The following is a 56,154-nucleotide window of genomic DNA, read 5'->3' as shown; positions in this document are numbered from 1 at the left end:
TCGCCGTAGTAGTAAGCGCCGATGGCGGCAGAGCCGCCCTGCATCTTCTCAAAGATCTCGTCCATGACGTAGGACTGGACCAGGGGCTTCTGCTGGATGAGCAGGTCCACGGCCTCCTTGATCTGAGCCTCGTCGGTGGTGTTGTAGGAGTAGCCCAGGTACTTCAGAGCCACGCCGATGGCGTCGCGGGAGTTGTTGAACATGAGGATCTGACCGGCATACTGCTCGTCAAACATGGCGGACCAGCTGGTGGGGGCCTCCTCCACCATGGTGGTGTTGTAGATGATGCCCAGCAGACCCCACATATAGGGCACGCTGTACAGATTCTCCGGGTCATAGTCAGGGTTCTTGAGGGCAGGATCAATGTCCTCAAAATTGGGAATGTTGTCGAAGTTCAAAGGCTCCAGCATATCCTCTTCGATCATACGGGAGAGCATATAGTCGGAAGGGATGACCACGTCGTAGCTGGCACCGTCGTTTTTGAGCATACCGTACATGGACTCGTTGCTCTCGAAGGTGTCGTACACGACCTCAATACCGGTCTCGGCGGTGAAGTCCTCCAGCACGGACTCGTCAATATAGACGCCCCAGTTGTAGACGTTGACGACGCCCTTGTCGGCGGCGCCAGGTTCGTTGGCATCACCGGAGTTGGTGCCGCCGCAGCCGGCCAGAACCAGACTGAGGGAGAGTGCGGAGGCGGTCAGAAGTGCGAGAGACTTTTTCAATTTCTTTCTTTATCCCCTTTCGGAAATGATGATTATAACAGCCCGGAGGGCGTGTTACCAGACAGCGGGCTTACCGGCCCGGGTTGAGCTTGGCCTTCCGGCGGGCGGCAGCGTTCTCCTGGCGCACCTGTCGGATGTTGACGGTCAACAGCAATGCAAACACACAGATAAACATGAGGGTGGACAGGGCGTTGATCTCGGGAGTCACCGGCTTTTTCACCGCGGTGTAGATCTCCACCGCCAGAGTGGTGACGCCGGAGCCCTTGGTGAAGTAGCTGATCACAAAGTCGTCAATGGACATGGTAAAGGCGATGATCAGGCCGTTGAGGATTCCGGGCATGATCTCAGGCAGGATGACTTTGCGGAAGGCGTAGAAGCCGGAGGCGCCCAAGTCCTGGGCCGCCTCATATACGTTGGGGTCCAGCTGCCGCAGCCGGGGCATCACCGACAAGATCACATAGGGTGCGTTGAAGGTGATGTGGGCCAGAAGCAGGGTGCCGAAGCCGGTGCGCCAGCGGACACCCAGCCACTGGCTGAGGAAGCTGTCGTTAAACACACCGATGGCGAACACGAAGAGCAGCATCATGGACACGCCGGTGATGATGTCCGCGTTGGTCAGGGGAATGTTGTTGATGGACATACACACGCTGCGGGAGCGGCGGCGCATACTGTAGAAACCGATGGCGGCTGCGGTGCCCAGAATGGTGGCGATAAAGGCAGCCAGCACCGACAGGATGATGGTGGTCCGCAGGGCCCCCAGCAGGCGGGTGTTATGGAACAGCTCTACATACCAGTCCAGGGAGAAGCCGCCCCAGACCCGGTTGCTCTTGGTGGCGTTGAAGGAAAAGATGATGAGCAGGATGATGGGGGCGTACAGGAAAACATACACCAGCAGGGTAAATACCCGGGAGGGAATCCGATGCTTTCTCACAGCACAGCCACCCCCTCTTCACCTTCGCCGAAGCGGTTCATAATGGCCATCAGGATCAGCACGATCACCATCATCACCAGGGCGATGGCGGAGCCCAGGTGGGGGTTGTAGGCGTTGCCCAAAAACTGCATTTCGATCAGGTCGCCCAGCAGCAGGGTCTTGCCGCCGCCCAGCAGGCGGGACAGGGCAAAGGTGGACACCGAGGGGATGAACACCATGGTTACTCCGGACAGCACGCCGGGGAGAGACAGGGGGAAGATGACCTTCCGGAACACCATGGAGCTGCTGGCGCCCAGGTCCTGGGCGGCCTCGATGACCTTGGGGTCGATCTTGTCGATGACCGAGAAGATGGGCAGCACCATAAAGGGCAGGAAGTTGTACACCATGCCCAGCACAATGGCGCCCTGGGTATTGATCATGTGGAAACAGGTCAGATTGGTGCCGAAGATGGCGTTCCACAGATCGAAAAAGCCGATGGCGGACAGGAACTGATTGATGAGGCCGTTGTCGTCCAGGATGGACATCCAGGCGTAGGTCCGCAGCAGGAAATTCATCCACATGGGCAGCATGATAAGCATCATGGCTACCTTGCGTACCATCAGCTTTTCCCGGGACAGGAAGTAGGCCAGGGGGTAGCCGATGAGGATGCAGATGGCGGTAGCCACAAAGGCCAGGACAAAGGAGTTGCGGAAGGCGGGGACGTAGGTCCCCATGTTGCTGAAGTTGTCCAGGGTAATGCTGCCGTCCTGACCGGTAAAGGCAAACACCACCACCAGAATGAGGGGAGCCACCACGAAGATGGCCATCCATACCACATAGGGCGCGGCCAGCCACTTATTCTTCATCGTCGCTGTCCTCCTCCAGCCGGTCCTCGTTGAGCTCGTCATACTCGGAGGAGTAGGAGCTGTAGTCGCCGAAGGTGCCGGAGTATTGGCTCTTCTTCATGATATGGAAGCCGTCGGGGTCGATCTTCACCCCAATCTTTGCCCCCACGGGGGAGTAGTCGGTGGTCTGGATGAGCCACTTGAAGCCCCGGAAATCCACGATGATGTCGTAGTGGATGCCTTTGAAGGTGACCTCGGTGACGGTACCGGTGAGCTGGCCCTCGGCCTCGGGCACGATGTCGATGTCCTCGGGGCGGATGACCACGTCCACCGCCTCGCCGGGGGCAAAGCCCTTGTCCAGGCATTTGAACTTCCGGCCGTACATTCCAACCACATAGTCCTCGTGCATGATGCCGTCAATGATGTTGGACTCGCCGATGAAGTCAGCCACAAAGGCGTTCTTGGGCTCGTTATAGATGTCCTCGGGGGTGCCGATCTGTTGGATCTTGCCCTCGTTCATCACCACGATGGTGTCCGACATGGTGAGGGCCTCTTCCTGATCGTGGGTGACGTAGATAAAGGTAATGCCCACCTGCTGCTGGATGCGCTTGAGCTCGATCTGCATATCCTTACGCAGCTTCAGGTCCAGGGCGCCCAGAGGTTCGTCCAGCAGTAGAACCTGGGGGCGGTTGACGATGGCCCGGGCGATGGCGACACGCTGCTGCTGGCCGCCGGAGAGAGAGTTCACCGACCGCTTGCCGTAGCCGGCCAGGTTGACCAGGGCCAGAGCCTCCTCCACCCGCTCCTTGATCTCGGACTCCGGGACCTTGATCATCTTTTTGGGGTCCTTGGGATCGGGCACTTTGTTGACCCGCAGACCAAAGGCCACGTTTTCAAAGATGTTCATGTGGGTGAACAGGGCGTATTTCTGAAAGACGGTGTTGACCTTCCGCTTGTGAGGGGGAACGTCATTAATCCTCACGCCGTCAAAATACACGTCGCCGGAGGTAGGCTTCTGAAAGCCGCCAATGATACGAAGCGTCGTGGTTTTGCCGCACCCGGAGGGACCGAGCAGCGTGAGGAACTCCTTGTCATTGATATAAAGGTTGATGTGGTCCAAAATGACGTCGTCGTCAAATTTCATGAAGCAATCCGACAGGCGGATCAGTTCCTTGGACATTTATCCTCCCCCATTTCTAAACGGTAGTAAAGGGCGTACCCAAACCGGCGGTTGGGTACGCCCTTATGACGAAACAAATATATATGGAATTGCGAAAAATGTCAATAATAAAACCGCTTTTTTTTCAGGGATTTTACGGCCGCTAACTTTGATGCCGAGTATGGTGGCAACAAAGTTATCAGAGGATTATCATATGAGGTGAATAAAAGGGACATAGGCAGCTCTTTTGCTGTTAAAACAGATTGAACGGCCTGGGACAAACAGGTATAATAGAAGCTGAAAAAAGCTTTCTTATGTGGCTGGAGCGGCAAAGATCCGGGGGATGGTAACCGTGAAAGAATGCTATCATGATAAAAAACGGATTATTGCCTGTTTTGCCAGTGTGATGTGCGGAATACTCATCCTGACCGGCGTATGGTGGGGGAGCCACGCCCGGGCATTCCGGGTCTTGCTGGAGCAGCTGCCGACGGCCGACGGCTGCGGAATGCAGTTTTATGTGAGCGATGAGGACGGAAAACGGGAGCGGAGGACCATTGACGATCCGCAGGACCGCGCGGCGGTACTGGCCGAGGTGGAACGGTTGGATTTTTCCAGGCCCAGGCTGTCAGACGATCTGTGGGACGCGGCGGAATATTATAGCTGCTTCTGGATAGAGATCTATGGGACGTCGTACCTTCTGGAGCTTCAGATCCCATTGGACGATCCGCAGCAGGCCCTTATCCGGGCCGACGGAAAGGCGTTCCATGTGGAGGGCGGCGAGGCGTTTTTGACGGCCCTGGAAGGCTGGTTGTACGAGTAGAGAGATGGAAACAAACAGTCTGCGGCGCCCTGACCGGGCGCCGCAGACGATTTTCTATTCTTATTCCCCAAAATATTCCTCCACAAAGTCCACGTGTTCCACCGTGAACACCTTACCTCTTAAATACTCCAGAAGCCCCGCATCGGTGGGGAAGGTAAACTCCAGCTTGTAGGAGTACAGGGCCTGGAAGGAGCGGCCGTACTGCTTGTTGTCCCGCTCCCGGCCGTACTTGCCGTCCCCCAGCAGAGGGTGACCGGCGGCGGCGAACTGGGCGCGAATCTGGTGGGTGCGTCCGGTCAAAAGCTCGCACTCCACCAGAGACAGCCCCCGGTTGACCTTTAAGGTCTTATATAAGGTAGCGGCGCTCTTGCCGCCGGGCACCGGCTTGTGGAACACCTTCACCTGGGCGCGGCTCTCATCCTTCAGCAGAAAGCCCTCCAGCTTGCCCTGAGGCGGGGCCATGCGCCCGTGGATGATGGCCAGGTAGAACTTGGCGATCTCCCGATCCTTGATCTTCTGGTTGAGGATCCGCAGGGTCTCGGCGTTCTTGGCCGCCATAACGATGCCGCCGGTGTTCCGGTCGATGCGGTTGCACAGGGCGGGGGTGAAGGAGTGCTCGTCCCGGGGATTCCACTCCTTCTTTTGATAAAGGTAGGCCTGGATGTGGGTAATGAGGGTGTTGACCTTCTCGTGCTCGTCGGCGTGGCACAGCAGGCCGGGCCGCTTGTTGAGGAGCATCAGGTTCTCATCCTCATATACGATGTCCAGCTTGGGCTTGAACACCGCCAGGAAAGCATTATCTTCCCGGGGCTGGTCAAAGAACTCATCGTTGATATATAATTGTAATAGGTCTCCCACCTGGAGCCGCACATCACGGGCGGAGCCCTTGCCGTTGACCTTCACTCGCTTGAGGCGAATGTATTTCTGAGCCAGGGGAGCGGGGAGGAGAGGCAAGGTCTTGCCCAGCCACCGGTCCAGCCGCTGCCCGGCGTCATTTTTTCCAATGGTAAATTCCCTCATAGTGACCTCCAGTACGTCAGAGACGTATCTTTTAAGCAGTCCCTATTATACTGAACAGGCTGCCCCAGCGCAAGTGGGGCGGGGATTTGGACTGAAAAAAGTGGTAGAAAAAAGTTGAAAAAAAGATTTGACAACCGGAAGTATTTTCGCTATAATATTCCGCGTACCGTTATGAGGAGGGTATTATGCGCTTTCATCTGAAGGAGATACTTCACGTACCGGGCGCGTCTCTGCCCTTTGAGTCCCAGTTGGACCTGTCGGACTTGGATTTCTATGGGGAGCGGCCCTTTGCCCATCCCATTGTGATCCATGGGACGGTACGCAATATGGCGGGTGCGCTTATGCTGGAAGGAAGCGCGGACACCACCCTGGAACTGGTGTGTGACCGCTGCCTGAAGCCCTTCCGTCAGGAGTTGCGTCTGCCCGTCAGCACTCTGCTGGCAGAGACCCTGGAGGATGAGGAGAACGACGAGATCGTGCTTCTGGAAGACGGCGCCGTGGATCTGGACGAGGTGTTCACCACGGCTTTGGTGCTGTCTATGGACTCCAAGCACGTCTGCGACCAGGACTGCAAAGGCCTGTGTGCCACTTGCGGCGCCAACCTGAACGAGGGCCCCTGCGGATGCAGAAAAGAGATCGATCCACGTTTGGCTGCACTTGCGCAGCTGTTGGATAAAGATGAGTAAGATTTGCCCGGCCAGGGCATGAACCTAAGGAGGTGTCATAGATGGCAGTCCCTAAGAGTAAAGTGTCCAAGCAGCGCCGGAATAAGCGCCGCAGCTCCGTGTGGAAGCTGGAGACTCCCGGCGTCACCACCTGCCCCAAGTGCGGTGCGTTCCGTCTGCCCCACCGGATGTGCAAGAGCTGCATGAGCTACAATGGCCATGAGCTGGGCAAGGTGGAAACCGCTGAGGCGAAGTAAATAGCCGAAAAAGAACGAGGGGAGACAAGCCCCTCTTTCTTTTTGCCCGGAAATCGGGTAAAATGAAATGAAATGCCCTATATACCATAGGATCCCGGGAAGGAGCGTGCCCATGAGCCTGACAAAAATTGCATCGGTGGACCCCCACAGTCCGGCCCGAAAGGCGGGGGTGCGCCCGGGGGAAACCCTGACCCACATCAACGGCCATCCCATTGTGGATGTGCTGGACTATAAGTTCTACGCCTACGACCCCAAGCTGGAGCTGACCCTGACAGAGCCGGAGGGAGGCAGCCGTACGCTCCGCATCCGCAAGGCGGAGGGAGAGGATTTGGGGCTGAATTTTGAGACCTACCTCATGGACCGGGCCCGTTCCTGCGCCAATAAGTGCATCTTCTGCTTTGTGGATCAGATGCCCCCCGGAATGCGGGATACCCTTTATTTTAAGGATGACGACGCCCGACTGTCCTTTTTGATGGGCAACTATATGACCCTCACCAACCTGTCCAAGCGGGAAATTCAGCGGATCATCGATCTGCGGATCAGCCCCATCAATATCTCGGTCCACGCCACCGATCCCGAACTGCGCACCGCCATGCTGAAAAACCCCCGGGCGGGGGAGTGCCTGGACATCATGTCCCGGTTTGCCCAGGCAGGGATCGAGATGAACTGCCAGGTGGTGGCCTGCCCTGGCATCAATGACGGCTCCGCTCTGGCCCGTACCATGGAGGACCTGGGCCGGCTCTATCCTGCGGTGACCAGCGTGGCGGTGGTGCCGGTAGGTGTGACCAAGTTCCGGGAGGGACTGTGCAGCATCGAGCCCTATACCAAGGAACAGGCTGCTGCGCTGATCGACCAGGTGGAGGATTTTGCTGCCCGCTTTATGGAGAAAAAGGGTACCAATCTGGTGTGGTGCTCCGATGAGTTTTACCTCATTGCCGGACGGGCGCTGCCGGGGAAGGCTTATTATGAGGATATGGACCAGCTGGAAAACGGTGTGGGAATGCTGCGGCTGCTCCTCCATCAGGCCTCCATGGCCCTGGAGGAGGAAGAGCCGGAAGAGACGGAGCCCTTTTCCATTGCCACCGGCCTGTCCGCCGCCCCCTTTGTGCAGGAAATTGTTGACAACGCCCGGAATCAGTGTGGTAATATAAAAGGAACGGTCTATCCTATTATCAATCGTTTCTTTGGGGAGACCATCACGGTCTCCGGCCTGATCACCGGAACCGACCTGATCGAGCAGCTCAACGGCAAGGATTTGGGCAAGCGGCTGCTCATCCCGGATAATATGCTCCGGGCAGGAGAGCAGGTATTTCTGGACGACGTGACCGTGGAGCAGGTGGAGCAGGCTCTGGGCGTGACTGTGGTTCCGGTGCCTGCCGACAGCGGCTTTGACTTGGCGGATGCCATCCTGGGCCGGGAAGTAACAGCCCAATGCCCCGTTCTCCCACCGGAGGCGGAGTATTATCGATATAACCCGTAAAGGGAGGGAAAACTACCATGAAACCCTTAATTGCCATCGTGGGACGGCCCAACGTGGGCAAGTCCATGCTCTTTAATAAGCTGGTGGGCCAGCGGCTGTCCATTGTGGAGGACACCCCCGGCGTCACCCGGGACCGGCTGTATGCCGAGGCCGAGTGGCTCAACCGGAAGTTTGACCTGGTGGATACCGGCGGTATCGAGCCGGGCACCGACAGCGAGATTCTGGCCTTCATGCGCCAGCAGGCGGAGATCGCCATCCAGAACGCCACCGTTATTATCTTCCTGTGCGACGTCAAGACCGGCCTCACCGCCTCTGACCAGGAAGTGGCCAATATGCTGCTGCGCTCCGGCAAGCCGGTGGTGCTGGCGGTAAACAAGATGGACCAGGTGGGCCACACCAATCCGGACATCTACGAATTCTACAACCTGGGCCTGGGCGATCCCATCGCCGTGTCCGCCGTTCACGGCCACGGTACCGGCGACCTGCTGGACGAGTGCTTCAAATACTTCCCCCCGGAGGACGAGGAGGAAGAGGACGACGACGTCATCAAGGTAGCCATCATCGGCAAGCCCAACGTGGGCAAGTCCTCCCTGGTCAACCGGATTTTGGGGGAGAAGCGGGTCATCGTCAGCGACATGGCAGGCACCACCCGGGACGCGGTGGACAGCTACTTTGAGAACCAGAAGGGCAAGTACCTGCTCATCGACACCGCCGGAATGCGGAAGAAGTCCAAGGTGGACGACCCCATCGAAAAGTTCTCCGTGCTCCGAGCTACCATGGCCATCGAGCGGGCCGACGTGTGTCTGATCCTGATCGACGCCAACGAGGGTGTGACTGAACAGGATACCAAGGTGGCCGGTCTGGCCCATGAGGCGGGCAAGGCCTGTATCATCGTGGTCAACAAGTGGGACTCCATTGAGAAGGACGACAAGACCATGGACCGGATGCGCCAGGATGTGCGCCGGGACCTGTCCTATATGACCTACGCTCCCATCGTCTTTATCTCCGCCCTGACGGGTCAGCGGGTGGACCGGCTCTTTGACCTCATCAACTATGTCAACGACCAGGCCTCCCTGCGCATCACCACCGGTATGCTCAACTCGGTGCTGGCCGACGCCACCGCCCGGGTGCAGCCCCCCACGGACAAGGGCCGTCGACTGAAGATCTACTATATGACCCAGATCGGCATCAAGCCCCCTCATTTCGTCTGCTTCTGCAACGACGCCAAGCTGTTCCACTTCTCTTACCAGCGCTATCTGGAAAATCAGATCCGCTCTACCTTCGGCCTGGAGGGTACGCCGGTGCGGCTCACCATCCGGCAGAAGAGCGACAAGGAGGGGTAAGTCCATGCCGGCAGCTTCGATGGAAATGATCCTTTTGGTGGTGGCTGCAGTGGCGGTCATTGCCTACTTCTTCGGCTGTTTCAATGGGGCGGTCATTGTCTCCAAGTATATCCTGCGCAACGACGTGCGCAAGCATGGCAGCGGCAATGCGGGCCTGACCAACTTCTACCGTACCTTCGGCGGCCCCCTGACCCTGGTAGTCATCCTGACCGACGTGCTGAAGGCGGTAATCGCCATCCTGCTGGGTCAGTGGCTCTTCAGCATGGTTACTCCGCCCCAGGACTGGCAGGCCATCTGGCCGGTACTGGGTAAATACTGGGCCGGTACCTTCTGCCTGCTGGGCCATATGTTCCCCTGTATGTTTGGTTTCAAGGGCGGCAAGGGGATTCTGTCCGGCGGTACCATCGCCATTATGATGGACTGGCGTATCGCGCTGGTGGTGTGGGGCGGGTTTATTATCCTGGCCGCCATTACCAAGTGGGTCTCTCTGGGTTCCATCTGGGCGGGGGCCTCTTTCCCCTTTGCCAGTTGGTTTGTCTATCAAAATCTGGTGATTCTGGGGATCGCCATTTTGATCGGTGGACTTGTGGTGTGGAAGCACCGGGGTAATCTGGTGCGTATTCTGAAGGGCACCGAGTCCAAATTCAGCCTGCATCATAAATTGAACGGGGGTACTTCGAAGTGAAGATCGCGGTACTGGGAAGCGGCGGCTGGGGCACGGCCCTGGCGCTTGTGTTGCTGGAAAATGGTCATGATGTGACCTTGTGGTCCTATACGGAGGAGGAGTCCGCCGTACTGCGTCAGACGGGAGAGAACCCCATGCTGAAGGGTGTAGCTCTGCCCAAGGAGCTGAAGCTGACCTCTGATCTGGCCTGTGTGAAGGGCTGCGGCGCGGTGGTGCTGGCCACCCCGTCCTTTGCCGTACGTACTACGGCTAAGTCCGCGGCGTCTCTGCTGGAGCCCGGTGCGGTGTTGGTATCGGTGTCCAAGGGCATTGAGAAGGATACCTCTCTCACCCTCACCGACGCCATTGAGCAGGAGGTGGGCGATGCCCATCCCATCGTAGCCCTCTCCGGTCCCTCCCATGCGGAGGAGGTGGGACGGCATATCCCCACCGTGGTGGTGTCCGCCTCCAAGGATCGCTCCGCCGCGGAGCAGGTCCAGGACCTCTTTATGAATGAGCGCTTCCGTGTGTATGCCTCCGACGACGTGGTAGGCGTGGAGCTGGGCGCAGCGCTGAAGAATGTCATCGCTCTGTGTGCCGGTATCAGCGACGGTATGGGCTACGGTGACAACACCAAGGCGGCCCTGATGACCCGGGGCCTTACCGAGATCGCCCGGCTGGGCGTGGCCATGGGCGGCCGCCGGGAGACCTTTGCCGGCCTGTCCGGTGTGGGTGACCTGATTGTTACCTGTACCTCCATGCACTCCCGTAACCGCCGCTGCGGTATTCTGATTGGTAAGGGCACTCCCACGCAGCAGGCGGTCAAGGAGATCGGTGCTGTGGTGGAGGGCTACTATGCCGCCGCCAATGCCCGTACCCTGGCCCGGAAGGTGGGTGTGGAGATGCCCATCACTGAGGCGGCCTATCAGGTGCTCTACGAAGGTAAGGACCCCCGCCAGGTGATCGTGGATCTGATGACCCGGGAGCGGAAGCACGAGCTGGAGGATAGCTGGGTTTAAGGCCTCCTAAAAAAATTTCAAAAAAATCGAAAAAAGTACTTGCATTCCTCTAAGAGGTGTGGTAATATAATCAAGCCGTCTGAAACACGGCGGCGATCTCCGGGTGTGGCGAAGTTTGGTATCGCGCTTGAATGGGGTTCAAGAGGCCGCTGGTTCGAATCCAGTCACTCGGACCATCTAATGGTAATCCGAATTACATTATCCAAGTGGGTAATGTAATTCGGATTTATCATTTTTGTTGAAAATATGTTTTGGAGAAGCGATAGGGAATATTCCCTATCGCTTTCTATTTTATCACATATGTGTTATTCTTAATGAAACTGATATGTTTATAACTTAGAGGGGGGGAGTAACATGAGAAAGCACATGAAAAAGATCCTGATTGCTTTGCTGGCCTTAATCGTCCTTTGTGCTTGTGTGTGGCGTTTGCGGCCGCATTCTTTAGCGGATATCATCTCTGTAGATGAAAGTGCAATTATTAGTCTTACCTGTACTGCAAATATCAGTGGAGTTAGCGAGGATGGAACGCCATTTATTGATAACTATGAATTGCAAGCGCTAACAGGCGATAGCAAGGATTTTATGGCAGTCGTCGATCTATTAAATCAATCTGGATACCAGCAGAGCTTTCAAAATTTACTCCCTTGGGCAATCACATCTGTCAGTTCAAATGGCAGTTCTATGAATGCAAACATTTTCCTTGCATGGGGAAACACAGAAAAGGAAACGTGTTTTTTGACGGTTTACGACGATGGAAAAGTAGTTGTTAGTTTGGGAGAGAATAATGGATTTTTAGTTTATCATGCAACGGATCGTTCTATGTTGGATCAGCTTGTGAACTATGTGCAAGAACATGGGACAAAAACTGATAAATGATATGATTAAGGCGGGAACATCGCTTCAGATGTTCCCGCCTCTTGTTGTTCCTGTTTTATCTGATTCCGTTCCTGGGATACGAAAGAGATCGATCACAGGAAAAGGCTGTTGCAGCCCTGAACCGCCAGGAACAGGACCCCGGCAGAGAGCAGGGGTGCGATCTTGCTTGCCGGACTGGAGGCCAGACGCTGACAGATGGCGGTAAACAGGAAGGTCAGCACCATAAACGCAGCCCAGCTCACCAGGGCAAACCGGAGCAGCTCCTGACCGGACATGAGACCTGCCGCCAGAGGCAGCAGAACGAAGGTCAGCGCGCTGAGCAGTGCTGTCACAGGCCAGCTGCGACGCTCTACCGGTTTCCCGGAATAATGCTCGAGAATCAGGGCCACCAGGGAGATCCCGCTGACCAGCATCAGATCCAGCGGTGGCAGGATGGCGGCAGGAGCAAAGGCGTGCTCTGCCAGATAGCCCAGAAATACCAGACCCGCTACCGCAGCCAGGAAGGTATTCAGATGATAGGTATTTTTCATCACATCAACCTCCCCATTCGGTGGCGCTGGAGCCAATATCCGCGCCGGTTACAAAGGCACTGGCTGAGGTAACAGCCTTGGCCACCGCCTTGGAGGTAACGGTGGCGCCGGTGAGGGCGTCCACATTTTCGCCTACGGTAAAGGTGGTGCCATTCCAGAGGAACTGAGACAGGAAGGATACATCGGAGAGGGCCTCCATGCCAAGCCCGTAGGTCTCCTGCATATCCCGCACCACCAGACTGGCAATGGTGCCGTCCAGATTGACGCCTACCAGCATGGTGATATCGCCGGCATATCCGGCGGTGACCGTTTCAATCACATAGCCGTTATCTGCCTTGTAGACCGCGGAGATAGCCTCGTCCTCGCCGGTGTACTCCTCCTGGACAAAGGATTCTGCGCCGGGCAGAAGGCTGGAGAGGATGGACTGCAGTTCCTGCTCCTTGTTTTCCTGAGCAATGGGGGAGAGCACGGTGGTGCCCAGGAACAAAACCAGGGCGGCGATAAGAAGGGCAGCCACAGGCTGGATCAACTGTTTTACGTTCACTGTACGCCGCCTCCTTTCACAGTACCAAAGCGTTTGGGGGGGGTGAGCCGGTCCAGGCTCCAGGCACAGGCGTTCATCAGCAGGATGGCATAGGTGACCCCTTCCGGGAAAAGTCCGTAGTAGCGGAAACAGACGGTCAGTACACCGCATCCCACGCCGTAGATCAGCTGGCCCATGGGGGTAACAGGGGAGGTGGCATAGTCGGTGGCCATAAAGAAGGCGCCCAGCAGCACGCCTCCGCCCATCAGGCTGTAGAGCATCCACAGGACGGGGTCCTGGCCTTTGGAGAAGATCAGGGTAAGCAGTGCCACAGAGCCCAGGTAGGCCACCGGAATGCGCCAGGAGATCACCTTGCGGAGCAGCAGGTATCCGCCGCCCAGCAGCAGGGCCAGGGCGGATACCTCGCCGATACAGCCGCCCATATTCCCCAGAAATACATCCAGCAGGGACTCCGTAGGCAGCGCAGGCATCTGCATATGGTGCAGAGGGGTGGCGTAGGATACGATGTCCACTGAGACCGACAGCGGGTCCAGGGAGGTACCAGGCGCCGCATAGCGGACCATCCAGCTGGGCCAGAACAGGACCAGGAAAGCCCGGGCAGCCAGGGCAGGGTTAAAGATGTTCTGTCCCAGACCGCCGATCAGCCCCTTGACCACCACAATGGCAAAGACACCGCCCACAGCCGCCAGCCAGTAGGGGGCGGAGGCGGGGAGGGTCATAGCCAGCAGAACGCCGGTCACCGCTGCGGACAGGTCCGGCAGGGTGTTGCTCTGCCGGGTGACCATGCGGTAGAGCCACTCAGAGAGCAGGCAGGCCAGCACGGTGACCGCGGTCAGGACCAGGGCTCTGATACCAAAGAACCACACACCGGCCGCAAGGGCGGGAATCAGCGCGATCAGCACCGATCCCATCAGACGGCTGGTGCGGGACCCGCTGTGAATGTGCGGAGAGGATGTTACAAGCAGTTTCATGCTTTCTTTGCCTCCTTCAGCTGCTGTTTGCCCGCACGGAACCGCTCCACCAGCGGGAGCTGTGCCGGGCAGGTGTAGCTGCAGCTTCCGCACTCGATACAGTCCGTCAAATGCAGCTTCTCAAGTTCCTTCCAGTTCCCGGCCTGTTCAAAACGGTACAGGTACAGAGGCTGCAGGTGCATGGGACAGACGGACACGCACTTGGCGCAGCGGATACAGGTCTGGGTTTTGGACTGGGGAACTGTGGCTTTCAGGCACAGAATGGCGTTGGTGCCCTTCAGCACCGGCACGGCCAGGTCCTTTTGGGCAAGGCCCATCATGGGGCCGCCGGACAGCACTTTTTGGGTGTCCTCCGCCATGCCGCCGGCAGCGTCAATGGCCTGACCGAAGGAGGTACCGATGCGGAAAATCATATTCTTGGGCGCCGCAGCGCCGTCGCCGGTGACCGTCACGATGCGGCGGGTGACCGGTTTTCCCTCGTATACCGCCTGATAGACGGCGGCAGCGGTGGCTGCGTTGAATACGGCGCAGCCCACGGCGGCGGGCAGCTTGCCCGGAGGGACCTGCCGGTTGGTCACGGCCTGGATCAGCTGCTTCTCCGCGCCCTGGGGGTAGCGGGTGGGCAGTACCCGCAATTCGATGGATGAGTCCTTGGGCAGGGCGTCCTTCAGGATGCGGATGGCCTCCTGCTTGTTGTCCTCAATGGCGATCACCGTATGCTTGGGTGCGAGGGTATGGATCAGGGTCTCCGTTCCCCGGATCACCTGCTCCGGATAAGTACAGATGAGGGTATCGTCCGCCGTAATATACGGCTCGCACTCACAGGCGTTGATGATGACATAGTCCACCTGGCCCAGTGCGGAGAAGGCCTTCACGTCTGTGGGGAATGCGGCGCCGCCCATACCCACGATACCTGCATCCCGGATGATGCGGAGGATCTCGTCTCCAGAGAGATCCTGGTGGGTCAGATGGGGCTTTAAGGTGTCGTCCGGTGTGTCTGTATAGTCATTCTCGATCACCACGGACAGTGCTTCGCTGCCGCCGGGGTGGGGACGGGGCTCCACAGCCACCACTTTACCGGAGACAGAGGCATGGATGGGGGCGCAGATTCCTTCGCCATCGCCGATCTTTTGTCCCATTTTGACCTGATCGCCCACCTTGACCACGGGGGTGCAGGCTGCGCCGATATGCTGGATCATGGGCAGGACGACCTGCGCCGGCAGGGGTGCGGGAATGGGGGCCGCGCCCCGGGAGAGAGCTTTATGTCCCTCTGGGTGGATACCACCCCAAAACAATTTTCTCATTCTTTCCACCTCGATGATATGAGCGCTTTGGCTATATGCGGATATACGCCTGAAATCCGGGGCTGTACAGGATGGTTCCGTCCTGACGCACCCACATGGCCTCTGCCTGGAAGGCGTCCAGCAGGGCCTGTCCCTCCTCCTGGGGCAGGGTAAAAAGGGCGGTAGAGAGGGCGTCCGCCACACCGGAATCCCGGCACAGAATGGTGACCGAGCGCCAGTAGCCGGCAGGATAGTTGGTGTCAGGATCTATGATATGGTGGTATGGAACGCCGTCCACGGTAAAATACCGCTGATAATCTCCGCTGGTGACCACAGAGACATCTTCCACATAAATGGTATGGAGATATTGCTCCGGATCTTCCGGGTCCTGAATGCCCACCACCCAGGGCTGACCGCTTTCCGGCTTTGGGCCGGTGGGACAGACATTTCCGCCCACGCTGATCAGCAATCCGGAGGGGGTGTTCCGGCAGACCTGCTCCACCGCATAGCCTTTGGCAATGGCGCCAACATCCAGTTTGACCTCCGGGTCAGACAGGAAAACGGTGCTTTCTTCCACGTCAATCTGGATGCTGTCGATATCCGTGTGGGCTGCGGCCTGTTCCAGGGCGGCCTGGTCCGGCAGTGCCGCCCGGCTGGGGTCGGCTATGCCGGTTTCCCGGGCGTCATGCCACAGGCGGAGTACGCTGCCCATGGCGATGTTGACCCTGCCTTCTGTCTGGGTATACAGCTCCTTGCTGAACAACAGCAGGTCAATGATCCGCTGATCCACCTTGATGGGGTGTTCCCAGCCGTGATCGTTGATGGTCTTGATGTTGTTGATTCCCTCGTACTCGTTGTAAATGTCGTAGAGCTGATGATATTCCAGCAGTTCATCATGGAAGGCCTGGGCCGTGTCGGTAAAGGCCTCCTCGGTTTCGGCATATCCCACGATGGTGGTGACGGTGTCAAACAGAGTCAGAAATGTAGCCTCATAGCGGTTCAGCCCAGTGTCATTAGACTTTGCGGGGGCTGCTGTGCACCCGCAGAGCAGAACCAGCAGGAGGATCAAAGTGGCCGTTCGCTTCATATAACCTCTACTTTCCAAATGACAGGCGTATCAAGCTGCTGCCTGAAGAAAACTCAGGCGGCGGCTTTTGCGATCAGGGCCTGGAACTCCCCGATGGCAATGGTGACCGAGGCGGCCAGGTCTGCGTCGGCGGCAGCGCCCTTTTCGGTCACGGCGATCCCCGCCACCTGGTCCAGGGTCTTGCCGGTCACATACGCGCAGAAGGCAGCCACCTGCTCGTTCCATTCCTTGCCGATGGGGCTGATCTGGCCCATGCCGTAGTTGTCGCCCAGCTCATTTTTAGTGGGCGGTACCGCGGTCAGGTCGGTGGTGATAACGCCGGCAGCGTCAAAGTCCACGTTGGCCTGCACAGCGTCGATGTAGCAGCTGGTGATCACGTCGCCGTTCAGGGTAATGGCAGCCACAGTGGCGGAGGTCTGGACCTGGCCGGGCTCCTCAGCGGTGGCGCTCTTGCTGTTGGCAATGTTGGTGGAGGTGGTCAGAACCAGACGATCCCCCTGCATGGCGCCAAGATGAGTGGCGTTGGAAACCGCCTGCTCGATGGCATCCAGATAGCCGGCGATGGAGACGGTGACGGAAGCAGCCAGATCCGCATCGGCGGCCTTGCCCTCCTCGGTCACGGCGATGCCCTTGATCTCCTCCACCGTCTTGCCCTCTACGTAATCGGCCAGAGCCTGAACCTGTTCATTCCACTCCTTGCCGATGGAACTGACCTGGCTCATACCGTAATTGCTGCCCAGCTCGTTTTTGGAGAGCACCTGGGCGGTCAGGTCGGCAGTCAGGGTTCCGGTTGCGTCAAAGGTGGCTTTTGCCTGGATGGAGTCGATCACGCAGGAGTCGATGACCCCTTCGTCGGTCACAGTGACCGCCACCAGTTCAATATTGGCCTGGCTGTATCCATCCTCGCCGTCCGCGGCATTTTTGCTGCTGGACAAGCTGGTGCCCAGATAGAGACCGGTTTTGACCGCGGCATCCGATGTACCTTGAGTGTGTTCCGGAACCGGTTGGGTGACGGCGGGCGCAGATTCCTCAGGCTGAGGGACAGCCACCACTGCCGTGCTGCCGCAGGCGGACAGTGCGCCCATAGTCAGCGTACCGGACAGGATCAGTGCAAGCAGTTTCTTCATGTGTGATACCTCCTGAATTATGATTCGGTGTGATGTATCTGCTTCATTTCAAAGTGAATGAGAAATGATAACAGCGCACGCAAAAGGATGACCGCCCCCAATACCATCAGCTCATTGAGCTCATGCACCAGGACGGTTTTCAAAATCTCAGCGGCCATTTTGAATTCCAGACTGATGGCCAGCCCGTTGGCCAGAGCAAATTTGACGTCTGATCCGGAGTGGGTGACAAGCCCTTTCAGGTAACGGATAAATGCGCCGGTGGCCGAGACGACCACCACGAAGATGCCCATGATCTCCAGAATTGCGATGATGGTGGGCAGGGCAGTTTCAATCAAATTCTCCAGCATAGGAAACCTCCATGTTTGATGCAAAGGGCAGCTGTGCCGCGATCATGGCCCGGAAACAGGCGGCGGAGACTGCGCCGGTCAAAAAACCTGTGACAATGGAAATCAGCAGCAGCGCCGGAAGATATCCAGCCACATAGACAGAGCGTAGCAAGAGCACCGCCATCAGGACCTGACCGGTCTGGTGGGCGGCCGCACCGCAGATGCTCACCCCATAGATGGACAGAAAGGGGAGGCGGCGGGTCAAAGCCATGGTAGCCATGGCCAGTACCCCGCCGGTGATGGAAAAGAAAAAGGCGGTAAGGCCGCCGCCAAACATGGCACCAAGGGCGCACCGTATGACAAGGATCTGAACGGCGCTTTTGCCGCCCAAAAAGTACAGGGCAAACAGGGTGACAATATTGGCCAGCCCCAGCTTTACCCCCGGCAGCGGGATCAGCAGCTGTAGGGGAAGAAAGCGCTCCATATAGGATAACCCCAATGCAAGTGCAATCAGCATAGCGCTTAGCGCAAGAGATCTTGTTTTTCCCATGTCAGCCTCCTATCTGGTTACACCGTCCACCTGGGGTTCCCCTTCGGTACCTACCAGACGAAGCTCCAGGCGGTTGGGCAGGCAAACGATGCTCTGTCTGGCATCTTCGTGCCAACCGCTTTTGACGCAGTCCTGGCCCGGACAGTTGGAATCAATGATGGCAGCCCGGCCATTTTGGATTTTGACCGTGTTCTGATAGCTGCCGCTGATCTGGATCTCCTGATCCTGCATCAGGTCATACTCGCCTTTCCAAATGCCGTCCTGCCAGATCTGGACAGAAGCGGCCTTTCCGCCTGAGCCCATACTCCAGCCGGCAATCAGAGCGGCCGCGGCCATAAGGACCAGGCATACCGCCAGAAAATCGCCCCGGCACAGAGTCAGCCGAACAGGTTTGCATTTTTCTCTCATTTCACTATCCTCTGCGTTTACGCATAACATTCAGCGCCACAAACTGACCCAGCAATTCCACGGTACCGGCCGCTCCCAAAAGACTGCTGTTTACAGTCAGATCGTACCGGTCCAGATTGGCCCATTTTTCTCCGGTATAGAATCCATACAGCCGGGCCCTCTCCCGGTCCTGGTAGAGGGCCTCGCGCTGGGCCTGTTCTCTGGAAAGGTGATGCTCCGCCATGATCCGCTGGAGACGATGCTCCATATCACAGTGGATGAAGATGCGCATGAGGCCTTCCCGCCCGGCCAGCACATGATCGGCACAGAAGCCCACCATGACGCAAGGCCCGGCATCGGCCAGCCGGAGAATCTCTTCCTGCCAGTCCTCGGCTTGAGGGTGGGGCAGGGCGTCCACATTGTAATAGGGAATATCCAGATGTTTGGCCAGCCTCTGGCCGATCTCCCGGCCGCCGCTGCCATATTTCCGTGCAATCGTTATAATCATCTGTCTGCTCCACTTCGTGACAAGAATGAATTTGTCAAAATTATAACAATCTCTGCTTAATGGGAAATTACTGTGCCCTTAATATTTGTTAAGAAAAGAGGATGGATGCCTCCCGACGGGAAAACATCCATCCTCTTTTTTATGATATACTGTTGTCGTTGGGGCCATCCTCCTGGGCGGGGAGTGGCAGACGGACGATGAATGTGGTCCCCTGTCCCAATTCGCTGTGGACGCAGACCGTACCGTGGTGCTCCTTGACCACCTGCTGCACGATGGCCAGTCCCAGCCCGGTACCTTTGCCCCGCTCCTTGGTGGTAAAGAAGGGTTCAAAGATGGTTTCCAGCAGCGCGGGGTCGATTCCCGGCCCTGTGTCGGATACATGGAGGCAGATCCAGTCATCCTCCGGTTCGGTCGTGACGGTAAGGGTCCCGCCTTCTGTCTCCATGGCCTGGTAGGCGTTCAAAACCAGGTTGAGCAGCATCTGGGACAGCTGGATCTCGTTGCCGTGTACCCAGAGGTGCCGGCACTGAAGCTTGTGGCTGACCTCTACCTTGGGCGGTTTCGCCGGTGCGGCGATCTCCAGAACGCGGACCACCAGATCGTCCGGCGAGACATACTGGAAAGTGAGGGGGGTATTTTTGCGGGAGAGGTCCGAGAGGCGGGAGATAATGGTTTTTGCCTTTCTGGAGGCCTCGTAAATTTCCAGCACATTGTCATAGGTCTCTTCGGCGTCCGGCGGCAGTTTTTCCAGAACCAGAATGGAGTAACCCATAATGGGGGTGAGAAGGTTGTTGAATTCATGGGCAATGCTGGAGGTCAAGGTGCCGATGATCTCCAGCCGCTGATGGTGGGCCAGAGCCTGAGACTTCTTAGTAACCGCCTCCAGGGCAAGATTTTGTTCCCGAAGCATGAGCACTTCCTGCTGGGCCCGCGCGTTGCGCCGGGCCACCAGCAGGATGGAGCCAGCCAACAGCAAAATTCCAATCACGATCATACTGCTGTAGGCGGCAAGCCGTATGGCGGACATATGGATGGGCCGTTTGATGGTTTCATAATTGAGGGAGGCCCCCACTGCAAACACACCATTGTTTCCGATGGCTGGGATGGCTGCCATACGCGCCGTATAGGCTTTTCCATCTTCGCTGGCCTGAGCCTGGTAGAAAAGAGATACATTCTCGCCCTGGCTTTGGCAGTTCAGCAGCGCATTCAATTCGTCCTGATTGATTGTGCCGCCTGTATCACCCTGGACCAGGGTCGCCACAGCGCCTTCATCTGTTTGATACAGCAGGGTTCGCCCACCTGCGTCCAGAAGCAGAATGCGGTCTTGGGTGCCGGCAATCAGATTTCCCGCCACAGCCTCATAAAATTCCGTAAGCTCGATCAGTACGGCGTATTGCAGCTCTCCTTCCATGCCTTTCTGGAACGAAAGATAGATGGTGCCGGAGGCATCCACGCAGGGCCTGATGTCAACGTCTCCCTCCAGGCCGGCATTGGGCGGAAACACATAGTCTGTTTTTCCGCGGGAGGAGTATAAAATACTTCCATTGTCGATACAAAGAATGTCGTATGTCAGAGGATGTTCTGATAGGATGGTCCCCTCCACCTGAAGGGCAAGTGCTTCCGTGTTTCCGGTGCTTCGGTAAGCAGTCTCAGCCTCGTCCAGGTCGTTCCTCTGCAATGTGTGCTTCAGCTCCCGGGAAAATTGCTGAATATAGCTGGTGATACTACGATCCACCGAGCGGGACAGCCCCAGAAGCTGCTTGTCCTCATTTAGGATGATAATAGTTTCGTATTGTTGGAAAACCCGAAATACCATAAAAATTCCGGCAAATATGAGGGCGAAGGCAAGCAATATAATAATCAGAAATTTGCGCTCCAATTTGATGGGCGGCTTCAAGTAAATTCCCCCCTTGTCAAACATATACTCGTCTTTTATACTGGATATCATACTGGAAGAAGCAAGCCGTGTAAAGGGGGATGCACCTTGGCTGATCTTGTACTCATTGTTGATGACGACAAAGCCGTTCTTACCATGCTGTATAAAGTGATCAGCAGCAATGGCATTCAGGCAGATACCGCCGATTCCGGCGAACAGTGCCTTGAGATGCTGACAAAGAAAACATACGATCTGCTTTTGCTGGATATCAATCTGTCCGGCATGGATGGGTTTCAGGTGATTCAGCATATCCGGCGAAACGGCAGCAAGATCCCCATTATGATCGTCAGCGGACGCAAAGAGGATTATGATACCCTCTATGGCCTGGACATCGGTGCAGACGACTATATTACCAAACCCCTCAACCCTGTTACCCTTGCGGCAAAGGTAAAAGCCCTGATCCGCCGCAGCCGGGGGAATTTGCCCGGAGCGGATCAGATCATCACAGCCGGTCCCTTTCAGTACAATACCAGCACTCTGCGGTTCTATAAAAATGGGGAAGAGGTGGTTCTCTCCTCCAAGGAAAACGCCATTATCAAGCTGTTTATGGACAATGTGAATCATATTTTTTCCAAGGATATGATCTACGACCTGATATGGGGATCGGCTATCATTGACGAAAATGCCATTATGGTTTATATCAACCGAATCCGGGCAAAAATCGAAGAAAACCCATCCAAGCCCCAATATATCCAGACGGTCCGTGGATTGGGCTACCGCTTTGTAATTCCATAAGGAGCGGAAGGATATGGGGCGGCCTTCCGTGGCGCGTGGATGAGACTTCCAGCAAAGTATTTTAGAGGAGGCATTTTGTCTGAATCTGGATTTCTTTGTGGAAGAAAAGGCGGAGCGGCGGGAGTGCAGGCTTGCAATTCCGTGGGAAATAGCATATAATAAGGGATAGCCCAACGGCTGGCAGTACCAGTCAGCCAGTTTTTAGGGGAAACAGATTATGTCATAAGGGAGTGATATGCGCCGTGAGCGGTGACCCTCTGAGTCGAGAATGCAACACAACTGGCACGGCGTATTGGATCGGCGTTTGACCGGTATAACCGGGAGCGCCCGCACGCCTGTGCCCTTTTTCGGTCCGCTGGTATAAGCGGAACGAATCAGCGAGACAATAGGTGTGCGGGGATTTTTATGCCTTTTTGGTCCCTGCGCCCAGAAAGGCGTGAGTGAATTGCTTTCCATCCATAAGACCATCAATGGGAAAATGACCAAGCTGGATGCCGTACGGGACGGCTGCTGGGTCAACCTGACTTATCCCAGCGAGGATGAATTGAACACAGTGGCGGTGACCCTGGGCGTGGAGCCCACCTTCCTGCGGGCCGCGCTGGATGAAGAAGAGACCTCCCGTATCGACACGGAAGAGGGACAGACCCTCATCATCATTGACGCTCCTTCGGTGGAGAAGGATGACGCGGTGGTGTATTCCACCCTGCCTCTGGGCATTATCGTCACGGAAAAGCACATTATTACAGTCTGCCTGAAAGAGACTTCCATTCTGAAGGATTTCCAGGATGGGCTGGTGCGTAACGCAGACACCCAGAAGCGGACCCAGTTTATTCTCTATATGCTGCTCCAGGTGGCTAAGCGCTTCCTGCAATACCTGAAGCAAATCGACAAGATCTACAACTACATGGAGCGGCAGCTCTACAAATCCCAGCGGAACAAGGAGCTTATCCAGCTGCTGGACCTGGAGAAATCGCTGGTTTACTTTAATACCTCCCTAAAGGCTAATGAGGTCACGTTGGAGAAGATCCTCCGGGGACGCATCATCACCCTTTATGAGGAGGACCACGATCTGCTGGAGGACGTGCTCATCGAGGTGCGCCAGGCTATTGAGATGGCCAACATCTATTCCTCCATCATTTCCGGCATGATGGACGCCTTTGCCTCCGTAATCTCCAACAACCTGAACGTGATCATGAAGGTGCTGACCTCCATCACCATCCTGCTCACCATCCCCAATATTTTCTTCAGCTTCTACGGCATGAACGTAGCCAATCTGCCCCTGGACCATTTCTGGTGGTTCCCACTGGTGCTGTCCCTGGGCGTGATTCTGGTGACAGGCATCATCCTGAAGAAGAAAGATCTGTTCTAAATTTCGACCCGCTGTCCGGCGCTGCCGCAGCGGGTCTTTCTTTTATAAGCTGACAAATATTTCAAAGAAAAAATAAAGTGCGATTCATACTGTGGTAACATTTTCATGGCATAATAGTTAGCAATGAACTAATTGGCAAAGGGGTTATCCCCTGGGTATGTGAAGAGAATGGAGGTTTTTCATGGCAAGCAATCCGAATTACTGTAATATTACGCCTGAAATCGAGAGCCTGGCGACTATGGCAAAAGAAAATAGCCGCATCGATCCAGGCGATTTTGTAAAGTATGATGTGAAGCGGGGCCTGCGTGATCTGAACGGTAAGGGTGTGCTTGCCGGACTGACCGAGATCTCCGATATTGTGGCCAAGAAGATCGTGGACGGACAGGAGGTTCCCTGTGAGGGCAAGCTGTATTACCGCGGCGTGGACGTGGAGCAGCTGGTGGCAGGCGCTCTGAAGGAGGGGCGCTTTGGCTTTGAGGAGACCGCCTATCTGCTTTTGCTGGGCAAACTGCCCACCAAGGAGGAACTGGACGGCTTTACCAAGCAGCTGTCTTACTATCGTTCCCTCCCCAACAATTTTGTGCGGGACGTAATTTTGAAGGCGCCCAGCCATGACATTATGAACTCCCTGGCCCGCAGTGTCCTCAACCTGGCCTCCTACGATGACCGGGCCGACGACATCTCTCTGCCCAATGTCATGCGCCAGTGCGTCCAGCTTATTGCCCTGTTCCCCATGCTCAGCGTCTACGGCTATCAGGCCTATAACTATAAGAGCGGCAGCAGCCTGTACATCCACGCGCCCCGGCCGGAACTGTCGGCGGCGGAGAACATCCTCTCCCTGCTGCGGGCGGATTCCTCCTATTCCTTCTGGGAGGCCCATGTGCTGGACATCTGTCTGACCCTCCATGCCGAGCACGGCGGCGGTAACAACTCCACCTTCACCACCCATGTGGTTACCTCCTCCGGCACCGATACCTACTCCTGTATGGCGGCGGCCTTGGCCTCTCTGAAGGGTCCCAAGCACGGCGGTGCCAATATCAAGGTGGTGCAGATGTTTGAGGACATGAAGGAGCACGTAAGGGACTGGAAGGATGAGGACGAGGTGCGGCAGTATCTCCAGGATCTGCTGGACAAGAAGGCCTTTGACAAAGCGGGCCTGATCTACGGTATGGGCCATGCCGTTTACTCTCTGTCCGACCCCCGCGCCAACATCTTCAAAACATTTGTGGAAAAGCTGTCCCGGGAGAAAGGCCGCAACGAGGAGTACGAACTCTACTCCATGGTGGCCCGTCTGGGCCCCGAGGTCATTGCCGGGGAGCGGAAGATGTACAAGGGTGTGTCCGCCAATGTGGACTTCTACTCCGGATTTGTGTACCATATGCTGGATCTGCCTCTGGAGTTGTATACGCCCATCTTTGCTATGGCCCGTGTGGCAGGCTGGTCCGCCCACCGCATCGAGGAGCTTATCAATATGGGTAAAATTATCCGTCCTGCCTATAAGTATGTGGGCAGCCATGCGGATTATGTGCCTATGGATCAGCGCTGAACAACAACAAAAGAGCCGCCCTTTAGGGCGGCTCTTTTTTGCTCAATTGGCTCTGCGGACCTCCAGGTAGTAGTGTTCGGTCGACGGATCCAGAGAGACAGTTTTGATCCCCTTTTTCAGGTCGAAGCCGAAATTCTGACGGGCGATCTGAATCAAACCCCGGTCCTCCAAAGTGGCGGTCTGCTGCGTACAGGTCAGGTTGGAACCCAGCTGAGTCAGAAGATCATAGCCGTAGATTCCGCGGTTCTCCGTGTGGGCGCACACGAAGTCGTAGCTGCCTTCCTTGGTAAAGGAGGCCTCTATCGTGACACGCTCCCCGGCGGGGATGGTGAGGGCGGCCTCCCCGTAAAAAATGCGTTCCTGGATGTTGCACCATTCGAATACCATCTCCAGCATCGTCATGTTGGACGGGATGGAGGTTCCGAAGCTCTTGCAGAGGGTGTCAAAGAATACTGCTCGGGAAAGTGCAAGAACACCCATTGGTTTTCCGTACTTTTGATCCAGGGTGTCTGGAGCCTGGCAGAGAGAATCCAGTACGTCACCCAGAGTGGACTGGTACTGGGTGACGTGGGCCGAGACGCCTGCCAGCTCCTCTCCGGGGGTACAGCCGCCGTCCTGGTAACCCTGAATGGTGTATTCCTCCAACGGATCTCCCACTACGATGAGTAGTCGGGGATCCTCGGCATGGGGCGAGTTGGAATCGGGCAGAGAGAACTGGCGTTGGGCCCAGCCTGCCTCCTCGTCAATCCCGCTGCCGTCGAAGCCGTAGGTCAATACGGCGGGGGCGTCCTCCGACCAGGGGTAGGTCACCGCCAGGGTAGGGGCGGTGGCATCGCTTTCCGGAAGGACAAAGTCGGAAAAAGAATAGACCGTCACCGGAGTGTCCAGGGTGGGAGCCTCCTGGTGGGCGGCTGCCAGATCTCCGCCCTTGATGATGGCCGCGTATTCCTCCCAGGACTCCACGCTTTGGTTCCCGCCCACGCCGGGGTAAATGGTGGTCTCCAACTCCGTGCCGTCTGCCGTCAAGGTAACGGGATAGAGTTCATAGAAACTCCCGGCAAAGGGATAGACCAGGGTGACGGTCAGGTCGGTGTCGGTGGGATTGGTGAGTACATAGGAGTCTTTGATCTGGATTTTGGTGCTGTTTCCGTCTTGCCATGGGGCAAAGTCCAGGGTGATGTGCCGCTCAGCAGTCAGATTGACGTCCTCCAGTGTGGTCAGAGGAAAGACCGGCCCGGCGTAGGACATGAAGGTGGAGGCCTCGTCGTGACCAGCACCGGCGCCGCCGCTGCTGCCTCCGATCCGGGGCAGCAGCCAGAAACCGCCCAGTACCACCACGGCCAGACCAGCGCATACCCCCATCCAGGGCTTGAATCGCCGGGACTGCCTGCGGGCGGCGGGAAGGGCGGTGATCCGCTCCCGCAGCTGCTGAGAGGCGTGGAGGTTCTCAACTTGGGCCAGATAATCCGTCTTATTCATCCTCAAAGCCTCCGATCATCCGTTCCCGCAGGGCCTGCCGCCCCCGGGCCAGCCAGGACAGTACCGTGTTCCGCTTGGCCCCTAAGATCACCCCGATCTCAGCAGCGGTGTACCCCTCAAAATAGTGCAGGTAGATGGTGCTGCGGTAGGGCTCCGGTAGGGCCCGCACCTCGTCCAGTACCGAGCCGTCCGCCCCCGGAGGAGCGGGGAAGTGTTCGGACAGCGGCACTTCGCCGCTGCGCTTGGCCCGGCGGAGATTTTTGCACTTGTTGATGGTCACCCGCAGCAGCCAGGCCTTCAGATGTTCCCCGTCGTGAAAGCCCTTGCCGCTGCGCAGCAGGGCCTCAAAGACCTCCTGGGTTACATCCTCCGCGTCCTGTAAGGTGGGGGCGTTGTGGCAGGCCGCCCGGTATACGGTGTCCAGATGGTGTTCCATTGCGTAGGAGAAGGGGGCATCCCCCTGGAGCTGCATGGCCATGGCGCTCTCTCCTTTCTGCCCATAACACACCTGAGCGAGGCAAATGATTGCATCGGAAGTAAAAAAGTTCGCCGCCGCAGCAATGTGCCGGCGAACTTTACTTTAGGGTTGTGCGGCTAACGCTTCGGCCACTCGAATGCCGTCCACGGCGGCGGAGGTGATCCCACCCGCATACCCGGCCCCCTCGCCGCAGGGATAGAGGCCCCGGACGGTGGACTGGTAGGCCTCCCCCCGGAGGATGCGGACAGGGGAGGAGGAGCGGCTCTCCACACCGGTGAGCAGGCTGTCCGGCGCGGCAAAACCGTGGAGCTTCCGGTCAAAGACCGGCAGGGCGCCCCGCAGGGTGTCGGTGACATAGTCGGGCAGGCAGCGGTCAAGGTCGGTGGGGGTGACGCCGGGACGGTAAGTGGGTTCCACAGTGCCCAGAGTTTTGGAGGCTTGCCGGGCCAGGAAATCCTTTACGGTCTGGGCAGGGGCATGATAATTTCTGCCGCCCAGTTGGAAGGCAGCCTCCTCCCAGTGTCGCTGGAAAGCAACTCCGGCCAGAGGGTGGTCGGAGCCGAAGTCGGCGGGACCCACCCCCACCAAAAAGCCGCCGTTGATATTTTTGCCGTCTCTGGCCCGATGGCTCATGCCGTTGGTTACCAGCCGCCCCTCCTCCGAGGCGGCGGCTACCACCTGGCCGCCGGGACAGACGCAGAAGGTAAAGGCGGAGCGGCCGTTAGGCAGGTGGCAGGCCAGCTTGTAGTCGGCGGCGGGCAGTTTCTCCCAGGCGGGGCCAAACTGAGCCAGAGAGACCGCGCTCTGGGGGTGCTCGATGCGCACGCCGATGGCAAAGGGCTTCTGTTCCATGGGAACGCCGGCCTCCAGCAGCATCTGGAAGGTGTCCCGGGCGGAGTGGCCGGGGGAGAGGACCAGTGTGTCACAAGGCAGATCATAGCTTCCCTGAGGGCCTTCTACAGTCAGTCCGGCTACCGCCCCATCCCGGAGGATGAGACCGGTGAGCTGATGGCCGAAGCGCACGTCGCAGCCCAGGCGGATCAGTTCCTGTCGAATATTTTTGACCACGTCCCGCAGCACATCGGTACCGATGTGGGGCTTGTGCTGGTAAAGGATGTCCGCAGGAGCTCCCGCCTCCACCAGGGTGCGGAACACGGTGGAGATCCGGGGATCGTGGGTGCCGGTGGTCAGCTTACCGTCGGAGAAGGTACCTGCCCCTCCCTCACCAAACTGGACGTTGGAGGATGGGTTCAGTACGCCGGTAGTCCAGAAGCGTTCCACATCGGCAGTTCGTTCCTCCACCGGGCGGCCCCGCTCCAGCACGATGGGGGCCAGACCGTTGCGGGCCAGGAACAGGGCGGCAAACAGACCGGCGGGGCCCATACCGACCACCACCGGCGGCAGGGAAGAGGTCCGCCGCACGGTTGGGAAAACATAGGGGGCGCTCTGGTGCAGGGAGACGTTTCTGTCCCGGCACCGGGCCATGACTCTGCCCTCGTCGGCCACGGTTACATCCACAGTGCAGACGTAGTGGACGTCGTTCTTTTTCCGGGCGTCGATGGATTGTCGGGCCAAAGACAGCCCGGTGATGACCTCCGGTTTCACGCCCAGAATGCGGGCGGCCTTTTTTTTCAGCTGCCCTTGGCTGCCGTCAAGGGGCAGGGAGATGTTTTGGATGCGGAGCATAGAGTAATCCTCGTATTTCTCAGAATGCTGGTATTATATCATAAATAAAGAAAAATGGCATCCATCCGTTGTAAAGGATGGATGCCATTTTTGTTTAAAGATTAGTAGGAAACGCCCTGCCAGATCATGGCGTCGGCCAGCCCCAACCTGCGGAGCAGGTTGGGGACCCCCGTGATTGAATCTGCTCGGGCGGAATGAATCCGCCCGGCATCAAGGTTTTGCCTGTGGGCAAAACGCTTGTACGGCGCTTGCGCGCCGCCCCATCTGCAATGGGGCCCGGTGGCCGACACGAAAGGAGGGATACGGCATGATGCCGCATCCCTCCTCAATAGGCTGGTTTATTATTTTGGCGTCAGCTTAGTAAGAAACGCCCTGCCAGATCATGGCGTCGGCCACCTTCATGAAGCCGGCGATGTTGGCGCCCGCCACCAGGTTGCCGGGCATACCGTACTCCTCGGCGGCCTTAGCGGCATTGTGGTAGATGTTGGTCATGATGTCGTGGAGCTTCTGGTCCACTTCCTCGAAGGTCCAGCTCAGACGCATGGAGTTCTGGCTCATCTCCAGACCGGAGGTGGCTACGCCGCCGGCATTGGAAGCCTTAGCGGGAGCAAACAGCACACCGTGCTGCTGGAACCAAGCAACCGCCTCGGGGGTGGAGGGCATATTGGCACCCTCGGCCACGGCGAAGCAGCCGTGCTCCACCAGAGCCTTGGCGCCCTCCAGGGGCAGCTCGTTCTGGGTGGCGCAGGGGAGGGCAATGCCGCAGGGAACGGTCCAGATGCCCTGGCAGCCCTCGTAATACTTGGCGGTGGGGACATAATCCAGGTAGGTCTTAATGCGGTCCCGCTTGACCTCCTTGATCTCCTTGATGACCTTGTAGTCGATGCCGTTCTCGTCCACGATGTAGCCGTTGGAGTCGCTCATGGCGATGACCTTGCCGCCCAGCTGGGTAGCCTTCTGGTTGGCGTAGATGGCCACGTTGCCGGAGCCGGAGATCACCACGCTCTGGCCCTGGAAGGACTTGCCGGCGGCCTTGAGCATCTCGTTGGTGAAGTAGCACAGGCCGTAGCCGGTGGCCTCAGTGCGGGCCAGGGAGCCGCCGTAGGTCAGGCCCTTGCCGGTCAGCACGCCGTTAAACTCGTTGCGGATCCGCTTATACTGGCCAAACAGGTAGCCGATCTCACGGGCGCCCACGCCGATGTCGCCGGCGGGCACGTCGGTGTCAGGGCCAATGTGGCGCTGCAGCTCAGTCATGAAGGACTGGCAGAAACGCATGACCTCGTTGCTGCTCTTGCCCTTGGGATCAAAGTCGGAACCGCCCTTGCCGCCGCCCATGGGCAGACCGGTCAGAGAGTTCTTGAATACCTGCTCAAAGCCCAGGAACTTGATGATGGACAGGTTGACGGAGGGATGGAACCGCAGGCCGCCCTTGGAGGGGCCGATGGCGGTGGAGAACTGCACCCGGTAGCCGCGGTTCACCTGGACCTGGCCATGGTCGTCCACCCAGGACACGCGGAACAGCAGGCTGCGCTCAGGCTCCACCATACGGTCCATAATGCCCATCTTGGCCAGCTCGGGCTTCTGATTGTACACGGGCTGGAGGGATTCCATAACCTCGCCTACAGCCTGGAGGAACTCGGGCTCATGGGCGTTCTTCTTGCAGACGCCTTCGTACACGTTCTGGAGGTAAGAATTGGTGATCGTAAATGCCATAATGCCAAACCCCTTTGCTTGGCGGCCCTAGGGGGACCGACCGAAATTTGATTGTGTTCAGCTGTTCAGAGGAACACTTTGCTGTGTTGAAGTTATTATAATTCATAGCGCCATGAAATGCAAGAGAAAAAAGAAGAATTGCATATTTGACGAAAAACACCCGATCCGACCGGTAGGAAGTGCACCAGTTTGACTGCCGGGTTGCAAAGAAGAACGGGCGGTCGCATTGGCGACCGCCCGTGGCATATGTAATACCTTAGTTTTTCTTTTTGCCGACCACGCACAGGATGATGCCGACCACCAGCAGGATCACGCCGATGACGATGAACATGGTGCCGGGGTTAGCGGTACCGCTGCTCATGATGCTGGTGAACTGGGCCTCCAGGCTGTTGTTCTGCATAAAACCGTAACCGGCGCAGCCGATACCGGCGATGATCAGAATGATACCCAGGATAAACATATGGACACTCCTTTCTCTTTGTACTCTCTTTTTCAGTTCCCATTGAGGCGGGAAAAGATCATCTGGGCGCAGGGTCCAGATGGCAATTATTATACTCAAGTTCGACGGAAAGTCAATCGAAAGCCGTAATAAATTTTGCGTGTTAACATAGGATAATAAATATAAGGTATGAAAAACTCTTTGACGGAAGGTGGAAAAAGCATTATACTAAAATCAGGATAGGAGGTGTCCTTATGAAGCATATCGTCATCACCATCGGCCGTGAATATGGCTCCGGCGGACGGCTCATTGCCAAGCAGTTGTCCGAGGAGATGGGCATCACGTTCTACGACAAGCAGCTGATCTCCGATGTGGCCAAAAAGACCGGCTTTTCCGAGCACTTTATCCGCAACGCCGAGCATCAGCGCCCCACCAACAGTTTTCTCTATGACCTCTATACCAGCGTACAGACGCCGTCGGTACCCGACCAGGTGTTTATCGCTCAGGCCAAGGTCATTAAGGAGGCTGCTGCCAGAGAGTCCTGCGTCATTGTAGGCCGCTGTGCCGACTATATTCTCCGGGATCAGCCCCGCTGCCTGAAGGTGTTTGTCAATGCGCCTCTGGATCAGCGAATCCGCCGCGCCCGGGAGGAGTACGGTGTACAGGAGAACAATCTGGAGAGCTATGTGATCCGGCAGGATAAAGCCAGGGCCTCCTATTATAACTATTTTGCCACCGGCCGCTGGGGACAGAGCCGGGAATACGATTTGTGCGTCAACAGCCGCATTGGTATCGACGCCTGTGTGGCTGTGATTCGTGCCGCAGCCCAAGCGATTGCCGACAGCTGATTTTTTGAAAAAGCCGGGACCCGTTGCAGTGCAACGGGTCCCGGCTTTTTTGCGGGGGAAATCGCATAAATTGTGAACAATATTGATTGATTGTGTGAACATTAGCACTCTCCTATTGACAATGCTAATTCTGGTGTTATAATAAGGCTGTGCTTAGGAAAGAGGACCGAAAGGGAATCGGACCAAGGTACGGTTACAAGAAAACAAAGCAGGTAACAAAAGCTCGCCACCGAGAGGTCCCACTCCCCAGCTACGAGCCGCAGAAGACGAATGGAGGTATGACTTATGTTACCTAGCATTTTTGGTGAGAATTTGTTTGATGAGTTTTTCCAGGACCCCTTTGACCGGATGTCGGTTTTTTCCGATCACAACCCGCTCTATGGTAAGCACGGCAAGAATCTGATGAAGACCGATGTGCGGGAGACTGAGAATACCTATGAGCTGGATGTGGATCTGCCGGGCTTTAAGAAGGATGAGGTCCAGCTGGAACTGAAGGATGGTTGTCTGACGATCAGCGCGGCCAAGGGCCTGGACAAGGATGAGGAGGAAAAGAACGGCCGTTATCTGCGCCGGGAGCGCTATGCGGGCCAGTGCAGCCGCAGCTTCTATGTGGGCGATCATGTGGAAGCCAAGGATGTCTCCGCTAAGTTTGAGGACGGCATTCTGAAGATCACCCTGCCCAAGATGGCTCAGCAGCTGCCTGTGAACCACACCATTGCCATCGAGTAAGCAAGTATTAAAAACGGGCGCGCTGCAATATGCAGCGCGCCCGTTTTTTGACATACGGGATCTTTACCAAGGAGCCCTTGAATCTGTTCTGCCGGCTATGGTATGATGATTTCGCTTGAAAAGCCCTTTGGCAACCAGCGGTTGCGGAAGTTCAAGCCAAACTTTATGGCGAAAAACCGGATGGTTTGATAGGCTGAACCTGTCCGGTAAGGCCGGAAGAAAGGATGGCGAGAAAGAATGACCTTGGGAGAGCGGATTCTGAATTACCGCAAGTGCGCAGGCTTGTCTCAGGAGAGACTGGCCGAACTGCTGGGAGTGTCCCGCCAGGCGGTGAGCAAGTGGGAAGGTGATGCCGCCCAGCCGGAACTGGATAAGATTGTGGCACTGGCCAGGTTGTTTGGGATTACCACGGACCAGCTGCTGCTGGGAGAGAGGCCCAATCCGGGCCCGCCCACAGAGGCGGCGCCTGAGAAGAGAGAACCCAGATGGTATCTGCTGGGGATTTTGCCGCTGGCAGTGGGTGCGTATTTGCTGATCCGGGGAGTGCTGCAGCTTTCCGCGGTGAGTGGCTTGTGGGAGTTTATGAAGTTACCCGAATTCCTGTCATAGGGGGATAAGAGTATGGATCTTGATCTTTATAATAGTAGTATGGACCATGTGATGTCTTTTATGTATGGTCCTATCATTACTCAGATCGTACTGGGCGGAATCCTGGTAGCGGTAGGGGTGTTAATCCTGGTCCTGGGACACCGCCGTTATCGACGGAAATATGGAAAGTAAGAGGAAGTAAAAAAAGTTTTTTGAATTTGAAAAAAACACTTGACGGCAGAGTTAAGTTGTGCTATCTTAATATCAGAAATGATAATCATTACTGATTAGCACTTCCGGCTAACCCGAAATGAAATAAAATGAATGACAAATTAGGAGGAAAATCACATGAAAAAGTGGGTCTGCTCTGTTTGCGGTTATGTTCACGAAGGGGATTCCGCCCCTGATTTCTGCCCCATCTGCAAGGCTCCCAAGGAGAAGTTTGTGCTCCAGGGCGGCGACAAGACCTGGGCTTCTGAGCACGTGGTAGGCGTGGCCAAGGGCGCTCCCGAGGAGATCATCCAGGGCCTGCGCGAAAACTTCCAGGGCGAGTGCTCTGAGGTTGGTATGTACCTGGCTATGGCCCGTGTGGCTCACCGCGAGGGCTATCCCGAGATCGGCCTGTACTGGGAGAAGGCTGCCTACGAAGAGGCTGAGCACGCCGCTAAGTTTGCTGAGCTGCTGGGCGAGGTCGTGACCGACTCCACCAAGAAGAACCTGGAGATGCGTGTGGACGCCGAGAACGGCGCTACCCAGGGCAAGACTGACCTGGCTAAGCTGGCCAAGCAGCACAACCTGGACGCCATCCACGACACCGTGCACGAGATGGCTCGCGACGAGGCCCGTCACGGCAAGGCTTTCGAGGGCCTGCTGAAGCGTTACTTCGGCTAATCCAAATCGGATAATCAAGTACTTTTTGAGAGGGAATCGGGAAACCGGTTCCCTCTCTTTTTTGCTCCCGCTCCAGATGGAGTGGATAAAACAGTGGATACAACCGCCGCCTGCTTCCTCCCAAATTGCCAAAAGTGGATATTAGAAAAGTGGATATTGGTATTATACACGCTCAGATGTTCAGGAAACAAGATGTTGGGACTTTATTGAACATCTTTGAGCGTGTTTTTTTGTCTTTCAACACGCCTATACATCATCATGCATCTTGCTTCAATTCCAAAAGGAAAAAGAATTTAAAGCAAGGCGATATTCTTTTAAACCTATCCCATTATATTGGATAGGTTAGATATTATAATACAGTCAGAAAGTGAGAGATGAAACAAGACCTCATAAACAAAATAATGGTGGCGACCTAAGAAATACGCAGGATGCCAAAAGCATCAGAAAGGATTTACCATGAAGAACCTGTTTACTGTCGATTTTGCGAACAACACCATCATTGCTTCCAAGACTACTCTGAAAAAGGCCGGTGTCCCCAACTCCGTCGAATACAAGGCTTTGATGAATCTGATGAAGCAGAACCCCACCTTCCAGATTGCCGAGAAGGAAATCAAGAAGGCTGAAAGCAAAAAGACCTACGGGGGACTGACCAAGGCATTACGATAACCTTCGCATTGCTGGAGGCGGGATCAAAGAGCTGAATTGCCTTGGTAAAGGCGTCTGCATGATTGGTAGTGCCCGAGGCGGTCAGGCTGTCCACTGCGCTTTTCAGTGTGTCCACCGAGGTGATAAGCTGCGTGTTTGCCACAGCGGTATTGGAGAAGCTGACGATGCCGATCCGGCTGCCGGAACCGATTTGACCGTCTTGCGTGTTATCGGTGGCCTCATCGATGATGTCGATGAATGTCTTTGCACCCAGCTTCATATTGGTCAGTGGTATGCCTGCCATACTGCCGGAGCGATCCAGAATCAGCACGATATCGGTTGGATTGGTGATAATATCCGGCGCGGCAGTCAGTGTCAGACTCACACGCAGCGACCCGTCGCAGGCAATGCGGTCGGTATTGATTACCTTGTTGGAATTTGTAACACCCATTCGTGTTACCACCTTCTGGGAAATGATCCCACAACATATTATGCGCGAAAGAGATCGGTGGCACAGACTGAGGAGTGCGGAGAGCACAGCGAAATAATCCGGGCTTTTTGCAAAGCAAAAAGGTGGCAGGCACTTTTGTGCCTGCCACCTTTTCTTGTTTTTCTAAAAAGATAGAGGTGAATTACACGGTGGGTGTGCCGCAGTCGGGACAGAATTTGCCCGCCACCATTTTACGGCAGTTGGGGCAGAAACGGTCGCCGGCCGGCTGAGGCTGGCCCATGGGCTTGCCGCACTGAGGACAGAATTTGACCTGGGTGGGGCTGGCATAGCCACAGGAGGCACAGACACAGGCGGCCTGCTGAGGCTGGGCGGCCTGGGGCTGTGTCATCTGTCCCATCTGACCCATCATCTGGGCGGCCATCTGCATTCCCATGGCCATTCCCATACCAGAGGCGGCGGCCGAACCAGCGCTGCCGGGGGTGGACATACTGTCGGCCATACTGACGGAGGTATATTTGCCCATGTCGGTAACGAAGGACTGGGCGGCCACCTTCTCCGCCATCTTTTGGACCTCAGGCGGATAGTTAAAGGCCAGGATATTGACGTCCGCCACGCCCAGACCAAAGTCGCTGAGCTCTTTGTCCAGCTCCTCCTGAATGGCTTTTCCCAGCTTCCGGCTGTTCTGCTGAAGCCCCACCAGCGCGTTGAGCCCCATCTGCTGCTGTCCGCCCAGGATGGCCTCGGCTACCACCGGGTTGAGCTCGCCCATGATCCGGTCGGCCACATCCTCCAGAGAATAGGTGGCTTTGACTCCGGCCACCTTGTTGATAAAGGTCTGGTAGTCCCGGAACTCAATGACCAGATTGCCGTTGCATCCAACGGGGATACCGCTGGGTACCTCGGGCGTGGGGATCATGATCCGCTGCCGGGTGCCCCAGGGCAGAGTCAGTTCCTTCGCGTTGACAAAGTAGACTTCCGCACGCAGGCCGGAGTCCCCCCGCAGGGACAGCCAGCCCTTCAGGGTGGAGAAGAAGGGCACAATATCGGTGTAGATATCAAAATTGCCCTGATTTTCAAAGACTGCGCCTACAATACCGTCGGAGTAGAAAATGGCCTTCTGTCCCGGCCGCACAATAAGGTGGGAGCCCCGCTTGATCTCCTTGGCGGGCCACTTGTAAAAGAGTACGTCGTCCCGGAATTCTTCCCATTCAATGGTATCTTTTCCTTGACCAAACCATGCCATGGCTGTTTCCGTCCTTTCTATATCTCAGAGATTGTCCTCCCAGGCCGTCCAGGGAGAATCCTCCTGGATGACAACAGCCTGAGGCTGTGCGTTTTCCTTCGCCTGAAGAGCGGGCGGAGCGGCTGCGCCGGTAAGCAGAATTACCGCGGCGGTGATGGCTGCCGCTGCCGCGGCTACCGCCGCTACAATTTTGGGAATACTGTAGGGCCGCTGGCCGCCTACTTTGCCGCTCTCACCGTTGATGATGTACATATACTGCTTGCCATTATAGGCAAAGGCCGAGGACCAGGCGGGCAGCAGCACGTGTTTATAGGTGATCTTGTGATATTCAATGTTGATATTGCTGACCCGGGCATGGGTAAAGCCCCGGGACCGGATGTCGTTTTCTGCCTGCTCGATCTGATTGGCGCGGACCTGTTCCTTGGCGGTATCCACCGCCTGGGTGGCGGGGATGGCATAGTGCTCCGCCAGAAAACCGGACAGATAGCTGGGGGAGAAAGGAAGGGTGTTGTCGCAGGTATTGTAGGGCAGGACCTTTTCCACCACCTGGCTGGCTGAATTCATGGTTGCGCATACCTGCAAATCGTCATAAAAGCCGCCCACAGTACCGCTTACCGGCCGCCAGTGAATTTCCGTGCGGGTGTTGCCCTTGCTGTCCCGAACAGTATGGGTGTTACCGCCTTGTCCCCAGTATGTACTGGTTACCTGGGCGTCAAAGGTCCAGAAGGGAAGGTAAATGCCCTGGAGTTTGCCTGCCTGATAGGCCTGTTTCAGACGGTTGGGGGCAAACCAGCGGCTTTTGACCCACTTGGCAAAATTCTGCTGGGCGGTTTCCCGATCCACCCGGAAGGGAATTACACCGTCGGGGGGAACGCCGGCCTCCTGGCGGCTTTCCAAAAGCTGGGTGGAGCCGCACATGGGACAGACCGTGGCAGTGCAGTGCTCGTCCACAGCGATCTGTGCGCCGCAGGTACCGCAGGCGATAATGGCGGTGTCAGGGAAGGACACTCTTTGACCCTCCCGCTGGACATATCCCTCAAAATCATGCTCCTCCACCCGTTGAACGGTAGTCTCCGCTATGTAGGGAGTCCGGCAGGCGGAGCACTCCAGACGCTGCTTGGCGATGTTCCATTTGATGGTTCCGCCGCAGTTGGCACATACCTGGCGGTCCACTTTTTCCTGATGTTCTGTCTGCATACCGTGACCCTCTTTCGTAACTGGATACCGGACAGGGCCGGCGTTGGTGAAGCGTATAGCTGATTATACCTTGTATCTGACTCGGATTTCAACTCTTTCATTGTGAAATGCCAAACAGGCTGATAACTGGCGAAATCTGTTAAATGTGCAGGAGGGGAGGAGGTTGGACCCGCCGGCTTTTTATACATAAGGTAGGAAATTCAGGGTGGGGGTATAATAATCGTTGACTTGAATATCTTTGGAGGGTATGCTATAGTTACTTTTGTATGATTCCACGGGGGTGTTCCCCGGGAAAATATGGAAAGATGAGGAACGACCTATGTACCCCTGTGCAGCGGATCAGGTATGCTTTATTGCAAACAGGTGGAGCCTGGAAGCCGGTAAATCGGTGGGCTCCGGTCGGAGAGAGAATGGGCATACCGAAGGAATGAGCTTCCTTCGGTATGCTTTTCTGCGTCCAACAGACCGTTCGGCGGGCGCCGACTTTTGGGGGAGGGCCCAGCTGTGATCAAACGATTTGCTCTTTGGCTGCGGGATATGTTTATCCGCAACCGAAGCCTGAATGCTACCCGGATCGTGGCGGCCTCTTTTGCCGTGATCATTTTGGTGGGTGCTTTGCTGCTCACCCTGCCCATTGCATCCCGGGACGGCCAGAGCGCCGGATTCTTTACGGCGTTGTTCACTGCCACCTCGTCCACCTGCGTCACAGGCCTGATCCTAGTGGATACCTGGGTCCAGTGGTCCTTCTTCGGCCAACTGGTGATTATCCTTATGATTCAGTTGGGCGGCCTGGGCTTCATGACGGTGATTACCCTGGTGTCCTTTGCCCTGCGCCGCCGCATCGGCTTGTCTGAGCGGCTTATTATGGTATCCACTCTGAACCTGAACGATCTGGATGGTGTGGTACGGATGGTGCGCCACGCTCTGATGGGTACCTTCCTGATCGAGGGAACAGGGGCGGTGCTGCTGAGCATTGCCATGGTCCCCCATTTTGGTATCCTGGGCGGCATCTGGCGGGGGATCTTCCATTCCATCTCCGCCTTCTGTAACGCCGGCTTCGATTTGCTGGGCGGAAAATTCGGTGCATTCAGCAGCCTGGCCGGATTGCAGAACAATCCGTTGGTGCTGGGCACCATCGGAGCCCTCATTGTAGTGGGCGGCCTGGGCTTTTTTGTGTGGGAGGATATCCTGGAAAAGCGCTGCTGGCACAAACTTTCGGTGTACAGCAAAATGGTGCTTATCGTTACCGGAGTGCTGATTATCGGCGGCGCGCTGTTCTTCCTGGTGGAGGAATACTCCAATCCCGCCACCCTGGGGAATATGCCTCTGTGGGAGAAGATCATGAACTCCATCTTCCAGTCCATTACCCTGCGTACCGCCGGCTTTGACGCCATCGGACAGGGAGGACTCAGCGATACCAGCAAGGCATTTTCTTCTATCCTGATGCTGATTGGCGGCTCCTCCGGCTCCACTGCCGGCGGCCTGAAAACGGCTACTGTGGCGGTGCTGCTGCTGGCCCTCCGGTCCGGACTGGCAGGACGGGAGCAGGTCACCTTCCGAGGCCGCACCATTCCCTACCGCCGGGTACTCAACGCCATGACGCTGGCGCTGGTGATGCTGTTTTTGTTCCTGGTGGGGTCTATGACGATCTCTACGGTGGAAAATTTGCCCTATCTGGACTGTGCCTTTGAAGTAGCCTCCGCCATGGGTACGGTGGGTCTGACCACTGGTATCACACCGGGACTGAGTGTGTTTTCCCAGTCTCTGATTATTCTGCTGATGTATATGGGCCGGGTGGGTGTGCTCTCCTTCTCCATTGCCTTTATCACCCGCGGCGGCCGGACGGCCAAGATCAAATATCCGGAAATGAATGTGATGATCGGGTAACCACCCGGTTGGAAGGATGTGTAACCGAATGAAAACCTTCGTTGTCATCGGCCTGGGCCGGTTTGGCAGCGCCGTGGCCACCGAGCTCAGCTCCCTGGGCCACGAGGTGCTGGCCCTGGACGACTCCGAGGAGAATGTACAGAAGGTGGCCGACAAGGTCACCCATGCCGTTACCGGCGACGCCAGAGATCCGGCGGTGCTCCGGGCCCTGGGCGTACGCAACTACGACTGCGCCGTGGTGGCGGTAGGCGTGGATGTGGGTACTTCCGCCCTCATCACCCTGAACCTGAAGGAACTGGGCGTGCGTAAGGTAATTTGTAAAGCCCAGAGCCATGTCCACCGCAAAGTGCTGGAGAAAATCGGCGCCGACCGGGTGGTGTTCCCCGAGCATGAGATGGGCGTCAAGCTGGCCCAGGGCCTGTCCAGCTCCAATGTCCTCAATTTTATTGAGCTCAGCGAAGATTTTGGTATTGTGGAGACCACCGTGCCCCGGGACTGGCTGGGAAAAAATCTGGCGGAACTGAATGTACGGGCCCGCTATAAGGTCAACATCATTGCGGTACGGAAAAAGGGCCAGGAGGCCTTCAATGTGACCCCCGGTCCCAGCACCATTATGGAGGCGGGAGACACGGTGGTGGCCCTGGGCCGCACCGAGGACGTCAACCGCCTGCAGGATCTGTAAGATGGGTATGGAACGAATCACCAGCCGCCAGAATCCTCTGGTGGCCCGGCTGCGGAAGCTGGGAAACGACAAGAAAACCCGCCGGCAGGAGGGAGTCTTTCTCTGTGAAGGACATAAGCTGGTGGAGGAGGCCCTGCGCTGGAATGCCGTGGTGGAAACTCTGGTGGTGGCCGAAGGCATTGAGCCGCCCCGGGAGTTGCCGGAGGGTGTGCGCCTGGTAGAGGTACCAGCCGACGTGCTCAAGTCGGTTTCCACGGTGGACACGCCTCAGGGAATGCTGGCGGTGTGCCGTACCCCCGACCTGACCCCGCCAAAGACACTGACCCCGGGACTTTATCTGGTGCTGGACGGGGTCCAGGACCCGGGCAACGTGGGTACTGTGTGGCGCACTGCCGACGCCTTTGGCGCGGAGGGAGTGTTCCTGCTCCCCGGCTGTGCCGAGCCATTCTCCCCCAAGACGGTGCGCTCCACCATGGGTGCCTGCTTCCGTCTGCCGGTGTGGGAGACTGGGCTGGAGGAACTTACCGTCCTCTTGAAAACGGCGGAGCTGCCGCTGTATGCCACCGCCCTGCGGGAGGATACCGCCGATCTGCGCGCGGCTGATCTGAGCCGCGCCGCGGTAGTCATTGGAAGCGAGGGCAGAGGCGTGTCCCAGGCTGTGCTGGACGCCTGTGCCCTGACCTTGAAGATCCCCATGCGGGACCGCTGCGAGTCCCTCAACGCCGCCGTGGCGGCGTCCGTGGTGCTGTGGGAGGGCTGGCGGAACCGCTGAGCCAACGAGAGAGGAGGGGCCGCCGTGGCGGGCATTCAATATCTGCTCTGGCTCTCTACCCGGCGGGGCCTGCCCCAGCGGCACCAGGTGGAGCTGATGGACTATTTCGGCGGCGCCGAGCGGGTGTACTTTGCCGACCGGGAGGCCTATGAGCCTCTGCACCTGACCCAGGAGGCCAGGCGTTCCCTGTGTGACAAATCTCTGGACCAGACCAATCGGATTCTGGAGAGCTGCGACCGGCTGGGCCTGTTTTTGCTCAGCTGTCAGGACGGAGCCTACCCGGAGCGGCTGCTCCAGCTCAGCGACTATCCCCTGGTGCTCTACGGCAAGGGGAGGTTGTTCCGCTTTGATGAAGAGGTCGCCATTGCAATGGTGGGCTCCCGCCAGTGCTCCGCCTACGGTGTACGGACCGCCGGGCGGATTGCTATGGGCCTGGCCCGGGCAGGCGCTCTGGTGGTGTCCGGTCTGGCTCAGGGTATCGACGCGGCCTCCCTGAAGGGCGCGCTCCAGGGCGGCGGACCTGTAGTTTCGGTGCTGGCCGGCGGTGTGGATGTGGTCTATCCCACCTGCAACAGCTGGCTCTATGAGGATGTGGCCGCCCGGGGCGCCATCCTGTCGGAGAATCCGCCGGGTACCCGGCCGGATGGCTGGCGTTTTCCCCAGCGCAACCGCATCTTAAGCGGACTGTGTCTGGGTGTGGTAGCTGTGGAGGCGGGGGAGCGCAGTGGCGCTCTTATTACCGCCCACGACGCCCTGGACCAGGGGCGGGATGTATTTGCGGTTCCCGGACCGGTGGATGCCGCCACCAGCGCCGGGACCAACCGGCTCATCGCTCAGGGCGAGGCCAAGCTGGTGCGTACCGCCGGGGATATCCTGTGTGAGTATGAGGGGCGATATGCCCACAAGCTGTGCCGGCCCCAGCCTATGACCGCCGAGGAGGCGGATGAGCGGCTGGAGGTTATGCCCACCCCGCCGCCGGAGCCTGAGCCTAAACCCGCAAAGCCCGCCCAAGAGGAGGGGCTGCCTGTGGTCCCCCGCAGCGGTCTGGAGCAGATGGGGGAGGAGCAGCGGGAGATTTTCTTCCTGCTGTCGGAAGAGATCCTCACTGCCGACGAGATCGTAGGGCAGACGGAGATCCCTGCCCGGCGGGTCAATACCGCCCTCACCCTGCTGCAGGCCGGGGGCTATCTGAAGGAATTACCGGGCCGGCGCTTTGCCGCCGCCGTCCGTTTCGAGGTACAAGAATAAAAGGAGTATCGTACTGTGGCGAAATCGAATCTGGTGATCGTCGAGTCCCCGGCGAAGGCCAAGACCATTGGCAAATATCTGGGGCCCGGCTATCAGGTGAAGGCCTCCATGGGCCATGTCCGGGACCTGCCCAAGAGCAAGCTGGGCGTGGATGTGGACAACGACTTCACGGTGGACTATCAGCCCATCAAGGGCAAGGAAGAGGTCATCGACGACCTGACCAAGGCCGCCAAGAAGAGCGATAAAGTATTTCTGGCCACCGACCCTGACCGGGAAGGAGAGGCCATCTCCTGGCATCTGAAGGAGATGCTGGGGATTCCCGACGACAAGACCTACCGGGTGACCTTTAACGAGATCACAAAAAAGGTGGTCAACGACTCCATCGCCCACCCCCGGGCCATCGACATGGACCTGGTCAATGCCCAGCAGGCCCGCCGGGTGCTGGACCGTATTGTGGGCTATCAGATCTCCCCCCTGCTGTGGAAAAAGATCCGCCGGGGCCTGTCCGCCGGACGGGTGCAGTCGGTGGCTACCCGGCTGGTGTGTGAGCGTGAGGCCGACATCAAGGCCTTCGTGCCTCAGGAGTACTGGTCCCTGGAGGCCGATCTGGCCCGTATCTCCCCCAATCTGGGGCAGTTCAAGGCCAGTTTCTACGGAAAAGAGAAGAAGATGGAGCTGAACAGCGAGGAGGCCGTTCAGGAAGTGGCCCAGGCTGTCCAGGCTTCCCCCTTCTCCGTGAAGAGCGTCAAGCGCCAGGACAAGCAGCGCAATCCGGCACCCCCCTTCATCACCTCTACCCTCCAGCAGGAGGCCAGCCGCAAGCTGAACATGACCCCCCGGCGCACCATGTCCATCGCCCAGCAGCTCTATGAAGGCGTGGACATTGAGGGTGAGGGTACCGTGGGTCTCATCACCTATATGCGTACCGACTCCCTCCGCCTGTCCGACGAGGCTACCGCCGCCGCCCGGGACTTCATCCTGTCCCGCTATGGCGAGCAGTACTACCCCGGCAAGCCCCGGGTGTACAAGACCAAATCCGGGGCCCAGGATGCCCACGAGGCCATCCGGCCCTCCAACGTGGCACTCACCCCGGAGGACATCAAAAAGTCCCTTACCGCCGAGCAGTACAAGCTCTATAAGCTGATCTGGAGCCGCTTCCTGGCCTGCCAGATGGCCTCCGCCGTCTATGACAGCGTGTCCATCGAGGTGGAGTCCGCCGGCTATACCTTCCGGGCCACCCACTCCTCTCTCAAGTTCTCCGGCTATACCGCTGTGTACGTGGAGGGTAAGGACGAGGAGGACGAGGCTTTCCAGTCCCCCCTGCCCGACCTGAAGGAGGGGGAGCCCCTGGAGCTGAAGGGCCTGAAACCCGATCAGCACTTCACCCAGCCCCCCAGCCGCTACACCGAGGCTACCCTCATCAAGGCCCTGGAGGAGAAGGGCATCGGACGCCCCTCCACCTATGCCCCCACCATCTCCACCATTCTGGACCGGGAGTATGTGGTAAAAGAGGGCAAGAACCTGCGGCCCACCCCCTTGGGAGAGGTGGTGACCGGCCTGATGAAGGACAAATTCACCGACATTGTGGATACCGCCTTCACCGCCAACATGGAGGAGCAACTGGACGAGGTGGAGACTGGCAAGGTGGACTGGAAGAGTCTGCTGAGCCAGTTCTACGGCGGCTTTGAGAAGGAATTGAAGCAGGCCGAGCAGGACCTGGACGGCGAGCGGATCAAGGTGCCCGACGAGGTGTCCGACGTGATCTGTCCCAAGTGCGGCCGCAACCTGGTGTACAAATCCGGCCGGTTTGGTCGGTTCCTGGCCTGCCCCGGCTGGCCGGAGTGCGACCACACCCAGCCCATCGTCATTGAAATGCCGGGCAAGTGCCCCAAGTGCGGCGGAAAGATCCTGAAAAAGACCTCTAAGCGGGGCTATGCCTACTACGGCTGCGAGAATAACTCCAACAAGGACGAGGCCCGCCGGTGTGACTTTATGACCTGGGATGTACCCGTGAAGGACAACTGCCCCGAGTGCGGCCATACCCTGTTCAAGAAGTCGGGCCGTGGTTTCAAGAAGCCCTTCTGCATCAACCCCGAGTGCCCCAACTTCCTGCCTGAGGACCAGCGGGGCTATAAGAAAAAGACCACTGCCGTCACAGAGACTCCGGCGGAGGGCGCTCCCCCCGAGGAGGAGAAGAAGCCTGCCAAGAAGACGGCTGCCAAAAAGACCACCACCAAGAAGGCGGCGACCACGAAAAAGGCCACCGCCGCCAAAAAGACCACAACGAAAAAGACGACCACCCAAAAAGCCGCCAAGACCACAGAAGAGGCCTGACCGGCGGAGAAAGGGAAGGAAAATCCATGAAGATCCTGCTGCTGAACGGAAGCCCCCGGGCCAACGGCAATACCGCCCTGGCGCTGGGAGAGATGGAGAAGGTATTTGCCGACCAGGGCATTGAGACGGAGCAGATCCACATTGGGCATCGGGATATTCGCAGCTGTGTGGCCTGCGGCCGGTGCAGCGAGCTGGGCCGGTGCGTATTTGACGATCTGGTCAATGAGGTTGCCCCCAAGTTTGAGGCCTGCGACGGCCTGGTGGTAGGCAGCCCGGTGTACTACGCCTCGGCCAATGCCGCCCTGGTGGCTTTTCTGACCCGCCTGTTTTATTCCACCCCCTTTGACAAGACCATGAAGGTGGGAGCCAGCGTGGTGGCCGCCCGCCGGGGCGGACTGTCGTCCACCTTTGACGAGCTGAATAAATTCTTTACCATCAGCGGGATGCCGGTGGCCTCCAGCCAGTACTGGAACAGCATCCACGGCAGAGCGCCCGGCGAGGCCGCTCAGGATGCGGAGGGGCTGCAAACCATGCGTACCCTGGCCCGGAACATGGCTTTCCTGGTCAAGAGCATTGCCCTGGGCAAGGCCCAGTACGGCCTGCCTCAGCGGGAACCCGCCCAGCGGACCAACTTCATCCGCTGACCTTACTCCAAGGAGGAACCTATGGAACCTGTACTCGTGATCGGCGCGGGTCTGGCCGGGTGTGAGGCTGCGTGGCAGCTGGCCCGTCGTGGCATCCCCGTGACCCTGAAGGAAATGAAGCCCCACAAGATGACCCCCGCCCACCATACCCAGTGGTTCGGTGAGCTGGTGTGCTCCAACTCCCTGCGCTCCGACCAGCTGGAGAACGCGGTGGGCCTGCTGAAGGAGGAGTTGCGGCGGATGGGCTCCCTCATCCTCTCCTGCGCCGACGAGCACCGGGTGGAGGCCGGCGGCGCCCTGGCGGTAGACCGCCACGGCTTTGCTCAGGCCATCACCGAAAAGATCCGGAATCATCCTCTCATTACTGTGGTGGAGGAGGAAGTTACTGCCATCCCCTCCGAGGGCAACGTGATTGTGGCCTCCGGGCCCCTGACCTCCGACGTGCTGGCAGATGCCATCAAGGATTTTTTCCCGGAGAGCCACTACCTCAACTTCTTTGATGCCGCCGCCCCGCTGGTCACCTTTGAAAGCGTAGACATGGACAGCGCCTTCTTTGCCTCCCGCTATGACAAGGGTACCCCGGACTACATCAACTGCCCCATGACCGAGGAAGAGTACGACGCATTCTGGACTGAGCTGTGTGCCGCCCAGGAGGCGGAGGTCCACGGCTTTGAGGACAAGAACGTGTTTGAGGGCTGTATGCCGGTGGAGGTCATGGCCCGCCGGGGGAAGCAGACCCTGTGCTACGGGCCCCTGAAGCCCCGGGGCCTGCGGGACCCCAAGACCGGCAAGGAGCCCTTCGCCGTGGTGCAGCTGCGGCGGGACAACGCCGGCGGCACCATCTACAATCTGGTGGGCTTCCAGACCCATCTGAAGTGGCCGGAGCAGAAGCGGGTATTCTCCATGATCCCTGCTTTGAAAAACGCGGAATTCGTCCGCTACGGCGTCATGCACCGCAATACCTATCTGGACTCTCCCCGGCTGCTGGACCGGTACTACCGGGTGAAGAAGGACCCCCGGATCTGTTTTGCTGGCCAGATCACCGGCGTGGAGGGCTATGTGGAGTCCACCGCTTCCGGTTTCCTGGCGGCGGTGGAGCTGGCCCGGCGGCTCACCGGCAAGCCGCCGGTGGATTTCCCTCAGGAGACCGCTACCGGTGCCCTGGCCCTGTATATCAGCAATGAGAGCGTTACCGATTTCCAACCCATGAACGTGAATTTCGGCATCATCCCACCCCTGGGCTATAAGGTCAAGGGCAAGCGGAACAAGAATGCCGAACTCTCCAAGCGGGCTCTGGAAATGCTGGCGGGACTGGATGTAAAATAAGGCGCGTCCGCTTACCCGGGAGCGAAAGCGACCCGCCGCCGTGCGGCGCCAAGTATTTTGCGAAGCAAAATCTTGATGCCGGGCGAATTCACTTCGCCCGAGCAGATTTAAGGATCGGGGCCCCCACGGAAATATGATTTCCGTGGGGAACAAGCGGAACAAGAATGCCGAACTCTCCAAGCGGGCTCTGGAAATGCTGGCGGGACTGGATGTAGAGGGCTGAGACCCCACCCGTCTGAAAACGGAAGAACATAGAAAGAAGAGGAGAACCATATGAAGATCATCGTAGACGCCATGGGGGGCGACAACGCGCCTGCTTCCAATGTGCGGGGCGCACTGGCTGCGGTCCGTGAGCTGGGGGTGGAGGTCATCCTGGTGGGCCGGGGAGAGGATATCCTCAAGGTCCTGAAGGACGACGGTATCGATCAGCTGCCTCCCGGCCTGGAGATCGCCCACGCCAGCCAGGTGGTGGAGATGTGCGACAACCCCGCCACCGCCTTCCGGGAGAAGAAGGACTCCTCCCTCACTGTGGGCCTCAATCTGTTGAAAAACGGGGACGGCGATGCCTTTGTGTCCGCCGGCAGCACCGGCGCCCTGCTCTCCGCCGCCACCCTGATGATCAAGCGGGTGCGCGGTATTCGCCGGGCCGCCCTGGCCCCTGTGGTGCCCACTGGCGCCGGCGGGGCGGTGCTCATCGACTGCGGCGCCACTGCCGAGGGTACCCCGGAGTACCTGCTCCAGTTTGCCTTCATGGGTTCCTACTATGCCGAACGGGTACTTAAGCGGCCTGAGCCCAAGGTGGGCCTGCTGAACATCGGCGCCGAGCCCTCCAAGGGCACCGATCTGCAGCGGGAAGCCCACGCCCTGCTCACCGAGGCAGACAAGGCCGGACGCATCCACTTCGTGGGCAACGTGGAGGCCCGTGAGGCGGTGTTCGGCCAGGTGGACGTCATCGTGTCCGACGGCTACTCGGGCAACATCTTCCTCAAGACCATGGAGGGTACCGCCGGGTATATGGCCAAGGAGCTGAAGGCCATGTTCAAGAAGAGCTTCCTCACCAAACTGGCTGCGGTGCTGGTGTCCGGCGGGCTCAAGCAGTTCAAAAAGAAGATGGACTCCAGCGAGGTGGGCGGTACCGCTCTTATCGGTATTTCCAAGCCGGTGATCAAGGCCCATGGCTCCTCTAACGACTACGCCATCAAAAACGCCATCCGTCAGGCTCGGGATTTTGCCGCCTCCGGCATGATCGACGATTTGGTGGATAACATCGAATATATGCGCCTGACCCCCGGTGGCGAGGAAAAAATTTGACTTACCTATTGACAGGTCATTGAAACTTGCACTATTATCATAGTGCAAAAGCAAAGACGCCGTCGGACGACGGATGCGACAGGAGTAGATGAACATGATTTTTGAGAAGATTGCCGGTCTGCTGTCCGAGCAGTTTGGTGTGGAAGCTGACAGCATCACCATGGACACCTCCTTCGAGGACCTGGGTGCCGACTCTCTGGACATCGTGGAACTGACCATGGCGGTGGAAGAGGAGTTCGGCCTGGAGAATATGGACGAGGACGACCTGTCCGGCGTTGCCACTGTGGCCGACCTGGTCCGCTATCTGAAGTCCAAACTGGAAGACTGACACAGAATCAGACTGGGGAGCCCCGCCGTCGGCGGGGCTCCTGTCATGAAAGGGAGGGACGGCCATGGAAGCCTTGGAAGAAAAGCTGGGTTACCGCTTCAACCAGCGGGCCCTGTTGGAAAATGCTCTGACCCACAGCTCCTACGCCAACGAGAACAAGGCGAGAGGGTGCCAGAGCAATGAGCGGCTGGAGTTTCTGGGAGACTCCGTGCTGGGTATGGTGACGGCGGACTACCTGTTCCGCACCCATCCCGATCTGCCCGAGGGGGATCTGACCCGCACCCGGGCGGCCCTGGTGTGCGAGGGCAGCCTGGTGGAGGTGGCCCAGCAGCTGAACCTGGGAGCCTACCTGAAACTGGGCAAGGGTGAGGACGCCGGCGGCGGCCGGGAGCGGCCCTCCATCGTGGCTGATGCGGTGGAGGCGGTGATCGCCGCTGTCTACCTGGACGGCGGCATCGGCTCCGCCCGCAAGATCATCCAGAAGTTTATCCTGGACCGGGAAGAGGAGAAGAGCGCCAGCCGGGACTACAAGACCGCCCTGCAGGAACTGGTCCAGCGGGAGAGCGGCCAGGTGCTGGGCTATCAGCTCATCGGCGCCGAGGGCCCCGACCACGCCAAGATCTTCTCGGTGGAGGTGGACCTGAACGGCACCCCCATCGGACAGGGCAAGGGCCGCAGCAAAAAAGAGGCGGAGCAGAATGCCGCCAAGGCCGCCATCGAGAAACTGAAGGGTTGAGTGATTGCCAGAGTGCTCCGCCTCTTTTGCGAGCGTAAGCGAGCCGCCGCTCTGCGGCGCCAAGCGTTTTGCCGGAGGCAAAACCTTGATGCCGGGTGAATTCACTTCACCCGGACAGATAGAATGAAATGGGGTTCCCAAACCGCCGTGCGGTTTGGGGGCGGAGCAGAATACCGCCAAAGCTGCCATTGAGAAGCTGAAGGGCTGAGGGCATCAACTGGAAAGAAACAGGACTGCGGATCATCCGCAGTCCTGTTTTATGTGTTTCGGGGGCAAAAGGATTTGCAATAGCCTTCATTCCTTGATATAATACTTTATTCAGAAGTATATGTGTTGCGAGGTGCCGCCTTGTATTTAAAAGCGCTGGAGATCCAGGGATTCAAATCATTCCCGGATAAAACGGTCCTCTCCTTCGGGGAGGACATCACCGCTATCGTTGGTCCCAACGGCAGCGGAAAATCGAATATCTCCGACGCCATCCGCTGGGTCATGGGGGAGCAGTCCACCAAGGCCCTCCGGGGCGGTAAGATGGAGGATGTGATCTTCGGCGGTACCGCCCTGCGCAAGCAGCAGGGCTTTGCCGAGGTGTCCCTGCTGCTGGATAATACCGACCATATCTTCCCGCTGGAGGAGAGCGAGGTCATGGTCACCCGCCGGTACTACCGCTCCGGCGAGAGTGAATACTACATCAACCGCCGTTCCGTCCGCCTGAAGGACGTGAACGAGCTGTTCATGGACACCGGCCTGGGCCGGGAGGGCTATTCCATCATCGGTCAGGGCCGTATCGACGAGATCCTGTCGGTGAAGAGCGGCGACCGCCGGGAGATTTTTGAGGAGGCCGCCGGTATCTCCAGGTTCCGCCACCGGAAGGAGGAGGCCGAGCGCAAGCTGGAGCGCACCCAGGAGAATCTGGTGCGCATCACCGACAAGATCGATGAGCTGGAGCTCCAGGTGGAGCCCCTCCGCCAGCAGAGCGAGAAGGCCAGGAAGTTCCTCATCCTGCGGGACGAGCTGCGTGGGCTGGAGATTTCCCTGTGGCTGGACCAGCTGGAGAAAATTCGCTCCGGGTCCCGCAAGACCCTGTCCGACTACGAGAATGCCCTCCGCCAGAAAGGGGAGGTCCAGCAGCAGGTGGAGGATCTGTACGCCGCCGCTGAGGCATTCTCCGCTCAGATGCGGGACAAGGACGTGGAGACCGAAGGCGTCCGCTTCCAGATGATGCAGCGGGAGGCCGATGCCAACAGCCTGGAAAATGCCATCGCCGTTCTCAAGACCAATATTCAGAACAACCTGGAGAACCGGGACCGCATCCAGCGGGAGCTGGAACAGCAGGAGGGCCGGGCCGACTCCATCGCCGCTCAGATCGGGGAGCGTAAGACCCGGTTGGAGGAGCTGGAAGGCCAGACTGCCGGACTGCGTCAGCAGTTGACAGACCGCCAGAATGAGGCTGCCTCCGCCAGCCGCTCTGCCGGGGCCATTGCCCAGGAGCTGGAGGATCTGCGCCGGAAGGAGGCGGTGGAGAACGCCTCCGCCGCCGACGCAAAGGCCCTCATCTCCGCCCTGGCCGCCGCCGCCCAGGAGGTGCTGGACCGGGACGAGGCCATGCGTCAGGAGCTGGCCGCCGGTGAGGATCGACTCCAGGAGGCGGAGGAGACCCGCCGTCAGGCCGCTCAGGAGTTGGACCAGGCCAGAGAGGACAAGGACAGCTTACAGAACATCATCAGCGGTTACGCCCTGCGGCTGGAGACCCGGCAGCGGAAGGCCAGGGAGGCGGAGGAGCGCCACGTCAAACTCCAGATGGAGGACAACGCCCTGAACTCCCGCATCCATATGCTCTCCGAGATGGAAAAGATGTATGAAGGCTACTCCAAAGCGGTAAAGCTGGTGATGGGGGAGGCCAAGAAGGGCCAGCTCCGGGGGATCCATGGCCCGGTGGCCGGGCTCATCCACGTGCCCGACGCCTGCACCGTGGCCATCGAGATCGCCCTGGGGGGCGCTATGCAGCATATCGTGGTGGAGCGGGAGGAGGACGGCAAAGCCGCCATCCAGTACCTGAAACGCCGGGACGGCGGTCGGAGCACCTTCCTGCCCCTGACCTCCATGCGGCCTTCCGACTTCCGGGATCAGGGCGTGCGCAGGGAGCCCGGCTTTGTGGGCCTGGGCAACGAACTCATCCAGTTTGACCCCCGGTATGAGAAGATCTTTTCCAACCTGCTGGGCCGCACCGTGGTGGCCGAGGATATGGACAAGGCCATCGCTATGGCCCGGAAATACAACTATCGCTTCAAAATTGTTACCCTGGACGGCCAGGTGCTCAACCCCGGCGGCTCCATGACCGGCGGCTCGGCGTCCCGCAGCGCGGGCATCCTGAGCCGGGCCAACGAGTTGGAGCGGCTGGCTCAGCAGCGCACCGGCGTGGCCCAGCAGCTGGCCGACGCGGCCCACGCCATGGAGGAGGCTAAGCGGGAGGCCACCGCTGCTGCCTACGAGATGGAGACTGCCCAATCCCAGCAGCGCCGCCATGAGGACGACATCCTCAAGCTGGAGGAGCGCCTGGGCCATCTGGATACCCAGCTGGCCGATCTGAAGAAGCAGCGGGCCGACCAGAAGAATGAGCTGGAACAGCTCCAGGCCCGTTCCGCCCAGATCGAGGCGGACACCCGTGCCGCTCGTGCCCGGGTAGAGTCCCTGGAGGGGGCTGCCGCCGCCCTGCGGGCCGAGGCAGAGGGCAAGGCCAGAGGCCAGAGCGAAGCCCAGGAGAAGGCCACGGCTCTGGGGGAGGCCATTGCCGAACTGAATATGCGCCTGGCCGCCCTGGAGGCGGAAGACCAGGCCGCCCGGAAGTCCATGACCGAACTGGAGGAACTGCGCCGGGATCTGACCGGCGACAAGGCCGAGCGGGAAAAGATGCTCTCCCAGTTCCAGGAGAAGAACGCCGGCCTGGAGCGGGAGATTGCGGAAAAGGAGCGGCAGCTCCAGACCATCCGGCAGGAGAACCAGGATCGTCAGGCCGCCATCAGCCGCATCAACGACGAGAAGCTGGCCCTGGAGGCCCAGCGCAACCAGGCGGACAAGGACGCCCGGGACAAGAACAGCGCCCTGCTCAATCTGGAGCGGGAGGTGTCGGTGCTGGAGCAAAAGAAGGCTGCCGCTGCCATGGAGGAGAAGAACCTGCTGGACAAGCTGTGGGAGACCTACGAACTGTCCCACCAGGCGGCCATGGCCCAGCGGGTGGAGCTGGAGAGCGTCCCCAAGGCCCAGCGCCGGGTGGGCGAGCTGAAAAAATCCATCTCTGCTTTGGGCAACATCAACCTGGACGCCATCGACGAGTTTCAGCGCATCAATGAGCGCTATACCTACCTCACCGACCAGAGGGACGACGTGCAGAAGTCCAAGAAAGAGCTGGAGAGCATCATCGCCGACATTACCGAGGAGATGCGAGCCATCTTTGCCAAGCAGTTTTCCATCCTCAATGAGTCCTTCCAGCAGACCTTTACTGAGCTCTTCGGAGGAGGTAAAGCCACCCTGGAACTGGAGGACCCGGAGGATATCCTGAACTGCGGCATTGAAATCAGGGTGCAGCCTCCGGGCAAGGCATTGAAGGTGCTCTCCCTGCTGTCAGGCGGCGAGAAGGCTTTCGTGGCCATTGCCCTCTACTTTGCCATTCTGAAAGTGCGGCCCACCCCCTTCGTGGTGATGGATGAGATCGAGGCCGCTCTGGACGATGCCAACGTGGTGCGCTTTGCTCACTATATGCGCCAGATGGCGGACAAGACCCAGTTTATCGTCATCACCCACCGCCGCGGTACCATGGAGGAAGCGGATGTGCTCTACGGCGTCACCATGCAGGAGCAGGGCGTCAGCCGGATGTTGACTATCAATCTCAATGATGTGGAAAAAGAGCTGCATATCAAGTAAGTCGGCAGCTTTATCAACAACCGAAAGGAACCAAAATCAATATGGGCTTTTTTGCGAAGATTAAGGCGGGTTTGACCCGCACCAAGGAGAACATCGGCCACTCCATCGACCAGCTGTTTGCCGGTGAGCTCAACGACGACTTCTACGACGAGCTGGAGGAAACCCTGATCCTGGGCGACATGGGCGTGGACACCACCCTGAAGGCGGTGGAGACCCTGCGCCGCCGGGTGAAGGAGGAGAAGATCAAGGACATGGATTCCGCCCGAGCCTGCCTGCGGCGGGTGCTCACCGAGATGCTTCAGGTGGGTGAGCCGGAGCTCCACCTTACCACCACCCCCTCGGTGGCTCTGTTCATCGGTGTGAACGGCGTGGGTAAGACCACCACCATCGGCAAGCTGTCCGCCAAGATGAAGGGGGAGGGCAAGCGGGTGCTGATGGCTGCCGCGGATACCTTCCGGGCTGCCGCCGCAGATCAGCTGGAGATCTGGAGCCAGCGCTCCGGCGTGGAGATCGTCCGCCAGCACGAGGGGGCTGATCCCGCCGCCGTGGTGTTTGACGCCCTCACCGCCGCCAAGGCCAGAGGTACCGATGTGATCCTCATCGATACCGCCGGGCGGCTGCACAACAAGCAGAACCTGATGAATGAGCTGAACAAGATCTCCCGGGTGGTGGACCGGGAGCTGCCCGGCTGCGACCGGGAGACCCTGCTGGTGCTGGACGCCACCACCGGTCAGAACGGCCTGATCCAGGCCAAGCAGTTCAAGGAGGCCGCCGGCATTACCGGCATCGTCCTCACCAAGCTGGACGGCTCCGCCAAGGGCGGCATCGTCATTGCCATCGCCCAGGAGCTCCAGGTGCCGGTGAAGTATATCGGCGTGGGCGAGGGTATCGACGACCTTATGCCCTTTGAAGCGGAGGCCTTTGTGGAAGCGCTGATTTAATGGAGGTTATAACAATGGCCAGAATTGACGGACGGGCGGCGGACCAGCTGCGGCCTGTAGAGATCATTCCTAACTTCAACAAATTTGCTGAGGGTTCCTGCCTCATCCGCTGCGGCAACACTCAGGTGCTGTGCTGCGCCAGCGTGGAGGAGCGCACCCCGCCCCACGTTCCCGAGGGGGAGGGCTGGGTCACCGCCGAATACTCCATGCTGCCCCGGGCCAACCGGGAGCGCTCCAAGCGGGACGTATCCAAGCTGAAGCTGTCCCCCCGCTCCGCGGAGATCCAGCGGCTGGTAGGCCGCTCCCTCCGGGCCTGCGTGGATATGAAAAAGCTGGGTGAGCGCACCGTAACTATTGACTGCGATGTGCTCCAGGGAGACGGCGGCACTCGTACTGCCAGCGTTACCGGCGGCTATGTGGCCCTGGCCCTGGCCCTGAAGAAGGTAGGGGTTGCCGATGCTCTGGTGGATCAGGTGGCGGCGGTGTCTGCCGGCATTGTGGACGATCAGCTGCTGCTGGACCTATGCTATGAGGAGGATTCCTCCGCTCAGGTGGACCTGAACTGTATCATGACCGGGGACGGCAAGCTGGTGGAGATCCAGGGCACCGGCGAGGGCCGGGCCTTTACCGTGGAGGAGCAGCGGGCTCTGGTGGACCTATGTGCCAAGGGCATCGCCCAGCTCCAGACCATCCAGAAAAACGTACTGGAGGGCTGAGACATGAAAATGGTATTGGCCAGCAAGAACGCCCACAAGCTGGTGGAAATGAAGGCCATCCTCTCCCAGCTGGGGGTGGACGTGGTGCTGGAGTCCGAAGTGGGCGTGGATGTGGACGTGGAGGAGACGGGCACTACCTTTGAGGAGAATGCCTATCTGAAGGCCCATGCGGTATGTGAGGCCTCCGGTCTGCCCGCCATTGCCGACGACTCCGGCCTGTGTGTGGACGCCCTCAACGGCGCCCCCGGCGTGTACTCCGCCCGCTACGGCGGTCCCGAGCTGGACGACGTGGGCCGGTACAAGCTGCTGCTGGAGAACCTGCGGGGCCAGCTGGACCGGCGGGGCAAATTTGTCTCCTGCATCTGCTGTTGCTTCCCCAACGGGGACAAGGTGGAGGCCAGAGGAGAGTGCCCCGGCACCATTGCTTACGCCCCCAGGGGTGAGGGCGGCTTCGGCTACGACCCTGTGTTCTTTATCCCCGGACTGAAAAAGACCTTTGCGGAACTGACTGCCGAGGAGAAGAACGCCATTTCCCATCGGGGAAATGCGCTGAACAAATTTAAAACAGAATTGGAGAACTATCTGAATGGAACTGACCAGTAAACAGCGGGCCCAGCTGCGGGGCCTGGCAAACAACATCGACACCATCCTCCATGTAGGCAAGGATGGCATCGGGGACAACCTGGTGAAACAGGCCGACGATGCCCTGGAGGCCCGGGAGCTCATCAAGGGCAAGGTCCTGGAGAACTGTATGCTCACCAGCCGGGAGGCGGCGGAGGAGCTGGCCGCGGCCACCCGCAGTGACGTGGTGCAGGTGATCGGAACAAAATTTGTTCTGTATCGTCCAACCCACAAAAAGGATAAGAAAGACAAGATCGTTCTGGTATCGGATAAAAAGCGGAAAGCATAATAAACGAGGGGGCATGGTCATGAAGCTGGGCATTTATGGCGGGACCTTCAATCCGCCCCATTTGGGGCATCTGACCTCGGCTCAGGCGGCGATGGACGTTCTGGAGCTGGACCGTTTGCAGTTTGTCCCGGCGGCGCTGCCGCCCCACAAGGAACTGCCTGAGGACAGTCCCGGACCCCGGGAGCGGCTGGCTATGGTGGAGCTGGCGGCGGACAGTCTGCTGCTGCCCGATCGGATCGGGGTCAATGCCCTGGAGCTCTCCCGACCCGGGAAAAGCTACACTGCGGATACGCTGGAGCAGATCCACGCCCAGTATCCCGACGCGGAGCTGTGGCTGATGATGGGTACCGATATGTTTCTTACCCTGCAAAACTGGTGGGAGCCCCAACGGATCACCCGACTGGCGGGAATATGTACCTTTGCCCGTACCCAGAGCGACAGCGGCGAGGCTTTGAACATCCAGGCAGAGTATCTGCAAAAGACCTTCGGGGCCAAGACCTGTGTGCTCCAGCTGCCCCATATTGTAGATGTATCCTCCACCCAGCTGCGGGAGCTGCTGGCCCGGGGAGAGGGACAGGAGTATCTGTCTCCGGCGGTATATGGATATATCATCCGCCACGGCCTGTACGGGGTCCATTTTGACCTGAAGTATCTGCCGGACCGGGAACTGCGGGCCTGCGCCTGCTCCATGATCCGGGCCAAGCGAATTGCCCACATCAGGGGCACGGAAGAGGAGGCGGTGCGTCTGGCCCGCCGCTGGGGCGCCGACGAGGAAAAGGCCCGCCGGGCAGGTATCCTCCATGATATTACAAAATATCTGGAGATGGACGAACAGTTGCAATTATGCCATAAATATGGTATCGTACTGGATGATTTGGAACAGCGTGCTGTTAAGCTGCTCCATTCCAAAACCGGGGCGTGTGTGGCCCGGGATGTGTATGGAGTGAGTGACGATATTTACAATGCGATTTTCTGGCACACCACCGGCAAAGCGGATATGACGCTGCTGGAGAAGATCCTGTACATCGCCGACTACATGGAACCCAACCGGGACTTCCCGGGCGTGGAGAAGCTGCGGAAGCTGGCTTATGAGGATCTGGACCAGGCAGTGCTGCTGGGTTGCGAGATGAGTATTCAGGAGATGAAGGACCGGGGCCTGCCGGTCCACAGCAACACGCTGCAGGCCAGGGATTGGCTGAGGAGCAAATCCAGCAGAAAGGAACCTTGAGATGAACCCGGAAGAGAAAAAGAACAGCCGCGGCGGCGCCCGGCTCGCGAAAGAGCAAAAGCCGCCCAAAGCCCCCAAGCAGAAAAAACCAAAGCCCCAGCGCA

57 protein-coding genes and 1 tRNA gene (2 of these 58 running past the window's edge) are annotated in these 56,154 nt (G+C 58.2%); 34 read left to right on the top strand and 24 right to left on the bottom strand.

The window, feature by feature from the left end; genetic code table 11:
- The 4 genes from B5E56_RS02915 to B5E56_RS02900 all read right to left on the bottom strand — a co-directional run.
- Positions 1-725, bottom strand: partial view of an ABC transporter substrate-binding protein gene (locus B5E56_RS02915; protein ID WP_087388428.1) — the 5' portion only. 358 nt of this gene lie to the left of the window's left edge; 725 of the gene's 1,083 nt are visible here — the first part of the coding sequence; the start codon lies at positions 723-725; the stop codon falls past the left edge of the window.
- A 70-nt stretch (positions 726-795) separates the two neighbouring features.
- A complete protein-coding gene (locus tag B5E56_RS02910; RefSeq protein WP_087388427.1) occupies positions 796-1,656 on the bottom strand; it encodes an ABC transporter permease in 861 nt (286 codons plus the stop codon).
- Positions 1,653-2,501, bottom strand: coding sequence for an ABC transporter permease (locus B5E56_RS02905; RefSeq protein WP_087388425.1), 849 nt, complete (start codon positions 2,499-2,501; stop codon positions 1,653-1,655). Before B5E56_RS02905 ends, B5E56_RS02910 begins: the two co-directional genes overlap by 4 nt.
- A complete protein-coding gene (locus B5E56_RS02900; protein ID WP_087189156.1) occupies positions 2,491-3,660 on the bottom strand; it encodes an ABC transporter ATP-binding protein in 1,170 nt (389 codons plus the stop codon). The genes B5E56_RS02905 and B5E56_RS02900 overlap by 11 nt, the downstream gene beginning before the upstream one ends.
- A gap of 331 nt (positions 3,661-3,991) precedes the next feature.
- On the opposite strand from B5E56_RS02900, the gene B5E56_RS02895 reads away from it, so the two are divergent.
- On the top strand, positions 3,992-4,459 hold the full coding sequence (locus B5E56_RS02895; protein ID WP_143382740.1) for a hypothetical protein: 468 nt from the start codon (positions 3,992-3,994) through the stop codon (positions 4,457-4,459).
- 60 nt (positions 4,460-4,519) lie between these two features.
- On the opposite strand, the gene B5E56_RS02890 is transcribed toward B5E56_RS02895, so the two are convergent.
- Complete coding sequence (locus B5E56_RS02890; protein ID WP_087388423.1) at positions 4,520-5,479, bottom strand: RluA family pseudouridine synthase; 960 nt, start codon at positions 5,477-5,479, stop codon at positions 4,520-4,522.
- Between the two features lie 185 nt (positions 5,480-5,664).
- Between B5E56_RS02890 and B5E56_RS02885 the strand changes: the two genes are divergently transcribed.
- The 8 genes from B5E56_RS02885 (at position 5,665) to B5E56_RS02850 (ending at position 11,783) form a co-directional block, all read left to right on the top strand.
- A complete protein-coding gene (locus B5E56_RS02885; RefSeq protein ID WP_087388421.1) occupies positions 5,665-6,165 on the top strand; it encodes a YceD family protein in 501 nt (166 codons plus the stop codon).
- Positions 6,166-6,206: 41 nt separating this feature from the next.
- Positions 6,207-6,401: a 50S ribosomal protein L32 gene (rpmF, locus tag B5E56_RS02880; protein ID WP_087189152.1), complete on the top strand. Its 195-nt coding sequence runs from the start codon at positions 6,207-6,209 to the stop codon at positions 6,399-6,401.
- Positions 6,402-6,513: 112 nt separating this feature from the next.
- The gene (locus tag B5E56_RS02875) at positions 6,514-7,881 is read left to right on the top strand and encodes a DUF512 domain-containing protein (RefSeq protein ID WP_087267029.1); all 1,368 of its coding nucleotides are present in this window, start codon (positions 6,514-6,516) and stop codon (positions 7,879-7,881) included.
- Positions 7,882-7,898: 17 nt separating this feature from the next.
- Positions 7,899-9,224 carry a ribosome biogenesis GTPase Der gene (gene der / locus B5E56_RS02870; protein WP_087189150.1) on the top strand — a complete coding sequence of 442 codons (1,326 nt, stop codon included), beginning with the start codon at positions 7,899-7,901 and terminating at the stop codon, positions 9,222-9,224.
- 4 nt (positions 9,225-9,228) lie between these two features.
- The gene (locus B5E56_RS02865) at positions 9,229-9,909 is read left to right on the top strand and encodes a glycerol-3-phosphate acyltransferase (protein WP_242958746.1); all 681 of its coding nucleotides are present in this window, start codon (positions 9,229-9,231) and stop codon (positions 9,907-9,909) included.
- Positions 9,906-10,907, top strand: a complete 1,002-nt coding sequence (locus B5E56_RS02860) for an NAD(P)H-dependent glycerol-3-phosphate dehydrogenase (protein ID WP_087388417.1) — start codon at positions 9,906-9,908, stop codon at positions 10,905-10,907. Before B5E56_RS02865 ends, B5E56_RS02860 begins: the two co-directional genes overlap by 4 nt.
- Positions 10,908-11,006: 99 nt before the next feature.
- A tRNA-Pro gene (locus tag B5E56_RS02855) sits at positions 11,007-11,083 on the top strand.
- A gap of 178 nt (positions 11,084-11,261) precedes the next feature.
- The gene (locus B5E56_RS02850) at positions 11,262-11,783 is read left to right on the top strand and encodes a hypothetical protein (RefSeq protein WP_087388415.1); all 522 of its coding nucleotides are present in this window, start codon (positions 11,262-11,264) and stop codon (positions 11,781-11,783) included.
- Positions 11,784-11,875: 92 nt separating this feature from the next.
- Here B5E56_RS02850 and B5E56_RS02845 read toward each other — a convergent pair whose 3' ends face one another.
- From B5E56_RS02845 to B5E56_RS02795, 11 genes are all read right to left on the bottom strand, one after another.
- Complete coding sequence (locus B5E56_RS02845) at positions 11,876-12,313, bottom strand: hypothetical protein (RefSeq protein ID WP_087388413.1); 438 nt, start codon at positions 12,311-12,313, stop codon at positions 11,876-11,878.
- Between the two features lie 4 nt (positions 12,314-12,317).
- Entirely contained in the window at positions 12,318-12,857 is a 540-nt protein-coding gene (locus tag B5E56_RS02840) for an FMN-binding protein (RefSeq protein WP_087189402.1), read from the bottom strand.
- Entirely contained in the window at positions 12,854-13,828 is a 975-nt protein-coding gene (locus B5E56_RS02835) for an RnfABCDGE type electron transport complex subunit D (RefSeq protein WP_087388411.1), read from the bottom strand. Before B5E56_RS02835 ends, B5E56_RS02840 begins: the two co-directional genes overlap by 4 nt.
- Entirely contained in the window at positions 13,825-15,132 is a 1,308-nt protein-coding gene (rsxC, locus tag B5E56_RS02830; protein WP_087388409.1) for an electron transport complex subunit RsxC, read from the bottom strand. Before rsxC ends, B5E56_RS02835 begins: the two co-directional genes overlap by 4 nt.
- Positions 15,133-15,163: 31 nt before the next feature.
- Positions 15,164-16,198, bottom strand: coding sequence for an FAD:protein FMN transferase (locus B5E56_RS02825; RefSeq protein ID WP_087388407.1), 1,035 nt, complete (start codon positions 16,196-16,198; stop codon positions 15,164-15,166).
- A gap of 53 nt (positions 16,199-16,251) precedes the next feature.
- Positions 16,252-17,325 (bottom strand): hypothetical protein, encoded by a 1,074-nt coding sequence (locus B5E56_RS02820; RefSeq protein WP_087388404.1) that lies wholly within the window; start codon positions 17,323-17,325, stop codon positions 16,252-16,254.
- A gap of 17 nt (positions 17,326-17,342) precedes the next feature.
- Positions 17,343-17,672 (bottom strand): DUF1622 domain-containing protein, encoded by a 330-nt coding sequence (locus B5E56_RS02815; protein ID WP_087189406.1) that lies wholly within the window; start codon positions 17,670-17,672, stop codon positions 17,343-17,345.
- The gene (locus B5E56_RS02810; protein ID WP_087189405.1) at positions 17,653-18,168 is read right to left on the bottom strand and encodes a Gx transporter family protein; all 516 of its coding nucleotides are present in this window, start codon (positions 18,166-18,168) and stop codon (positions 17,653-17,655) included. Before B5E56_RS02810 ends, B5E56_RS02815 begins: the two co-directional genes overlap by 20 nt.
- 42 nt (positions 18,169-18,210) lie before the next feature.
- Positions 18,211-18,609: a NusG domain II-containing protein gene (locus B5E56_RS02805; protein WP_158098646.1), complete on the bottom strand. Its 399-nt coding sequence runs from the start codon at positions 18,607-18,609 to the stop codon at positions 18,211-18,213.
- A gap of 4 nt (positions 18,610-18,613) precedes the next feature.
- Positions 18,614-19,096, bottom strand: coding sequence for an AAA family ATPase (locus B5E56_RS02800; protein WP_087388402.1), 483 nt, complete (start codon positions 19,094-19,096; stop codon positions 18,614-18,616).
- 139 nt (positions 19,097-19,235) lie between these two features.
- Positions 19,236-20,912, bottom strand: a complete 1,677-nt coding sequence (locus B5E56_RS02795) for a sensor histidine kinase (protein ID WP_158098645.1) — start codon at positions 20,910-20,912, stop codon at positions 19,236-19,238.
- 168 nt (positions 20,913-21,080) lie between these two features.
- Between B5E56_RS02795 and B5E56_RS02790 the strand changes: the two genes are divergently transcribed.
- The 3 genes from B5E56_RS02790 to B5E56_RS02780 all read left to right on the top strand — a co-directional run bounded on the left by B5E56_RS02790 (position 21,081) and on the right by B5E56_RS02780 (position 24,682).
- Positions 21,081-21,767 carry a response regulator transcription factor gene (locus B5E56_RS02790; protein WP_087388398.1) on the top strand — a complete coding sequence of 229 codons (687 nt, stop codon included), beginning with the start codon at positions 21,081-21,083 and terminating at the stop codon, positions 21,765-21,767.
- A 445-nt stretch (positions 21,768-22,212) separates the two neighbouring features.
- On the top strand, positions 22,213-23,136 hold the full coding sequence (locus tag B5E56_RS02785; protein WP_242955494.1) for a magnesium transporter CorA family protein: 924 nt from the start codon (positions 22,213-22,215) through the stop codon (positions 23,134-23,136).
- Between the two features lie 181 nt (positions 23,137-23,317).
- Positions 23,318-24,682, top strand: a complete 1,365-nt coding sequence (locus B5E56_RS02780; RefSeq protein ID WP_087189393.1) for a citrate/2-methylcitrate synthase — start codon at positions 23,318-23,320, stop codon at positions 24,680-24,682.
- Between the two features lie 42 nt (positions 24,683-24,724).
- Here B5E56_RS02780 and B5E56_RS02775 read toward each other — a convergent pair whose 3' ends face one another.
- From B5E56_RS02775 to B5E56_RS02755, 5 genes are all read right to left on the bottom strand, one after another.
- On the bottom strand, positions 24,725-26,161 hold the full coding sequence (locus tag B5E56_RS02775) for a hypothetical protein (protein WP_087388396.1): 1,437 nt from the start codon (positions 26,159-26,161) through the stop codon (positions 24,725-24,727).
- Positions 26,154-26,639: an RNA polymerase sigma factor gene (locus B5E56_RS02770; RefSeq protein WP_087388394.1), complete on the bottom strand. Its 486-nt coding sequence runs from the start codon at positions 26,637-26,639 to the stop codon at positions 26,154-26,156. The genes B5E56_RS02775 and B5E56_RS02770 overlap by 8 nt, the downstream gene beginning before the upstream one ends.
- Before the next feature lie 102 nt (positions 26,640-26,741).
- Complete coding sequence (locus tag B5E56_RS02765; RefSeq protein ID WP_087388392.1) at positions 26,742-28,325, bottom strand: NAD(P)/FAD-dependent oxidoreductase; 1,584 nt, start codon at positions 28,323-28,325, stop codon at positions 26,742-26,744.
- Positions 28,326-28,682: 357 nt separating this feature from the next.
- A complete protein-coding gene (gdhA, locus tag B5E56_RS02760; protein WP_087189329.1) occupies positions 28,683-30,038 on the bottom strand; it encodes an NADP-specific glutamate dehydrogenase in 1,356 nt (451 codons plus the stop codon).
- Between the two features lie 256 nt (positions 30,039-30,294).
- Positions 30,295-30,498, bottom strand: a complete 204-nt coding sequence (locus B5E56_RS02755) for a DUF3185 family protein (protein ID WP_087189328.1) — start codon at positions 30,496-30,498, stop codon at positions 30,295-30,297.
- A 233-nt stretch (positions 30,499-30,731) separates the two neighbouring features.
- Here B5E56_RS02755 and B5E56_RS02750 point away from each other — a divergent pair, with 233 nt between their 5' ends.
- The 5 genes from B5E56_RS02750 to B5E56_RS02730 all read left to right on the top strand — a co-directional run bounded on the left by B5E56_RS02750 (position 30,732) and on the right by B5E56_RS02730 (position 34,199).
- Positions 30,732-31,325, top strand: coding sequence for an AAA family ATPase (locus B5E56_RS02750; RefSeq protein ID WP_087189327.1), 594 nt, complete (start codon positions 30,732-30,734; stop codon positions 31,323-31,325).
- Positions 31,326-31,610: 285 nt separating this feature from the next.
- Complete coding sequence (locus tag B5E56_RS02745; RefSeq protein ID WP_087189326.1) at positions 31,611-32,054, top strand: Hsp20/alpha crystallin family protein; 444 nt, start codon at positions 31,611-31,613, stop codon at positions 32,052-32,054.
- A gap of 237 nt (positions 32,055-32,291) precedes the next feature.
- The gene (locus B5E56_RS02740) at positions 32,292-32,663 is read left to right on the top strand and encodes a helix-turn-helix domain-containing protein (protein WP_087388390.1); all 372 of its coding nucleotides are present in this window, start codon (positions 32,292-32,294) and stop codon (positions 32,661-32,663) included.
- Between the two features lie 327 nt (positions 32,664-32,990).
- The gene (locus tag B5E56_RS02735) at positions 32,991-33,533 is read left to right on the top strand and encodes an NADH peroxidase (protein WP_087266976.1); all 543 of its coding nucleotides are present in this window, start codon (positions 32,991-32,993) and stop codon (positions 33,531-33,533) included.
- Between the two features lie 456 nt (positions 33,534-33,989).
- Positions 33,990-34,199, top strand: coding sequence for a hypothetical protein (locus tag B5E56_RS02730; protein WP_087189318.1), 210 nt, complete (start codon positions 33,990-33,992; stop codon positions 34,197-34,199).
- Here the strand turns inward: B5E56_RS02730 and B5E56_RS02725 are convergent.
- From B5E56_RS02725 to B5E56_RS02715, 3 genes are all read right to left on the bottom strand, one after another.
- A complete protein-coding gene (locus tag B5E56_RS02725) occupies positions 34,144-34,629 on the bottom strand; it encodes a VWA domain-containing protein (protein ID WP_087189317.1) in 486 nt (161 codons plus the stop codon). The genes B5E56_RS02730 and B5E56_RS02725 overlap by 56 nt on opposite strands.
- A 181-nt stretch (positions 34,630-34,810) precedes the next feature.
- Positions 34,811-35,872, bottom strand: a complete 1,062-nt coding sequence (locus B5E56_RS02720; protein ID WP_087388388.1) for an SPFH domain-containing protein — start codon at positions 35,870-35,872, stop codon at positions 34,811-34,813.
- 24 nt (positions 35,873-35,896) lie between these two features.
- A complete protein-coding gene (locus B5E56_RS02715; RefSeq protein ID WP_087388387.1) occupies positions 35,897-37,069 on the bottom strand; it encodes a hypothetical protein in 1,173 nt (390 codons plus the stop codon).
- 504 nt (positions 37,070-37,573) lie between these two features.
- Here B5E56_RS02715 and B5E56_RS02705 point away from each other — a divergent pair.
- The 17 genes from B5E56_RS02705 to B5E56_RS02625 form a co-directional block, all read left to right on the top strand.
- A complete protein-coding gene (locus tag B5E56_RS02705) occupies positions 37,574-38,956 on the top strand; it encodes a TrkH family potassium uptake protein (protein WP_087388383.1) in 1,383 nt (460 codons plus the stop codon).
- A gap of 28 nt (positions 38,957-38,984) precedes the next feature.
- Positions 38,985-39,638 carry a potassium channel family protein gene (locus B5E56_RS02700; RefSeq protein ID WP_087189312.1) on the top strand — a complete coding sequence of 218 codons (654 nt, stop codon included), beginning with the start codon at positions 38,985-38,987 and terminating at the stop codon, positions 39,636-39,638.
- Between the two features lies 1 nt (position 39,639).
- Entirely contained in the window at positions 39,640-40,410 is a 771-nt protein-coding gene (locus B5E56_RS02695; protein WP_242958743.1) for a TrmH family RNA methyltransferase, read from the top strand.
- A gap of 24 nt (positions 40,411-40,434) precedes the next feature.
- A complete protein-coding gene (gene dprA, locus B5E56_RS02690; protein WP_087388381.1) occupies positions 40,435-41,658 on the top strand; it encodes a DNA-processing protein DprA in 1,224 nt (407 codons plus the stop codon).
- A 15-nt stretch (positions 41,659-41,673) separates the two neighbouring features.
- A complete protein-coding gene (gene topA / locus B5E56_RS02685) occupies positions 41,674-43,992 on the top strand; it encodes a type I DNA topoisomerase (protein WP_087388379.1) in 2,319 nt (772 codons plus the stop codon).
- Between the two features lie 26 nt (positions 43,993-44,018).
- Positions 44,019-44,636: a flavodoxin family protein gene (locus B5E56_RS02680; RefSeq protein ID WP_087388377.1), complete on the top strand. Its 618-nt coding sequence runs from the start codon at positions 44,019-44,021 to the stop codon at positions 44,634-44,636.
- A gap of 21 nt (positions 44,637-44,657) precedes the next feature.
- Positions 44,658-45,962 (top strand): methylenetetrahydrofolate--tRNA-(uracil(54)-C(5))-methyltransferase (FADH(2)-oxidizing) TrmFO, encoded by a 1,305-nt coding sequence (gene trmFO / locus B5E56_RS02675; protein ID WP_087388375.1) that lies wholly within the window; start codon positions 44,658-44,660, stop codon positions 45,960-45,962.
- A gap of 273 nt (positions 45,963-46,235) precedes the next feature.
- The gene (plsX, locus tag B5E56_RS02670) at positions 46,236-47,273 is read left to right on the top strand and encodes a phosphate acyltransferase PlsX (RefSeq protein ID WP_087189307.1); all 1,038 of its coding nucleotides are present in this window, start codon (positions 46,236-46,238) and stop codon (positions 47,271-47,273) included.
- Positions 47,274-47,367: 94 nt separating this feature from the next.
- Positions 47,368-47,601 carry an acyl carrier protein gene (locus B5E56_RS02665; RefSeq protein WP_087189306.1) on the top strand — a complete coding sequence of 78 codons (234 nt, stop codon included), beginning with the start codon at positions 47,368-47,370 and terminating at the stop codon, positions 47,599-47,601.
- 64 nt (positions 47,602-47,665) lie between these two features.
- The gene (rnc, locus tag B5E56_RS02660; protein WP_087189305.1) at positions 47,666-48,337 is read left to right on the top strand and encodes a ribonuclease III; all 672 of its coding nucleotides are present in this window, start codon (positions 47,666-47,668) and stop codon (positions 48,335-48,337) included.
- 348 nt (positions 48,338-48,685) lie between these two features.
- Positions 48,686-52,255 (top strand): chromosome segregation protein SMC, encoded by a 3,570-nt coding sequence (smc, locus tag B5E56_RS02655; RefSeq protein ID WP_087388373.1) that lies wholly within the window; start codon positions 48,686-48,688, stop codon positions 52,253-52,255.
- Positions 52,256-52,296: 41 nt separating this feature from the next.
- Complete coding sequence (gene ftsY, locus B5E56_RS02650; protein WP_087266948.1) at positions 52,297-53,196, top strand: signal recognition particle-docking protein FtsY; 900 nt, start codon at positions 52,297-52,299, stop codon at positions 53,194-53,196.
- A 14-nt stretch (positions 53,197-53,210) separates the two neighbouring features.
- On the top strand, positions 53,211-53,912 hold the full coding sequence (gene rph / locus B5E56_RS02645) for a ribonuclease PH (protein ID WP_087388371.1): 702 nt from the start codon (positions 53,211-53,213) through the stop codon (positions 53,910-53,912).
- Positions 53,913-53,915: 3 nt separating this feature from the next.
- A complete protein-coding gene (locus B5E56_RS02640) occupies positions 53,916-54,515 on the top strand; it encodes an XTP/dITP diphosphatase (RefSeq protein ID WP_087187679.1) in 600 nt (199 codons plus the stop codon).
- Positions 54,499-54,822 (top strand): ribosome assembly RNA-binding protein YhbY, encoded by a 324-nt coding sequence (gene yhbY, locus B5E56_RS02635; RefSeq protein WP_087266943.1) that lies wholly within the window; start codon positions 54,499-54,501, stop codon positions 54,820-54,822. The genes B5E56_RS02640 and yhbY overlap by 17 nt, the downstream gene beginning before the upstream one ends.
- A gap of 19 nt (positions 54,823-54,841) precedes the next feature.
- Positions 54,842-56,050, top strand: a complete 1,209-nt coding sequence (gene yqeK / locus B5E56_RS02630) for a bis(5'-nucleosyl)-tetraphosphatase (symmetrical) YqeK (protein ID WP_087388368.1) — start codon at positions 54,842-54,844, stop codon at positions 56,048-56,050.
- Position 56,051: 1 nt separating this feature from the next.
- Positions 56,052-56,154, top strand: the beginning of a protein-coding gene (locus B5E56_RS02625) for an LCP family protein (protein WP_087266935.1). 1,424 nt of this gene lie beyond the right edge of the window; the window shows 103 of its 1,527 coding nt (coding positions 1-103); the start codon lies at positions 56,052-56,054; the stop codon falls past the right edge of the window.

Origin of the sequence: Flavonifractor sp. An112 (assembly GCF_002161085.1) — a bacterium.
Lineage (GTDB): Bacteria > Bacillota > Clostridia > Oscillospirales > Oscillospiraceae > Flavonifractor > Flavonifractor avicola.
The sequence above is the reverse complement of the archived record's forward strand: the minus strand, read 5'-3'. Positions and strand labels throughout refer to the sequence as shown.

Excerpts from the sequence above, each read along its gene's own strand:
- B5E56_RS02905 (WP_087388425.1), bottom strand. The coding sequence starts at position 2,501 with ATGAAGAATAAGTGGCTGGCCGCGCCCTATGTGGTATGGATGGCCATC.
- B5E56_RS02900 (WP_087189156.1), bottom strand. The coding sequence starts at position 3,660 with ATGTCCAAGGAACTGATCCGCCTGTCGGATTGCTTCATGAAATTTGAC.
- B5E56_RS02890 (WP_087388423.1), bottom strand. The coding sequence starts at position 5,479 with ATGAGGGAATTTACCATTGGAAAAAATGACGCCGGGCAGCGGCTGGAC.
- B5E56_RS02885 (WP_087388421.1), top strand. The coding sequence starts at position 5,665 with ATGCGCTTTCATCTGAAGGAGATACTTCACGTACCGGGCGCGTCTCTG.
- rpmF (WP_087189152.1), top strand. The coding sequence starts at position 6,207 with ATGGCAGTCCCTAAGAGTAAAGTGTCCAAGCAGCGCCGGAATAAGCGC.
- B5E56_RS02875 (WP_087267029.1), top strand. The coding sequence starts at position 6,514 with ATGAGCCTGACAAAAATTGCATCGGTGGACCCCCACAGTCCGGCCCGA.
- der (WP_087189150.1), top strand. The coding sequence starts at position 7,899 with ATGAAACCCTTAATTGCCATCGTGGGACGGCCCAACGTGGGCAAGTCC.
- B5E56_RS02865 (WP_242958746.1), top strand. The coding sequence starts at position 9,229 with ATGCCGGCAGCTTCGATGGAAATGATCCTTTTGGTGGTGGCTGCAGTG.
- B5E56_RS02850 (WP_087388415.1), top strand. The coding sequence starts at position 11,262 with ATGAGAAAGCACATGAAAAAGATCCTGATTGCTTTGCTGGCCTTAATC.
- B5E56_RS02845 (WP_087388413.1), bottom strand. The coding sequence starts at position 12,313 with ATGAAAAATACCTATCATCTGAATACCTTCCTGGCTGCGGTAGCGGGT.
- B5E56_RS02835 (WP_087388411.1), bottom strand. The coding sequence starts at position 13,828 with ATGAAACTGCTTGTAACATCCTCTCCGCACATTCACAGCGGGTCCCGC.
- rsxC (WP_087388409.1), bottom strand. The coding sequence starts at position 15,132 with ATGAGAAAATTGTTTTGGGGTGGTATCCACCCAGAGGGACATAAAGCT.
- B5E56_RS02825 (WP_087388407.1), bottom strand. The coding sequence starts at position 16,198 with ATGAAGCGAACGGCCACTTTGATCCTCCTGCTGGTTCTGCTCTGCGGG.
- B5E56_RS02820 (WP_087388404.1), bottom strand. The coding sequence starts at position 17,325 with ATGAAGAAACTGCTTGCACTGATCCTGTCCGGTACGCTGACTATGGGC.
- B5E56_RS02815 (WP_087189406.1), bottom strand. The coding sequence starts at position 17,672 with ATGCTGGAGAATTTGATTGAAACTGCCCTGCCCACCATCATCGCAATT.
- B5E56_RS02810 (WP_087189405.1), bottom strand. The coding sequence starts at position 18,168 with ATGCTGATTGCACTTGCATTGGGGTTATCCTATATGGAGCGCTTTCTT.
- B5E56_RS02805 (WP_158098646.1), bottom strand. The coding sequence starts at position 18,609 with ATGAGAGAAAAATGCAAACCTGTTCGGCTGACTCTGTGCCGGGGCGAT.
- B5E56_RS02800 (WP_087388402.1), bottom strand. The coding sequence starts at position 19,096 with ATGATTATAACGATTGCACGGAAATATGGCAGCGGCGGCCGGGAGATC.
- B5E56_RS02795 (WP_158098645.1), bottom strand. The coding sequence starts at position 20,912 with ATGGTATTTCGGGTTTTCCAACAATACGAAACTATTATCATCCTAAAT.
- B5E56_RS02780 (WP_087189393.1), top strand. The coding sequence starts at position 23,318 with ATGGCAAGCAATCCGAATTACTGTAATATTACGCCTGAAATCGAGAGC.
- B5E56_RS02775 (WP_087388396.1), bottom strand. The coding sequence starts at position 26,161 with ATGAATAAGACGGATTATCTGGCCCAAGTTGAGAACCTCCACGCCTCT.
- B5E56_RS02770 (WP_087388394.1), bottom strand. The coding sequence starts at position 26,639 with ATGGCCATGCAGCTCCAGGGGGATGCCCCCTTCTCCTACGCAATGGAA.
- B5E56_RS02765 (WP_087388392.1), bottom strand. The coding sequence starts at position 28,325 with ATGCTCCGCATCCAAAACATCTCCCTGCCCCTTGACGGCAGCCAAGGG.
- gdhA (WP_087189329.1), bottom strand. The coding sequence starts at position 30,038 with ATGGCATTTACGATCACCAATTCTTACCTCCAGAACGTGTACGAAGGC.
- B5E56_RS02755 (WP_087189328.1), bottom strand. The coding sequence starts at position 30,498 with ATGTTTATCCTGGGTATCATTCTGATCATCGCCGGTATCGGCTGCGCC.
- B5E56_RS02750 (WP_087189327.1), top strand. The coding sequence starts at position 30,732 with ATGAAGCATATCGTCATCACCATCGGCCGTGAATATGGCTCCGGCGGA.
- B5E56_RS02745 (WP_087189326.1), top strand. The coding sequence starts at position 31,611 with ATGTTACCTAGCATTTTTGGTGAGAATTTGTTTGATGAGTTTTTCCAG.
- B5E56_RS02740 (WP_087388390.1), top strand. The coding sequence starts at position 32,292 with ATGACCTTGGGAGAGCGGATTCTGAATTACCGCAAGTGCGCAGGCTTG.
- B5E56_RS02735 (WP_087266976.1), top strand. The coding sequence starts at position 32,991 with ATGAAAAAGTGGGTCTGCTCTGTTTGCGGTTATGTTCACGAAGGGGAT.
- B5E56_RS02730 (WP_087189318.1), top strand. The coding sequence starts at position 33,990 with ATGAAGAACCTGTTTACTGTCGATTTTGCGAACAACACCATCATTGCT.
- B5E56_RS02725 (WP_087189317.1), bottom strand. The coding sequence starts at position 34,629 with ATGGGTGTTACAAATTCCAACAAGGTAATCAATACCGACCGCATTGCC.
- B5E56_RS02720 (WP_087388388.1), bottom strand. The coding sequence starts at position 35,872 with ATGGCATGGTTTGGTCAAGGAAAAGATACCATTGAATGGGAAGAATTC.
- B5E56_RS02715 (WP_087388387.1), bottom strand. The coding sequence starts at position 37,069 with ATGCAGACAGAACATCAGGAAAAAGTGGACCGCCAGGTATGTGCCAAC.
- B5E56_RS02700 (WP_087189312.1), top strand. The coding sequence starts at position 38,985 with ATGAAAACCTTCGTTGTCATCGGCCTGGGCCGGTTTGGCAGCGCCGTG.
- B5E56_RS02695 (WP_242958743.1), top strand. The coding sequence starts at position 39,640 with ATGGGTATGGAACGAATCACCAGCCGCCAGAATCCTCTGGTGGCCCGG.
- B5E56_RS02680 (WP_087388377.1), top strand. The coding sequence starts at position 44,019 with ATGAAGATCCTGCTGCTGAACGGAAGCCCCCGGGCCAACGGCAATACC.
- trmFO (WP_087388375.1), top strand. The coding sequence starts at position 44,658 with ATGGAACCTGTACTCGTGATCGGCGCGGGTCTGGCCGGGTGTGAGGCT.
- plsX (WP_087189307.1), top strand. The coding sequence starts at position 46,236 with ATGAAGATCATCGTAGACGCCATGGGGGGCGACAACGCGCCTGCTTCC.
- B5E56_RS02665 (WP_087189306.1), top strand. The coding sequence starts at position 47,368 with ATGATTTTTGAGAAGATTGCCGGTCTGCTGTCCGAGCAGTTTGGTGTG.
- rnc (WP_087189305.1), top strand. The coding sequence starts at position 47,666 with ATGGAAGCCTTGGAAGAAAAGCTGGGTTACCGCTTCAACCAGCGGGCC.
- ftsY (WP_087266948.1), top strand. The coding sequence starts at position 52,297 with ATGGGCTTTTTTGCGAAGATTAAGGCGGGTTTGACCCGCACCAAGGAG.
- rph (WP_087388371.1), top strand. The coding sequence starts at position 53,211 with ATGGCCAGAATTGACGGACGGGCGGCGGACCAGCTGCGGCCTGTAGAG.
- B5E56_RS02640 (WP_087187679.1), top strand. The coding sequence starts at position 53,916 with ATGAAAATGGTATTGGCCAGCAAGAACGCCCACAAGCTGGTGGAAATG.
- yhbY (WP_087266943.1), top strand. The coding sequence starts at position 54,499 with ATGGAACTGACCAGTAAACAGCGGGCCCAGCTGCGGGGCCTGGCAAAC.
- yqeK (WP_087388368.1), top strand. The coding sequence starts at position 54,842 with ATGAAGCTGGGCATTTATGGCGGGACCTTCAATCCGCCCCATTTGGGG.